We start from the raw sequence: 53923 nt of genomic DNA, 5'->3' as shown, positions 1-53923 counted from the left end.
GCGTGTTCCGCCGCAAGGTGATGGTCCCGACCGAGACGTACATCAAGGAGCGCGGCGGAGAACAGCCCGGCCGCCCGACGCCCGCCAACTAACCGCGTGCCACCAACTGCGTGAAGTCACAGGAGAAGCAGTCATGAGCCGACTCGCCCAGACCCCCGGTCTCACCGATGTCCAGCAGGAAATCCTGGCCACCGTCCGGGACTTCGTCGACAAGGAGATCCTGCCGGTCGCGACCGAGCTGGAACACCGCGACGAGTACCCGGCACAGATCGTCGAGGGCCTCAAGGAGCTCGGCCTGTTCGGGCTGATGATTCCCGAGGAGTACGGGGGCCTGGGCGAGTCGCTGCTCACCTACGCGCTGTGCGTCGAGGAGATAGCGCGGGGCTGGATGTCGGTGTCCGGCATCATCAACACCCATTTCATCGTGGCGTACATGCTCAAGCAGCACGGCACCCAGGAGCAGAAGGAAGCCTTCCTGCCGCGGATGGCGCTCGGCGAGGTGCGGGGCGCGTTCTCGATGTCGGAGCCGGCGCTCGGCTCGGACGTCTCCGCGATCACGTCGAAGGGCGTACGGGACGGCGAGGAATACGTACTCAACGGCCAGAAGATGTGGCTGACCAACGGCGGCACCTCCTCGCTCGTCGCGGTGCTGTGCCGGAGTGACGAGGGTCACCCCGAGGGCACCGCCGCGCACAAGTCGATGACCACCTACCTGGTCGAGAAGGAGCCGGGCTTCGGCGAGGTCCGTCCAGGTCTGACCATCCCCGGCAAGATCGACAAGATGGGCTACAAGGGTGTCGACACCACCGAGTTGATCATGGACGGGCTGCGAATTCCGGCCAATCGCGTACTTGGTGGTGTTACGGGCCGAGGGTTTTACCAAATGATGGACGGAGTGGAGGTCGGCCGGGTGAATGTGGCAGCGCGTGGCTGCGGCGTCGCTCAGCGCGCGTTCGAACTGGGTATCGGTTACGCACAGCAACGTCACACCTTCGGCAAGCAGATCGCCCAGCACCAGGCGATTCAGTTCAAGCTGTCCGAAATGGCTACCAAGGTGGAAGCCGCCCATGCGATGATGGTCAATGCGGCACGCAAAAAGGACTCCGGGGAACGAAACGACCTTGAAGCAGGGATGGCCAAGTACCTGGCCTCCGAGTACTGCAAGGAGGTCGTGGAGGACGCCTTCCGTATCCATGGTGGATATGGATTTTCCAAGGAGTACGAGATCGAGCGGCTCTACCGCGAGGCGCCGATGCTGCTGATCGGCGAAGGTACCGCCGAGATCCAGAAAATGATCATTGGCCGACGACTCCTCGAAGAGTACCGATTCCAGGGCTGATTGTCCGATTCGGGGCGATATATCAGCGAAGAAGGTCACACCCAGTCATCGTCTTCAGTCTGCCGACTCGGCTTCCTGGCTTGCCCAGTTGTGGTCCACAACCGATAGCATCGCCCGAAAGCCGCCGTCCCCCGTCACAGCGCGGCATCATCCGCTACGAAGGTCATTCATGCCCCACAGCCAAACCTCTGCACCACGCGGCCGGGTCCGTCTTGCGCGCGGAGCATCGCCGTGGCTCCTGCCGACTGTCGCGACCGCCGCACTCAGCCTGACCCGGGCCCGCAGGTCCGGGCGCTGGGCCGCTGTCGCCGTGCCCACCACCGTGCTGGCGGCGGGCATGCTGTGGTTCTTCCGCGATCCCGAGCGGGAGATCACGCAGGGCCGGGTCATTTCGCCGGCCGACGGCGTAGTGCAGAGCATCATGCCGTGGAAGGACGGACGCACCCGCGTCGCGATCTTCATGAGCCCGCTGAACGTTCATGTGAACCGCGCCCCGCTGGCCGGCACGGTGACGTCGGTCGAGCACATCCCCGGCGGTTTCGTTCCGGCGTTCAACAAGGAGAGCGAGAACAACGAGCGCGTTGTCTGGCACTTCGACACCGAGCTCGGGGACATCGAGATGGTGCAGATCGCCGGCGCCGTGGCACGGCGCATCGTGCCGTATCTCCCGCAGGGTACGAAGGTGGACCAGGGAGAACGGATCGGCCTGATCCGCTTCGGCTCGCGTGTCGACATCTACCTTCCGGAAGGTATCGATGTCGCGGTCGAGGTCGGCCAGACCACCACCGCGGGGGTGACTCGAATTGACCGTGATTGATCCGGAGACGCAGACCGGCTGGGTGCCGGAGGCGGACACCGAGGACGACACCGAGGACATGCCGCTCTCCTTGCGGCTGTCGATAGCGGACACGCTGACTCTCGGTAACGCGACGTGCGGTTTCATGGCGGTGTACTTCACCACCACCGGGATCCTCATCCCGCATTTGCAGGGCAGCCAGGAGACCGGCATGGCGCGGCACTCCGCCGCGACCGCCGTGATCCTGATGCTGATGGCGGCGATCTTCGACCTCTGCGACGGTCTGGTGGCGCGCAAGCTTCGCAGCTCGCCGATGGGCGCGGAGCTGGACAATCTCTCCGACCTGATCAGCTTCGGGCTCGCTCCGGCCTATTTCGTGCTGGTGTACGGCATGGTCGCGGACGACGCGCATCAGCGGGTCGCCGCGGTGGCGGCGATCGTGGTGTTGCTGGCGGTGGTGCTGAGGCTTGCCCGGTTCTCGTGCGTGACCTTGAAGGACGGCATGTTCCAGGGCATGCCGAGCCCCTTCGGAGCGCTGACGGTCGTCTCGATCGTGCTGCTCGAGCTGCCCTTCGTGCCGACGCTGCTCGCGGTTCTGGGCGTCGCCTGGCTGATGGTGAGCCGGGTCGAATACCCGAAGCCGCGGGGCATCCTCGCGGTCGGGATGCTCAGCTGGATCGTGGGCGCGATGGGGCTGCTCGCCGCATGGGCGTTCGACGCACCGGGCGGCCAGCTGCTGCTGCAGACCGGCTGCGCGCTGCAGGTGGTCATGGGCGCGGTCATCCCGCTCTTCGCCACCGCGCGCCGGGTGAACACCTTCCGGGGCAACCGCCGCGAGGCGCGTACGGCGCAGCTGCCGTAACTCCCGTACAAGACGCCGAGGGCCCGGGTGCACACCGCACTCGGGCCCTCGGCGTTGCGCCTGCGCCTACGGCTGTGTGCTGCCGGCAGCGGTGGGCGCCGTCACGAAAACGCGCTCGAGGAGCCCGGCCAGCGCGGCCCGGTCGTCCGCGCCGAGTGCCTCCAGGCGGCCGAGAGTGGCGTGCATGGTGGCGCGGATGGTGTCGACGGCGCGCTCGCCCTCCTCGGTGAGGACCACGTTCTTGACCCGCCGGTCGGTCGGGCTGGGCTCGCGGCGCACCGCACCGCGCTTCTCCAGGCGATCGATGATCCCCGTCATGTTCGAGGCGTCGCAGGCCAGCGTGATCGCGAGGGCGCGCATCGCGGACGGTCCGCGCCGCAGCACGGCCAGCGTCCTGCCCTGGCTGGCGGTGAGACCCTCGGTGGCGGCCGCGGCGGTGAAATCGCCGTAATAGGAACCGAGGGACACCGACAGCAGCTCCATCAGCCGGGCCGTGTCGGGCCCTGGGGTTCTTGGGGCGGGGATTCCTGGCATGCTGCGTACGTTATGCCGGAAACATTGACGATCTCAAACATTGCGGTCGCTGCTGAAGGTGCTATGTACGCCGTGCGGCCGGTCCTCGCCCGACCCGGCCCCACGGCGTACGTGCGCGTCAGCTCAGGAAATCGCGCGCGATGTTCTCCGCGACCTGCTCGAGCAGCGGCCCCGCGTAAGCGATGCAGCGTGCGGTGTCGGGTTCCAGGTCGGTGAGGGCGTAAGCACGGCGGATTCCGGCCCGGCCGAGCGCCTCGGCCGGCAGCATCAGCCGGCCGCAGACCGCGACGACCTCCTTGCCCGCGGCGCGGGCCGCCGCGGCGACGCCGGCGGGCGCCTTGCCGTGCAGGGTCTGCTCGTCGAGCGACCCCTCACCGGTGATCACCAGAGTGGCCCGGGCCACCGCAGGGGCGAACCCCAGCACATCGAGCATCACCTCGATACCGGCCCGGAAGCTCGCACAGAGGCCGACCAGCGCCCCGTAGCCGATCCCGCCGGCAGCGCCCGCTCCCGGGGCTCGGGCGGCATCGGCGGCCTTCGAGCCGATGGCCTTCTCCAGGACGACGGCGAAATGTCCGAGCGCCGCGTCCAGCGTCTCCACCTCCCCGGGTGCGGCACCCTTCTGCGGCCCGTAGACCGCCGCGGCTCCCTTCGGCCCGGTGAGTGGGTTGTCGACATCGCTGGCCAGCACGATCTCCGTGTCGGCGAGGCGTGCGTCCAGGCCGGACAGGTCCGCGGACACCAGATCCCGCAGCCCGCCGCCGCCCGGCCCTACCGGCTGTCCTGCCGCGTCCAGGAAGCGGGCACCGAGCGCGGCGAGCATGCCGGCGCCCCCGTCGGTGGTGGCGCTGCCTCCGACCCCGAAGACGATGGACCGGGCGCCCGCGTCGAGCGCCGCCCGCAGCAGCTCGCCCGAGCCGTACGTGGTCGCGGTGAGCGGCGCGAACACTCCGGCGGGCAGGTGCTGGAGGCCCGATGCCTCGGCCATCTCCACGACCGCTACCCCGTCGCGCAGCGCGAACGCCGCGTCCCGCTGCTCACCGAGCGGCCCGGTGACCCGCACCTCACGCCGCTCGAAGCCGGCCACCACCGCGGCGGCGACCGTACCGTCGCCGCCGTCCGCAACCGGCAGTGTCTCGACCTGCACGGTGGGAGCGATCTTCCGCAGCCCCGCCGTCACCCGCTCGGCGACCTGTACCGCCGTGAGGGACCCCTTGAACTTGTCAGCCGCCACGAGCACCCGCGGGACCTCAGATACTGCTCCGTCCGTCACCTTGCTATTCCCTTGCTTTCGAACAGGCAGTCGCGCCGACCCGACCTTATCCGCTACGGCGTTTTTCCAGAAGGAGCAGCCGGATGCGGCTGCTCCTCCCCCGCGGCGCCGCGCATCGATCCGCGGGCCCGGACCGGGGCGAGGTGCGTACCCTCGGCCGCATGACCCTCATCGCCATCCTCAGCGGCGCCGGGATCTCCACGGACTCCGGTATCCCCGACTACCGGGGCCCCAACGGCCTGTGGCGCCGCGACCCCGAGGCCGAGAAGCTGGTGACCTACGACTACTACGTCGCCGATCCGGACATCCGGCGCCGCTCCTGGCTGATGCGCCGGGACAGCGAGACCTGGCACGCCGAGCCGAATGCCGCGCACCACGCCATCGCGGCCCTCGAGCAGGCCGGAGTGCCGGTGCGGGTGATCACTCAGAACGTCGACGGGCTGCACCAGCTGGCCGGTGTCCCCGCGCGCAAGGTGCTCGAGCTGCACGGGTCGGCGCGGGCCGTGGTGTGCACCGGCTGCGCGGCCCGATCCTCGATGGCGGAAGCCCTGGAACGGGTGGCGGCCGGTGAGGCCGACCCGCCGTGTCTGCTGTGCGGCGGCATCCTCAAGTCGACGACCGTCATGTTCGGCCAGCGGCTCGATCAGCGGGTGCTGAGCGAGTCGATCGCCATCGCCAAGGCCTGCGAGGTCTTCATCGCGGTCGGCACCAGCCTCCAGGTGCAGCCCGCCGCTTCCCTCGCCGGGATCGCCGCCGAGGCCGGGGCCCGGCTGATCATCGTCAACGCCGAGGCCACACCGTACGACGAGCTCGCCGCTGAGGTCGTCCGCGAACCGATCGGAACGGCGCTGCCCGAACTGCTGAAGCGGTACCCGGCCTGACCTGCGGGCCCGGCGATGCGAGCAGGGGGTGGGGCCGCGCTCAGAACAGCACGTCGGCACCGGCTGGACCGGCATCGGCCCCGCTTTCGAAGGCCAGCAGCCGCTGCTTACGGTCCAGGCCGCCGCCGTAGCCCGTGAGGCTACCGGTCGAGCCGATGACACGGTGGCAGGGGACGATGATCCCGACCGGGTTCTTGCCGTTGGCCAGGCCCACGGCGCGTGAGGCGCCGGGCTTGCCGAGGCGGTCGGCGAGGTCGCCGTAGGAGCGGGTCTCGCCGTACGGGATCCGCTGGAGCTGCTGCCAGACGCTGCGCTGGAACGGGGTGCCGTGCAGGGCGAGCGGCACGGTGAACTCCGTGAGCTCGCCGCCGAAGTAGGCGGTCAGCTGGCTGACGACCGCGTCGAAGGGGCGCGGGTCGGGTGCGCCGAAGGTCTCCTCGGGTGGGCGGTGGCGCTGGTCGGTCATGTAGAGGCCGCTCAGTACTCCGTCGGTCGCGACGAGGGTGAGCGGACCGTACGGGCTGTCGATGACGGTGTGCTGCCTGACGGACATGAGTCACGTTCCTCAGTGTGGAAGGTTGTTGATGGGGTGGGTGTCGGTGGCCCACAGATACTGCACGGCGTAGGCACGCCACGGGCGCCAGGCGGCCGCGGCGGCGGTGAGAGCGGCGGGGGTCGACGGGAGGCCGAGGCCGGCGGCCGCGCGGCGTACTCCCAGATCGGTGGGGAGGAAGGCGTCCGGGTCGCCGAGCGCACGCATCGCGATGGCCTCGACCGTCCAGGGGCCGAAACCGGGCAGCGCCGCGAGCCCGTCGCGGGCCGCGTCCCAGTCGCTGTCGAATCCGAGCTCGAGGGACGCGTCGGCGAGGGCACCGACCAGAGTGGTGAGTGTGGTGCGCCTGCTGCGGGGCAGCGCCAGCTTGTCCGGGTCCAGGGTGGCCAGTGCCTGCGGCGCGGGGAACAGGTGGGTGAGGCCGCCCCTCGGGTCGTCGACGGACACCCCGTGTGCGGTGACGAGCCGGGCCGCGTGGGTGCGCGCGGCGGCGGTGGAGACCTGCTGGCCGAGCACCGCGCGTACCGCGAACTCCGCGGCGTCGACGGTACGCGGTACCCGCCGCCCGGGAGCCTTGTCGACCAGCGGCGCCAACAGGGGGTCGGTGCGCAGCTGTTCGTCCACCGCGACCGGGTCGGCGTCGAGGTCGAGCAGCCAGCGGCAGCGGCTGATGGCGTGCGTGAGGTCGCGCAGGTCGGTGAGCGAGAGCAACGCACCGATGTGGTCGGGGTGCGGGGTGAGTTCGGCGATGCCGTGTCCGTGCGGGAGCGAAAGCGTCCTGCGGTAGGCGCCGGCGCGCCACTCCTCCACGCCGGGGACCGCGGTTGCCACCAGGTGTCCGAAGAGGTTGTCGGGGTTGAGCGGCGCCCGGAAGGGCAGCCGGAGCGAGATCGTGCCCGGGGTGTGCGGCTGCTTGCTGCGTGCGGTGCGGGTGCGCAGGTCGCTCGGCGAGAGGGCGAAGACTTCGCGGACCGTGTCGTTGAAGGTGCGGATGGAGGAGAATCCTGCGGCGAAGGCCGCGTCGGCCATCGGCAGGTCCGTGGTCTCGATGAGGATGCGGGCGGTCTGGGCCCGCTGCGCACGGGCCAGCGCGAGTGGTCCGGCGCCGAGCTCGGCGAGCAGCTGCCGCTCGATCTGACGGGTCGAGTAGCCGAGCCGCCCCGCCAGGCCGGGGACCCCTTCGCGGTCGACGACACCGTCCCTGATCAGCCGCATGGCCCGGGCCACCGCGTCGGCGCGCGCGTTCCATTCCGGTGAGCCGGGGCTGGTGTCGGGGCGGCAGCGCTTGCAGGCCCGGAATCCGGCCTGCTGACAGGCGGCGGCGCTCGGGTAGAAGGTCATGTTCTCGACCTTGGGGGGCACCACCGGGCAGCTCGGCCGGCAATAGATCCCGGTCGTCAGGACCGCCGTGAAGAACCAGCCGTCGAAGCGGGCGTCCTTCGACTGGACGGCGCGTACGCAACGCTCGGTGTCGGTGTGCATGACTCAAGCATCGGGCACCCGGGCCGCTCGGGCTGGCGAGAATCCGACATCAACCCGGCGGTGCCTCGGGCCCCTCGGCGGCCAGCGCCTCGGCGAACTCCCCGTAGGCGTAGTGGTCGAACAGCACGAAGCGCACCTCTTCCACCGGGTCTGCCACGGCTTCCCTGACCGTACGGACCGCGATGCGCGCCCCGTCGTCCATCGGCCAGCCGTAGATCCCGGTGGAAATGGCGGGGAAGGCCACCGTCTTCGCGCCCAGGTCCGCTGCCACCCGCAGCGCCTCGCGGTAGCAGGAGACGAGCAGCGCCGAGCGGTCCTCGGTGCCGGACCAGACCGGCCCGACGGTGTGAATGACCCACCGGGCGTCCAGTTCGCCCGCGGTGGTGGCAGCCGCCCGGCCGGTGGGCAGGCCCTCTGCGTAGTGCGAGGCACGGAGCTCGCGGCAGGCCTCCAGAATGCCGGGGCCGCCCCGGCGGTGGATCGCGCCGTCCACTCCCCCGCCGCCGAGCAGGCTGGAATTGGCCGCATTGACGATGGCGTCCACCTGCTGCCGGGTGATGTCTCCCTGGACGAGGGTGATGGCGGTCATGCGACCATCATGCCTGGCGCAGTCGACGCCACACGGCCTTCGCCGCATTGTGCCCCGACATGCCATGGACCCCCGGGCCGGGCGGGGTCGCGGACGAGCAGAGGTACACCGCCGGGCGCGAGGTGGTGTACGGAGACAGGGACACCTTGGGCCGCAACATCAGTTGCAGCCCGGAGGCCGCACCGCAGGCGATGTCACCGCCCACGTAGTTCGCGTTACGGGCGAAGAGCTCGGGGGGACCGGCGGTGGCCCGGGCGAGCACCCGGTCACGGAAGCCCGGCGCGAAGCGCTCGATCTGCCGTTCGATGGCCCCGGTGAGATCGCCGTCCCAGTTGTGCGGGACATGGCCGTACGTCCAGAAGACGTGCTTGCCCTCCGGGGCGCGCGAGGGATCGACCAGGCTCGGCTGAGCGCTGATCAGGAAGGGCGTCCCGGGTGCCCGGCCGCCCGAGGCCTGGCGCAGTGCCGTGCCGATGTCCCGGCTGCCCGGACCGATCTGGACGGTGCCGGCCCGCCGCGGCTCCTCCGCCGTCCACGGCACCGGACCGTCCAGCGCGTAATCGATCTTGAAGACGCCGGCGCCGTACCGGTATCCGTCGTAGGCACGGCCCAGGCCGGCGATCCGCGCGGCCGCCGTCGGTGACGTGTCGAAGACGTACGCACGGGCCGGCGGCAGATCGTCGAGCCGCTTGACCTCGAAGCCGGTGTGCACCGACCCGCCCAGGTCGGTGAGATACCCGGTCAGCGCGTCGGAGATGGACTGGGAACCGCCGCGTGGCATCGGCCAGCCACCCTCGTGCGCGGCGAGGGCGAACATCAGCCCTACGGCACCGGTGGCGAGGCCACCGAGCGGGGCGATGACATGGGCCACCAAACCGGCGAACAGCGCCTTCGCCCGGTCGTCGCGGAACCGCTTCATCAGCAAGGTCGACGGCGGCAGGCCGGTGAGACCGAAACGGGCCAGCGTCACCGGGTCGCGCGGCAGCGCGGTCGGCGGCAACGACATGAAGTCCCTGGCCAGGGTGTCCCACTTGCCCAGAAAGGGAGCGACCAGCCGCCGGTAGGTCCCCGCGTCGCGCGGCCCGAAGGAGGCCGCGGTCTCGGCGACCGAACGGGCGAGCACGGCGGCGGTTCCGTCGTCGAACGGGTGGGCCATCGGCAGTCGGGGGTGCAGCCATTCGAGGCCGTACCGCTGGAGCGGCATGGTCTTGAAGACCGGCGATCCGACGCCGAGCGGGTGGACCGCGGAACAAGGATCGTGCCGGAACCCGGGCAGCGTCAGCTCCTCGGTCCGCGCGCCGCCTCCGACGGTTTCCCTGGCCTCGAAGACCTCGACGGCGAATCCACGGCGGGCCAGTTCCACCGCAGCGGTCAGCCCGTTGGGTCCCGCCCCCACGACGACGGCATCGAGCATCGACGGCACCTTCGGACTCCTTCGTCAGCCGATGGCAGATGCCCCAGGATATTCCCGCGCGCCGACAGCGCCGCCGGGGGTAGCGTGCGCCCGATGAACACGCCCACGAACCCGCCCATCGAGGCCACGGTCGCGACGATGGCCGAGCGCCTCTGCGCCATCCCCGGCATCCGGGCGGTGGCACTCGGCGGCAGCCGGGCCCGGGGCACGCATCGGGCCGACTCGGACTGGGATCTGGGCCTCTACTACCGGGGTTCGCCGGCTCTTCCCGCGCTCACCGAACTCGCCTGCGAAGTAACGGACCGGCCCGTGGACGTCGCCGGTCCCGGTGGCTGGGGCCCGTGGGTCGACGGCGGCGCCTGGCTCACCGTGGACGGCGTGGCGGTGGACTGGATCCTGCGGGATCTCGACCGGGTCGAGCGGGTCTGGGCGGACTGCCGCGAAGGCCGGTACGAGGTGGGCGTCCAGCCCGGACATCCGCTGGGCTTCTGGTCGCCCGCGTATCCGGGAGAGGTGGCGCTGAGCCGAGTACTGGCGGATCCGACAGGAGAACTGACCACGCTGCGGACCCGGACGCTCAGCTATCCCGAACCGCTCCGCAAGTCTCTGTCGGAGGCTGCCTGGGAGGCGGACTTCTCGGTGGTCGCGGCCAGGAAGTCGGCGGCGAGCGGGGACGTGCTGCACGGATCGCTGTGCCTCTCCCGGGCGTTCGGGATTCTGGCCCAGTCGCTGCATGCGCACCACCGCGTCTGGTGCGTCAACGAGAAGGGCGCCCTGGCGGCCACCGCCGTATTGCCGGACACCCCGGCGGACTTCACGGCCCGGGTGACCGCCGCGCTGACCGGCCTCGGCCCGGCAGCCGTGGAGGCGGCCGCCGGCCTGGTGGCACAGGTGCGGGCGGTGCTGGCCGACGACGCGTAGGGCGGCGGCCCACGGGGGCCGCCGCCACTGCCCGGGCCGCCTTTACCGGGCCGCCGTCAACAGGCCGTGCACCCGGCGGGCGGTGGCCGCGTCCCGCGCGGCGGTGAAGGGCAGCGCGTTGCCGCCCGTGATGCGGAACGGCTCGCCGGTCAGCGTCAGATGGGCGCCGCCCGTCTCCTCCACCAGCAGCAGTCCCGCCGCGTGGTCCCAGGCGAGCTCCCAGTTGAACGCGACCGCATCGAGCGCGCCCCTGGCAATGGCCAGATACTCCAGTCCCGCCGAGCCGCAGGGCCGGACGCGCACGCCTTCGGTCCGCAGATTCAGCAGCGACTGCTTCTGCTCGGACGTGGTGAAGTCCGGGTGCGATGTGGCGACTTCGAGCATGGCGCCGACTACCGGTGTTCCTCCGCGGAGCGGCTCGCCGTTGAGCCGGGCGCCCCGCCCCCGTACCGCGACGGCCATCTCGTCGAGCGTTGCGGCGTACGTCCAGGAGGCGAGCAGTTCGCCCCGGTGGGCGAGCGCCACCAGTGTGCAGAAGCCCGGTTCGCCCCGGACGAACTGGCGGGTTCCGTCAACCGGGTCGACGATCCACACCGGTGCGTCACCGCGGATCGCGTGGTACGAGGACGGGTCGGCGGCGACCGCCTCCTCACCGACCACCACCGAGCCCGGCAGCAGTGCGGTGAGTGCGGCGGTGAGATGTTCCTCGGCGCCGCGGTCCGCCACCGTCACCAGGTCGTGCGGGCCGCTCTTCTCGGCGATCTCGTGTGCGGCGAGTTGCCGGAAGCGCGGCAGGATCTCGGCGGCGGCGGCTTCACGGACCGCCGCCTCGACCTCGGACAGATCCCCGCCAACGAATTGTTCGATCATCGTCCCATCTGAGCACACCGGTGTGACAGCCAAGTGCCCGGTCAGCGGCCTACGGCATAACCCTGCATGCCGCGCGGGTTCGCCGCTGCGCTCAGCACGCCCGTCTCCGGGTCGCGGGCGACCGCACAGAGCCGTCCCTCCGACCAGGCGTCGCCGACCGTCACCAGATGGCCGCGCCGGCGTAGCTCGTCGACGGTCTCCTGCGCCATCCGCGATTCGACCGTGACGCTGCCCGGTCGCATCGCACGCGGGTAGAAGGAGCCGGGAAACGAGTCGTTGTGCCAGTTCGGGGCGTCGATGGCGCCCTGCAGGTCCAGACCGCCGCGGACCGGGGCGCCGAGCGCCACCGCCAGGAAGAAGTGCAGCTGCCACTGGTCCTGCTGGTCGCCGCCCGGAGTGCCGAAGGCGAGCACCGGTACGCCGCCTTGCAGCGCCACCGACGGGGTGAGGGTGGTGCGCGGCCGGCGGCCCGGGGTCAGGGAGTTGGGCAGTCCCTCGTCCAGCCAGGTCATCTGCAGCCGGGTGCCGAGTGGGAAGCCCAGCTCGGGCACGACCGGGTTGGACTGGAGCCACCCGCCGCTCGGGGTGGCGGAGATCATGTTGCCCCAGCGGTCCACGATGTCGAGGTGGCAGGTGTCCCCCCGGGTGGCACCGTCCTTGGCCACCGTCGGCTCCCCGGCGCCGTCGGCCGGGGTGCCCATGGCGTCGAAGCCCGGCTCGCCGGCCGCGACCGCGGTGGCCTGCCTGCTCAGCCTCGGCTCGCGTCCGTCGGGGCGGCCGGGGCGCAACTCGTGCGAGGCCCGGTCGGTGATGAGGGCGCGGCGTTCGTCGTTGTAGGCGTCCGAGAGCAGCGCGTCGAGCGGGACGTCCGCGGCGTCGCCGTACCAGGCCTCGCGGTCGGCCATGGCCAGTTTGCAGCCCTCGACGAGGAGGTGGACGTACTCAGCGGAGCCGTACGCGGGAAGCTCCGGGGGCAGCACCGCCAACTGCTGGAGGAAGGCCGGGCCCTGGCTCCAGGCGCCCGCCTTGCAGAGGGTCCAGCCGTTCCAGTCGTAGGTCGCGGGCGCTTCGTAGCCCGCGGACCAGCCGGCCAGGTCCGCGGCGGTGAGGGTGCCGGTGTGCCGGGCGCCCGAGGTGTCCATGGTCGGCCGGGCCGCCTGGCGTACCAGTGCCTCGGCGATGAAGCCGGTACTCCAGATCTTGCGGGCGGCGTCGATCTCGGCCGCCCGGTCACCGCACGCCGCATCGGCTATGAGGCGGCGCCAGGTCGCGGCCAGCGCCGGGTTGCGGAACAGCTCGCCGGGCACGGGGGACTTGCCGCCGGGCAGATACACAGCGGCGGAGGACTGCCACTCCGTCTCGAAGAGCTCCCGTACGACCTCGACGGTCTGGCCGACGCGCTCGACGGGGGCGTGGCCGTCCTCCGCGTATCCGATCGCGTACTTCAGCACATCGGCGAGGGATTTGGTGCCGTGATCACGCAGCAGCAGCATCCAGGCGTCGAAGGCGCCGGGCACCGCCGAGGCCAGCGGTCCGGTGCCGGGGACCAGGTCGAGGCCGAGGGAGCGGTAGTGGGCGACGGTCGCGCCCGCGGGGGCGACGCCCTGGCCGCAGAGCACCCGCACCTCGCCGCCGGCCGGGGCGAGGATGATCGGCACCTCACCGGCCGGGCCGTTGAGGTGCGGCTCCACGACGTGCAGCACGAAGCCGGCGGCGACGGCGGCGTCGTACGCGTTGCCGCCGTCCTCGAGCACGGCCATCGCGGACTGCGAGGCCAGCCAGTGGGTGGACGACACCATGCCGAAGGTGCCCTGCAGTGTCGGCCGGGTGGTGAACATGTGGTGCGGCTCCATCAGTGTGCGGTTGCCGTTGCGGTTGCACCGGCGTTTTCTGTTGTGGTTGCGGAGGAGGCGTCCGGCGCGGTGCCGTCGTCGGCGACGAGATGGCAGGAAGCCTGCCATCCACCCCCGAAGGTACGCAGCTCGGGGACCTCCGTACGACAGCGGTCCACGGCGAGGGGACACCGGGTGTGGAAACGGCAGCCGGCCGGCGGGTCGAGCGGGCTCGGCAGCTCACCATGGAGCACGATGCGCTCTCGGGTGCGCTGGGTGACCGGGTCCGGGACCGGCGCAGCGGAGAGCAGAGCCTGAGTGTACGGATGCTTGGGGCCGGCGAACAGTTCTGCCGTCGGTGCTTGTTCCACGATCTGGCCCAGATACATCACGGCGATCCGGTCGGCGAGGAACTCGACGGCGGCGAGATCGTGCGTGATGAACAGACAGCCGAAGCCCCGGTCCCGCTGCAGATCGGCGAGCAGATTGAGCACCGAGGCCTGTACGGAGACGTCGAGCGCCGACGTCGGTTCGTCGGCCACCAGCAGATCGGGGCCGACGGAGAGCGCGCGGGCGATGGAGATGCGCTGGCGCTGGCCGCCGGAAAGCTCGTGCGGATGACGGTCGGCGTGTTCTGGACGCAGTCCGACCTGGCCGAGCAGTTCCTCGACCCGGGCCCGGACCGCGTCCCCCTTGGCAAGCCGGTGCAGGGTGATCGGCTCGGCGATGATCTGCCCGATCGTCATCCGGGGGTCGAGCGAGGAAGACGGGTCCTGGAAGACCAGATGGAAACTCTTGCGCAGCGGTCGCAGGGCGCGACTCGACATGTGCGAGACATCGGTGCCGTTGATGACGACGCTGCCGCCGGTGGGCTCGTCCAGGCGCACCGCACACCGGCCGACGGTGGACTTGCCGCTGCCCGACTCCCCCACCAGGCCGACGACCTCGCCGCGGCCGACGGTGATGGAGACTCCGTCGACGGCGCGGACAGGGCCGAAGTGGCGTTGCAGGTCGCTCAGTTCGAGTACCGCATCAGTCATAGCGTGTTCTCCTCAACCCGGTCTGCGGCCGTCATTGCCGCCGTCGCGCCGATCAGCGCCTCCTGGTGCCAGCAGGCCGCCCGGTGCGCGGCGTCGACACCGGACGCGGGGCCCACCGCCGCCAGGCGGGGGCGCCGGGCCCCGCACGAGTCATCGGCGAGCGCGCACCGGGGGGCGAAGGTGCAGGCGTCCGGCTGCACATCGAGGCTGGGCACCAGCCCGGGTATTTCCGGCAGCCGCCGTTTGCCCTCGCCGCCCGGCTTCAGCACGGCTCCGAGCAGGCCCCGGGTGTACGGGTGCCGGGGCGCCGCGAACAACTCGTCGACCGGGGCCGCCTCGACCGCCCGGCCCGCGTACATCACGAGCACCCGGTCGGCGGTGTCGGCCACCACGCCCAAGTCGTGGGTGATGAGCACGATCGCCGTGCCGAGCCGCTCGCGCAGCGACTGCAGCACCTCCAGAATCCCTGCCTGGACGGTCACATCGAGGGCGGTGGTCGGCTCGTCCGCGATCAGTACGGAGGGGTCGCAGGCCACCGCGATGGCGATCATGACACGCTGCCGCATGCCGCCGCTGAGCTGGTGCGGATACTCGTCGATCCGTTGCCGGGGCGCCGGGATGCCGACCAGGTCGAGCAGTTCGACGGCTCGCTCCCTGGCCTCCTTGCGGCTCAGCCCCAGGTGACGGCGGAGCACCTCACCGATCTGCCTGCCGATGGTGAGCACCGGGTTCAGCGAGGTCATCGGCTCCTGAAAGATCACCGCGATGTCGTTGCCGCGTACCTTCCTGAGCTCCTTGTCGGTGGTGCCGATCAGCTCGTGTCCGCTCAGCTTCGCCGACCCGGTGGCGGTGGCGGTGGCGGGCAGCAGGCCCAGCACCGCCATGGCAGTGACGGACTTCCCGCATCCCGACTCACCGACCACGGCGAGGACTTCGCCGCGTTTCAGGTCGTACGAGACGTGGTCGACGGCGTGCACGGTGCGTTCGCCGGAACGGAAGGAGACCGAGAGGTCACGGACGCTCAGGACCGGTTCTGCTGCCGCGCTGACAGGATTCATTCTGACGGGGCTCATCGGGTGGCTCCACGGGGGTCGAGGACGTCGCGCAGTCCGTCACCGAGCAGGTTGAAGGCGAGTGTCGCCGCGACGATCGCAAGGCCGGGGAAGACCGCCATCCAGGGCGCGGGTGCCAGGAAGGACTGCGCGCTGGAGAGCATCACGCCCAGCGACGCGTCCGGTGGCTGGACTCCGAGGCCGAGGAAACTGAGCAGTGCCTCCCCGATGATCGCGGCCGGCACCCCGACGGTCGCCTGGACGATCAGCGAGGACGTCGCATTGGGCAGGATGTGCCGGAAGAGCACGGTGCCGTCGCCACCGCCGTTGGCCACGGCTGCGGCCACGTAGTCGACGTGCTTCAGCCGGAGGGTCTCGGCCCGGGTGATCCGGATGACCGCCGGGATCTGCGAGATGCCGATCGCGATGGTGGCGTTCGTCAGCGAGGGGCCGAGGATTGCCGCGAGGCCGACCGCGAGCACCAGGAACGGGAAGGCCATCATGGTGTCGGTGAGCCGGGAGACCGCACCATCGGTGAGCCTGCCGTAGTAGCCGGCGGCCAGCCCCAGCGGCACGCCGACCACGAACGCGAGCAGCACGGCCAGAACCCCGACCTGCATGGACGCCCTGGCCCCGTACACGATCCTGGACAGCTGGTCGCGGCCGAGGTCGTCGGTGCCGAACCAGTGCGACCAGCTGGGCTCGGCGAGCACGTGCCCGAAGTCCGGCTGCGCCGGGTCGTACGGAGCGATGAGCGGGGCACAGATCGCGGCCAGTACGAAGACGGCGGCGATCACTCCACCGGTCAGGGCGAGGCGGTTCCGGCGCAGGGCGCGCAACTTCGCACCGCCCACCCCTTGCCGTACCACTGCAACCGATATTGCCGTCACCGGGCACCTCCGAGCCGGATGCGCGGGTCGATCACCGAATAGAGCACGTCGACCAGCAGGTTGATGAAGATGTACGCGGCCGAGGTGCAGAGCACCACACCCTGCAGCGTCGCGTAGTCGCGGGTGAAGACCGCATCGATGGTGAGCTTGCCGAAACCGGGGAGCACGAAGATCTGCTCGGTGACGACGGCCCCGGAGATGAGGTGGCCGAGTTGCAGGCCGAGTACGGTCACCACGGTGACCAGCGAGTTCCGCAGGGCGTGGCCGCCGACGACCTCCCGTCGGGTGAGGCCCTTGGCCCTGGCGGTGCGGACGTAGTCCGCGGAGAGCGAGTCGAGCATCGCGGCCCGTGTCTGGCGCATCACCACGGCCGCGAGACCGGAGCCGAGCACGATCGCCGGCAGCACCATACGGCGCAGATTGTCCAACGGATCGGTGCCGAACGGTACGAAGCCGGAGGCGGCGAAGACCGGCAGCGCGATGGCGAAACCGAGCACCAGGATCATGCCCAGCCAGAAGGTCGGTACCGAAAGCCCCAGCAGCGCGACGGCGTTGGCGAACCACTCGGCCGGCCTGCCGCGCCGTACCGCCGCGACCACTCCGGCGCCGATGCCCAGCACAACGGCCAGCAGCAGTGCAAGCGCGGAGAGTTCGAGGGTGATGGGCAGCGCCGCACCGATGGCATCGGCCACCGGAAGGCCGGTGCGAGAGGAATTGCCCAGGTCGCCGGTGAGCGCGTGTCCGATGTAACGCCCGTACTGCACCATGATGTTGTCGTTGAGCCCGTAGCTCTGCCGGATCGCGGCAAGCGCGGCCGGGCTGCGCTCCTCGCCCGCCATGGCGAGCGCCGGGTCGCCGGGCAGTGCCCGGATGCCTGCGAAGACCACCACGCTCACCAGGAAGAGCGTGATCAGGGACTGACGCACCCGGGTCAGCAGATATTTCGTCACCGTGTGTACCCCGCGGATTTCACTCGGACCAGGCCGTCGCCGTAGACGTGAATGCCGGAGACGGATCTACCGGCGACGACATAGTTCTTCTGCCGGTAGAGGTAGATGAGGGCGTGCGCCGCGGCCACTCGCTTCGACAGTTCCTGGTAGATCCGGGTGCGCGCGGCCGGGTCGGCTTCGGTCCTGCCGCGCTCGATGAGCTGGTCGGTCTTGGGATCGCCGTAGCCGTAGGCGTTCATCGCGCCCTGTGTCTGCAGGAAGTTCGAGATGTTGCCGTCCGGGTCGAGCCGTCCGGACCAGCCGCTGGTGAAGGCGTCGTAGTGCCCGTCGTCGGTCTCCGAGAGAAGGGTCGCGTACTCCATGGGCTGCAGGACCACATCGAATCCCGCCTCCTTGGCCATGGCCTGGACGACCTGGCCGATGCGGCTGGACTCGGGCGTCGTGGACACCTTGAAGCCGATCCGGACCGGGGTCTTGACGCCCGCCTCCTTCAGCAGCTTCTTCGCCCGGGCGATGTCGCGCTTGGGGCAGGCGGACGGCTGCACACCGGGCGCGATGGCGGACTCGGGGGAGATCGGACCGCAGGCCGGCTCGTACATCCCCTGGAAGACGACCTTGTTGAGCAGGTCCCGGTCGATGGAGAGCTCGAATGCCTCCCGGACCCGGACGTCGCGGGCGATCGGGGTGTCGAGCTTCCCCGGCTTCTCCCCGAGCCCCTTGACGTTGCCGACGTTCAGCCCGATGCCCTGGTAACCGAGCGACGGCGAGTTGAACAGCTGCAGCTTGGGCTCGGTGAGCGCGCTGCGCACATCGACCGGTGCCATCTGGTCGCCGACCTGGACGTCTCCCGAACGGAGATGGGCCAGCCTGACGCTGCCGTCGGGGATCGGCTTGTAGATCACCCTGTCCAGATGGACATGCGCGGCATCGTAGTAGTTGGGATCCTTCTCGAGCACGATCCGGTCGCCGCCGACCCGCTCGACGAAACGGAAGGGGCCGACACAGCTGGGGTGATTGGTGAAGTTCTTGCCGTACTTCTTGAGCGCGGCCGGTGACATCACCATCCCCGACCGGTCGGCGAGCACACCGGTGAGCGGGGTGTAGGGCTCCTTGAGCTTCAGCTGCACGGTGTAGCGCCCGGTCGCCCGGACCGACTCCACCGGCGCGAGCTCGGTGGCCCGTGCGGAGCCCGGCAGATCACGGTGACGCAGCAGCGAGGTGACCACGGAATCGGCATCGAGCCCGGTGCCGTCGCTGAACTTCAGGTCCTGGCGGACCCGCAAGGTGACGGTTCTGCCGTCCGCCGAGGTCTTCGGCAGCGCCGCGGCCAGTTGCGGCACGATTGTGCCCCGCTGATCGATGTCGTACAGCTTCTCGCACATCCCGGCGAACACGGTCCGACCGACGAGGGTCTGCGCGAGGCTGGGGTCGAGTTTGTCGGGGTCCGCGTTCAGCGCGACGGTCAGCGTGCCGCCGTCGCGTACCGGCCGGGCGTCCGTCATCCGTACCCCGCCGACCTGCGTGGCTGAGGACTGGAGCGACGTACAGCCCGACATGAGGAACACCGAGGCAACTGCCACCGGGGCAACCGCTTTCAGGCGCACGAGGGGATTACCTTCCGCCAAGGACGATCAAGGAATACCGCAGACCGTATTTCGCATACAGTCCACAGGACAACCCCTGCCGACCTGCTGACGGACGCCTCTTGATGAAGATCGGGTAACGCCGCACGGCAAATCGGTGCACACGGCACGTAACCCTACCCGGCGGCCGTGGGGCGCTGCGTCAAAAGATGCGGGGACCACCGGTCCGCGCTCTGCTGGAGCCCTCGGGACGGACGTGCGAGCAGTACCGGGTCGAGCTGGTCGTCACCGGCCCGGCTACCGCAAAGACCTGCACGGGGCGATCGCGCGTCGGACAGCCTCCACCCCGTTAGGAGAACGCCGCTATGAGCGATTACCCGGCAGAGGACCCTCGGTCGGCAAACAGAAGGCCGGCCAACAGAGGTGGGGCGCAGGGTTCACACCTCGGACCCGCCACGACCACACCGGACGAAGCAGAGAGCTACGAGGCGTGGCGGGCGCGCAGTCGCCTGGTCCTCACCCCGATCGCCGCGCCGTCGATCCTGGGCCTCTTCGGGTTCGCCGCGTCGACCTTCATGGTCGCGTCCAACCTTGCCGAGTGGTGGGGGGACGCGTTGATCTCGCCGATCATTCTGGCGCCGTTCGTGATCTTCTTCGGCGGACTGGCACAGTTGGCGGCCGGCATGTGGGCCTACCGGGCCCGGGACGGGGTGGCCACCGCCATGCACGGCACCTGGGGGGCCTTCTGGCTCGGCTGGGGTCTGCTCACGCTGCTGATGGCTGCCGGGATCCTGCCGGTGGGCGCGAAGCTCACCCAGGCGTTCGGTTTCTGGTGGATCGTGCTCGCCGTGGTGACCCTCTTCGGCGCCATCGCCGCGCTGGGCGACAATCTCGGCCTGTTCCTGGTGCTCATCCTGCTGACCGCCGGGTCGTCGCTGCTGGCCGCCGGGATCCTGGGCGGCTATCACAACGTCGTGCTGGCCGCCGGCTGGGTGCTCGTCGCCTCCTCCGCCGCCGCCTTCTACACCGCCGGTGCGCTGATGCTGCAACAGGCTTTCGGCGGCCGGGTCATCCTGCCGCTGGGCACCTGGAGCCTGCGGGGCAACCTTCCCGGCCACCGGGCATCGCGGCCCATCGACTACCCCGGCGGCATGCCGGGAGCCAAGATCGGGCAGTGACGGGTGCGCACGGTGCGTCCGGTCATGCGGACGCACCGTGCGGCGGCGCCTTCGGCGGCGGACCGCGTCGCGACGAAACCCGCGTCCGGCGGCATCGTGCTTGCGGGTAGGGGTACTCGCGACCGGTCCGAGCCGACTGGGAGGCATGACATGAGGATCACCCCCCTGCTGACGGAGGACGTCGTGGACGTCCTCGAGCGCCAGCACTCACAGATCAGAGGAGCCTTCGCGAAAGCCGCGCTGCCAGGGCCCGGGCGACGCAAGGCATTCGAGAACCTGGTGCGCCTGCTGGCCGTGCATGAGGCGGCCGAGGAGGCCCACGTGCACCCGAAGGCGCATCGCGCGCTGGCCATGGGCAGCGCGGTGACCGCCCGTCGCCGGCGGGAGGAGAAGGAAGCCAAGGAACTGCTGACCGCGCTGTGGCGCACGGGACCGGACTGCAAGGGCTATCTGCGGAAACTGACCCGGCTGGCAGCAGCCGTCCAGCGGCATGCCGCCCGGGAGGAACGGGAGGAGTTCGCAGCGCTGCGCCAGGCGGTCAGCGCGCGCCGCCTGCGTCTGCTGGCGGCCGAGGTACGTCTCACGCAGCTGTACGCGCCGACCCGCCCGCACCGGTGGGTGAACAACGAGCTCACCAACAAGCTGGCCGGACCCCTCTTCGGCCCCCTGGACCGGGGGCTCGACGTGGCCCGCCATCTGCGGGCGCAGCTTTCCGGCACTGGCTGACCTGCCGCCAGGCGGCGGTCTCGCAGGGACGGCCGCAGACGAGGACCCCGCTCGAGACAGGAGTGGCCGCGATGACATGGACAGCGCACGACGAGTTCCGGCTGCGACAGATCGAGGACCACCTGGTGGGCTCCGACCCCCGGTGGGCCAGACAGTTCGTGGAATGGCGGGCCCCCGGGCGGTACCGGCGGATCGATCCCTGGCGCATGGCGCTCCTGGTGATCGCCACCGCCCTCGGCGTGGGCCTGGGCATCGGCAACGTCGCAGTCGTCCTGATGGCTTTCGTGGCTCTGATCGGGGTGACGGCAGCCGCGCTGCTCGCGGGTCTGCGGCGGGCCCGGCGCGACACCGGGTGCGGTCGCTGAGTCCCACGCCACCGGTCTCCGTCCACCCTGCCGCGCGCCACCTGTCCCACCCTTCATCGTCTACAGTGCAGTAGACCGTCTATTGCACTGTTGGCATCCGGGTGTCCGCCCTTGCCACTCCCTCCAGGAAGAAAGGGCCCGCGCCCATGGTCGCCCCCCTGCTCGCAGCCTCTCCGCTCGCGGTGAACGTGCTGGACGCGCAGTCTCTGCTGTCGGCATTCGGGGTGGCCGGCATCGCCGTGGTGCTGTTCGCCGAGACGGGACTGCTGGTCGGGTTCTTCCTGCCGGGCGACTCGCTGCTCTTCACCGCCGGACTGCTCTGCACCGGCACGTCCAGCAGCGGCCTGCACCTCTCGCTACCCCTGGTGCTGCTCGCCTCCGCCGTCGGCGCACTGGCCGGTGCACAGTGCGGCTACCTCATCGGACGGCAGGCGGGCGGGCCGATGCTGGCCCGCAGCCGGTCCGGACGACTGCGGCAGGGGGCCGACCGGGCCGAGGAGCTACTGGCGCGGTACGGCCATGCGAAGGCCATCGTGCTGGCACGGTTCATCCCGGTGGTGCGCACCGTGCTCAATCCGATGGCGGGCGCGCTGCACGTCCCGGCGCGAACGTTCACCCTCTGGCAGGTGATCGGCGGCCTGCTCTGGAGTCAGGGGCTGGCGCTGGCGGGGTACGCACTCGGCTCTTCCATCCCGAACGTGGACCATTATCTGCTGCCGGTCATCGCGGTGATCGTCGTCCTGTCGCTGATCCCGCTCGCCGCCGAACTGCGGCGCTCGCGCAAGCGGGCCGCCGGCCACGTGGAATCCGGCCGGTGATGCCTGCCGTCCCACCGGTCACGCATCGCAAGGGCCTGGCCGACCTGACCCTGTCGACCGCGGTGGGAGGCCTGGCGGCGTTCGCGGTGCTGGCGATGGTCGCGGCCGGTCGGCACGGCGCGCCGTTCCTCGCCGACAGCGCTCTGCATTCCTGGTCGGTGCACCACCGGCCGGAGGTGGCGGTGGCCACGGCGCGCGGCCTCACCTACACCGGTACCGGTGTGATCCCGTATCTGCTGGTCGCGCTCGCCGGTCTGGTCGTCGGCCGCGGCGCCCGGCAGCGGCTGCTCACCGGCGCGGCGTTCATCGGCTGCCTCGCGCTGTGCCAGGCACTGCGGTACGGCGTGATGGTGCTGGTGGCGCGCCCGCGCCCACCGATGAGCGGCTGGGCCACCCACGCATCGGGGTGGTCGTTCCCGTCCGGACACACCACCACATCGGCCGTCACCGCCGGGTTGCTCGTCATCGCAGTGCTGCTGCGGGCACCGCGCGGCAGGGCGGCCATCGCCCTCGGCATCGGCTGCTGGGGGGTGCTGGTCGGCCTGACCCGGATCTACCTCGGCGTGCACTGGTTCACCGATGTCATCGGCGGCTGGCTGTTCTGCGTCTGCTGGCTGAGCCTCAGCGTCCGGCTCGGCCTCAGGTTCGCCCCGTGCGATGCACCCCGGCCGCCGTCGGCCCCGGACGTCTACAGTACTGTAGACGAAAACTCCCGCGGCGCCCTGCGCCGGCCGAAGCGGGAGGCGTGAGAGGCGGGAGAGGCCATGCAGGAGCCGGAAGCCGGCACCACGGCAGAACCGGAGCTCGGATTCCGGGACCGCGGACCGGCCGAGGGCACGGCCGGTCCGCCGGGTGCGAACAAGGTGCCGGAGGTGACCGTCTGGTTCTGGGTGGTGAAGGTCCTCACCACCGGCGCGGGCGAGACCGCCTCCGACTATCTGGCCCGGACGCTCGGTCCGGTACCGGCCGGGTGCATCGGGCTGGCCGGTCTGGCGGCTCTGCTGACGCTGCAGTTCCGCGCGCCCCGCTACAGCGTGTGGACGTACTGGTCCGCCATCGTCATGGTGAGCGTGTTCGGCACCATGGCCGCCGACGTGGTGCACGTCGTGGCCGGAGTGCCGTACGCGGTGTCGACGGTGGGTCTCTCGGTGGCTCTGGCCGCCATCCTGATGGTCTGGTACGCCAGCGAGGGCACGCTGTCCATCCACAGCATCCGCACCCGGCGCCGGGAGTCGTTCTACTGGGCGACCGTGCTCACCACCTTCGCGCTCGGCACGGCGGTCGGCGATCTCACGGCCGGCACGCTGCACCTGGGGTACTTCTCGTCCGGTGTCGCCTTCGCCGCTTTCATCGCGGTCCCGGCCATCGCCGGTCGTTTCCTCGGGCTGAACGCGGTGGCCGCTTTCTGGTGGGCCTACATCCTGACCCGCCCGCTCGGTGCCTCGTTCGCCGACTGGATGGGCGTGCCGACCACCCGGCACGGGCTCGGCTGGGGCACCGGGCCCGTCACCCTGGCACTGCTGGTGCCGATCGTCGTCCTGATCAACCATCTGGCGGTCAGCCAACGCGACACACCGTCGAAGGGCCGGCGGGCACACGCCGCCGATTGAACGGCAGGCCGGCTCATCGGACGAGAACGGTGGGTTCGCCCAGGGAAGACCGCCGGGCCGCCCCGGTGCTCATCATCAGCACGGTGTAGAGCACCAGCGAGGAAGCCAGCCCGACGGCCCACCCGTAGTCGGCCAGCGGCTTGAGGAAGGGGACGAGCCCGTCCACCGGGAACGGCCCCTGTTTGGCGCCGTGTTCGTCCACCGTGGAGTACGACCCGCCGACGGCCAGCAGCCCGCCGACCGCGAACGCGACGACCGCGCGCCAGTTCCACCCGCCGGTGTACCAGTAACGGCCCTGGGGCCGGTAGAGGTCGGCGACGTCGAGGACCGTGCGGCGGATGATCCAGTAGTCGGCGATCAGGACGCCGGCCACCGTGCCGAGTACCCCGCCGACCACCCCGAGCCAGGTGTAGATGTACAGCTCGGGGGTGGAGGTGAGCTTCCACGGGAGGAAGAGCACCCCGACCACGCCGGCTATCAGCGCGCCGGTACGGAAGTTGATGAACCTCGGCAGCAGGTTGGCGAGGTCGTAGGCCGGTGACACGACATTGGCCGCGAGGTTGGCGGAGACCGTCGCGATCAGCACCGTCACCAGGCCGAAGAGCAGGCCGAAGACGTTGTCGGTCTTCGCGGTCAGCGCCACCGGGTCCCAGATGGCGACCCCGTACACCGCCTCCGAACCCGATGTGACGAAGACCGAGAGCAGGGCGAAGGCAGTCATGGTGGTGGGCAGGCCCAGGGTCTGGCCCCAGACCTGGGCCCGCTGCCCCTTCCCGAAACGGGTGAAGTCCGGGATGTTGAGGCTGAGCGTCGACCAGAAACCGATCATGCCCATCAGCGACGGGAAGAAGACCGGCCAGAAGTCCGCGCCCCAGCCGTGCTTGGACGGCTGGTCGAGCAGCGGGCCGAAGCCGCCCGCCTTGTTCGCGATCCAGATCAGCAGCACGATCGCGCCGAGCAGCACGAACGGCGCCGCCCAGTTCTCGAAGCGGCGCAGCGTCTGCATCCCCCGGTAGATGATGGCCAGTTCGAACACCCAGAAGATCGCGAAGCAGAGCCAGAGCGTCCAGGGGTAACCGCCCACCTTACTGACGTCCGCCCAGCCGCCCCCGAAGACCTTCCCGAGCAACACGAAGATGCCCTGCCCGCCGATCCAGGTCTGGATGCCGAACCAGCAGCAGGCGACGGCCGCCCGGACCAGTGCGGGGAGGTTGGCGCCGCGCAGCCCGAAGGAGGCCCGCGCGAGAACCGGGAACGGGATGCCGTACTTCGGCCCCGCGTGACCGGTGAGCAGCATCGGCAACAGCACGATGATGTTGGCGAGCGCAATGGTGAGGACGGCCTGCTTCCAGTCCATTCCGAGCGCGACCAGACCCGAAGCCAGCGTCCAGGACGGGATGTTGTGCGCCATGCCGACCCAGAGAGCGGCGAAGTTGTACGTGGTCCAGGTCCGCCGGTCCGCCGGTACCGGCTGCAGGTCGTCGTTGGCGAATCTGCCGTCCGGCGCCGTCCGGTCCCCTGCCGTTCCGTCTCCTGCCGTTCCGTCCGATGCCGGTATCTCGGTGTCCGTCATGGTCTGGCCGCCTCGGTCATCGCGGGGATGATCTGCTCGCCGTAGGCATCGATGACCGACTCCCTGGCGTCGTGCATGGCGTACACCGCGAACTGGTCGACGCCCAGTGCACGCAGCGCGCGCAGCTTCTCGATGTGGGCCTCGACCGGGCCGAGCAGGCAGAAACGGTCGACGATCTCATCGGGGACGAAGGCGGTGTCCGGGTTGTCGGTGCGTCCGTGGTGGCTGTAGTCGTAGCCCTCGCGCTGCTTGATGTAAGCGGTGAGCGCCTCCGGCACCAGACCGGAGTGTTCGCCGTAGCGCGACACCAGGTCGGCGACGTGGTTGCCGACCATCCCGCCGAACCAGCGGCACTGCTCGCGGCCGTGGGCGAGATCATCGCCGACGTACGCGGGCGCTGCCACGCAGATGCTCACCGAGTCCGGGTCCCGTCCCGCGTCGGACGCCGCGGTGCGCACCGCCCTGACCATCCACTCCGTGAGGAAGGGGTCGGCCAGTTGCAGGATGAAGCCGTCCGCCTGTTGCCCGGCCAGTGCCAGCGCCTTCGGGCCGTATGCGGCCATCCAGACCGGCAGCCTGCTGTCCTTCACCCAGGGCAGCCTCAGCGACCGGCCGTCGACCTCGGCCTCGCGCCCCTCGGCGAGATCGCGGATGACGCCGATCGCCTCGCCCAGCCGGGCCAGGGTGTTGGGTTTACGGCCCGCCACCCGCATCGCCGAGTCGCCCCGGCCGATGCCGCAGACCGTCCGGTTGCCGTACATCTCGTTGAGGGTGGCGAAGGTGGAGGCGGTGACCTCCCAGGTCCTGGTGCCCGGGTTGGTCACCATGGGCCCGACGGTGAGCCGGGTGGTGTGCTCGAGGATGCGGCTGTAGATGACGAACGGCTCCTGCCACAACACGGCCGAGTCGAACGTCCAGCCGTACCTGAATCCGTTGCGTTCCGCGCGCCGCATCAGTCCGACGACGGCCGACGCGGGCGGGTCGGTCTGCAGGACGAGTCCGAAATCCATGACGGAGCTCCCAGTTCAGGTGCTTGTTCCAGGTACGTGTTTCAGGTGCCTATGCCAGGTACTGGCAGGTGGCGCGCGGGGTGTACTGGCCGTGCCCGGTGCGGCCGGTGAAGTCGCGTTCGTGGATGACGACTTCACCGCGCGAGAGCACCGTCTCCACCTGGCCGGTGAGCCGCTTCCCCTCGTACGCCGAGTAGTCGACGTTCATGTGGTGGGTGTCGGCGGAGAGGGTCTGCTCGCGGTGGGGGTCGTAGATGACGACGTCGCCGTCCGCGCCGGGCGCGATGGTCCCCTTCTTCGGGTAGAGGCCGAACATCCGGGCCGGCGTCGCGCAGGCGATCTCGATCCAGCGGCGGCGGGAGATGTGCCCGTCGACCACGGCCTGGTGGAGCAGGTCCATGCGGTTCTCCACCCCCGGCATCCCGTTGGGAATTTTGGAGAAGTCGCCGCGGCCCAGTTCCTTCTGACCGGTGAAGCAGAAAGGGCAGTGGTCGGTGGAGACGACCTGGAGGTCGTTGCGCCGCAGTCCGCGCCAGAGAGCTTCCTGGTGTACACGGGGGCGCAGCGGCGTCGAGCACACGTACTTCGCACCCTCGAAGTCCGGCTCGGCGAGGTTGTCCGTGGAGAGGAAGAGGTACTGCGGGCAGGTCTCACCGAAGACGGGCAGGCCCTGGGTACGGGCGGAGGTCAGTTCGGCGAGTGCCTCGTCGGCCGAGACGTGCACGACGTACAGCGGGGCACCGGCGACCTGCGCGAGTTTGATCGCACGGTGGGTGGCCTCGGCCTCGAGCAGCACCTTCCGCACTTCGCCGTGGTAGCGCGGGTCGGTGCGGCCCTCGGCGAGCGCCTGCTCGACCAGGACGTCGATCGCGATGCCGTTCTCGGCGTGCATCATGATCAGCCCGCCGTTGGAGCCGGCCCGCTGCATCGCCCGGAGGATCTGCCCGTCGTCGCTGTAGAAGACCCCCGGGTAGGCCATGAAGAGCTTGAAGGATGTGACGCCCTCCCCCACCAGGAGGTCCACCTCCTTGAGACTTGCCGGATTGACGTCCGACATGATCATGTGAAAGCCGTAGTCGATGGCGCACCGGCCGTCCGCCTTGGCGTACCACGCGTCGAGCCCTTCGCGCAGCGAGCGGCCCACCGACTGGATGGCGAAGTCCACAATCGTGGTGGTACCGCCCCAGGCGGCCGCCCGGGTCCCCGTCTCAAAGGTGTCGGATGCGAAGGTGCCGCCGAACGGCATCTCCATGTGCGTATGGGCGTCGACTCCGCCCGGGACGACGTACTTCCCGGTGGCGTCGATGGTCCGCTCGGCGGTCCAGCCCTCTGCCACCGTGGACCCGTGGGCGGCCAGCGCGGCGATCCGGCCGTCCTCGATCAGGACATCTGCGTGAGTCTCCTCGGCGGCGGTGACGACCAGGCCGCCGCGGATCAGCGTGCGGGTGCTCATGGTGGTGCGCTCCCTCTCTCACTCCGGTCCGCCGGTGCTCCTGCCGGACGGCGTACGTGACTAGGCGGTGTGCAGGGCTTGTTCGAGGATCGCGGCGCCTGCCTCGGCCTCTGCGACGTTGAGCGACAGGGGCGGTGCGATACGCAGCACGCTGGTGTTGTGGCCGCCGCCCTTGCCGACCAGGAGTCCGCCTTCGCGAGCCGCCTCCAGCACGGCGGCGGCCGCCTCCGGATTCGCCAGGTCGGTGCCCGGCTGCACCAGCTCGACACCGATCATCAGTCCGCGGCCGCGCACCTCGCGCACCACCGGGCACTGCGCGCCGACGGCCCGCAGCCGCTCGAGCAGCAGGCCGCCGACCCGGCGGGCGTTGCCCTGCAGGTCGTGTTCCAGCAGATAGTTCAGGTTGGCGAGCCCGGCGGCCATGGTGACCGGGGAACCGCCGAACGTCGAGATCGAGTTGGCGTCCAGGCAGTTCATGACGTCCGCGCGGGCGACGACCCCGCCGATGGACATTCCGTTGCCGATTCCCTTGGCGAACGTGAGGATGTCCGGCGGCCCGTTCTCGGCGTGCGCCTGCCAGCCCCAGAAGTGGTCGCCGGTGCGCCCCCAGCCGGTCTGCACCTCATCGGCGATCCACAGGATGCCGTGCCGGTCGAGTACCTCGCGGAACGCCGCGAACAGCCCGTCCGGCGGGGCGGTGAACCCGCCGACGCCCTGGATCGGTTCGGCGATCAGCGCGGCCACGTCACGGGTCTGCCCGAGCAGGTCCTCGAGGTCGGCCACACATGCCTCGATGAAGCGGGCGTCGCTGAGCTGCGCGTACGGGCCGCGACTGCGCACGCCGCCGTGCACGTACAGCGTCTGGAGCGGGGAGAGCGCGGTCGGGGACCAGCCGCGGTTGCCGGTGATACCGACGGTGGTGAAGGAACGGCCGTGGTAGCTGTTGCGCATGGCCAGGATCTGCTGCGACCTGCGGTATGCGGTCGCCAGCAGCAGGGCCGTGTCATTGGCCTCGGTACCCGAGGTGGTGAAGAAGACCCGGGCGTCGGGGATGCCGGACAGCGCCACGATCCGCTCGGCGAGGTCCACCATCGGGCGGTTGAGATACAGCGTCGACGAGTGGATGATCCGGCCCGCCTGCTCGCTCACCGCCTTGGTCACCTCGGGCAGCGCGTGGGCGGTCATGGTGGTGAGGATGCCGCCGAAGAAGTCCAGGTAACGGTTGCCGGCCGCGTCCCAGACGTGGCGGCCCTCACCGTGGGTGATCTCGATCGGGTGCTCGTAATAGGTCGCCAGCCAGTCGGGCAGTACGGCGCGGTGCCGGTTGTACAGATCGGTCACGGCTGCACCAGTCCTTCGTACGCGTCGGGGCGGCGGTCCCGGTAGAACGCCCACTGCTGTCGCACTGCCTCGATCAGGTCCATGTCGAGGTCGCGGACGAGGAGTTCCTCCTCCTTGTCGCTGGCGACCTCGCCGACGAACTGTCCGCGCGGATCCACGAAGTAGCTCGTGCCGTAGAAGTCGTTGTCGCCGTACTCCTCCCGGCCGACCCGGTTGATGGCCGCGATGAAGTACTCGTTGGCCACGGCCGAGGCCGGCTGCTCCAGCTGCCAGAGATGCGCGGAGAGGCCGCGCGAGGTGGCCGAGGGGTTGTAGACGATCGAGGCGCCGTTCAGGCCGAGTTGACGCCAGCCCTCCGGGAAGTGACGGTCGTAGCAGATATAGACGCCGACCTTGCCGACGGCCGTGTCGAAAACCGGCCAGCCGAGGTTCCCCGGTTTGAAGTAGTACTTCTCCCAGAACCCCTTGACCTGCGGGATGTGGTGCTTGCGGTACTTGCCGAGGTACGAGCCGTCGGCGTCGATCACCGCGGCGGTGTTGTAGTAGAAGCCGGTCTGCTCGAGCTCGAAGACCGGGACGACGATCACCATGCCGGTCTCGCGGGCGAGTTCCTGCATCCGGCGGACGGTCGACCCGTCGGGAACGGCTTCCGCCCAGCGGTAGTGCTCGGGTTCCTGCACCTGGCAGAAGTAGGGGGCGTTGAAGACCTCCTGAAACCCTATGACCTGGGCGCCCCTGCGGGCCGCCTCCCGGGCGTGTTCCTCATGTTTGGCGATCATGGATTCGGTGTCGCCGGTCCAGGTGGCCTGGACCAGCGCGGCGCGTACGACGTGAGACACGAGCAACTCCTTCACCAGGGCGCCACGAACGTTCTACGCACGTAGACAGGATGCGTAGGAGGAGAACGTAAGCCCCGTCACACACGGGGGCAAGACCATCGCCGTTAACCGGCAGAGTCGATCATGTTTCGCCGCTCGGCGATCACTTCAGCCTTCCACAGTGATCACTTTGTGAGACCCGTGACACGCAGTACGCGGAGGAGGTCACGCTCGTGGGGCGGGGATGCGGCCGCAGCAGCGGAAAGCAGCTGCGGAACCAGAGCCCGGGGGTCACTCTCCGCGATCCTGGCCGACTCCTCCGGCGGGTGGGTCCGCACGAACGCGCCCAGCAGCGCCTGCGATTCGCCGGCCCGGCCGATGGCGCCGAGCGCGAGCACGATCGCTGCGACGTCGGCGACGGGGCGGGCCGCGCTCTGGCGTACCAACCGGCCGCAGTCGTGACCGCGGCCCGCGGACAGGAGCACGTCGACGGCCTCGGCCAGCCGGTCGGGTGCCAGCGAGGCGGCCTCCCAGAGCAGGGTGGCCCAGTCCGCCGCAAGTCCCGCCGCCGCCAGCTCGGTCGCGAGCACCGGCAGATGCCCGGCCGGCAGCAGCGCCGCCTGGCAGAGCAGGGCATGGGCCTCACCGCTGCGGCCATCGGCGCGCAGCCGCAGCAGCCGGCCCACCACCTCGGCGACGGCCCGCCGGGTCGCGGGGTCGTCGCCCGGCTGCCGCACGGGTGAGCCCTCCGGTTCCGGTTCGGTCTCGCGCGGCGCGCCGCCGAACCTGGCCCCGCGCGGTACGGCCACCGGTCCGGTCGGAGGCAACGGCAGGGCCGGCGCGGCGCTCGCGCCGTCGGCGTCGTCGAGTCCGGCGAACCGGGCACCGCGTGGACGGCGTCGGGCCGCGGATCCGCGCCGGAGGGGAGGTTCCCCAGCCACGGCCGCTGCTCCGCCGGCGGTCGCACCCTCCACCGGGCCGGCGGGCGAGGTGATGGCGCCCGCCCCGGCCGCGGCGCCGGGCCCGGCCACCGCAGGCACACCGCCCGAGCCGGCGCCGTGGCCGGCGTCCCACCCGGTGTCCGCCGGCGCCGCCAGCCGTGCCTGCAGCTCCGCGCACCGCGCGGTGGCCCGCCGCCCGTCGTCGCGGGCCCAGGCCAGCTCGTCGCCGAGCCGACGGGCCTCGGCGCCGTCAGCCACACGGAGCCGGTGCGCCAGCTCCCGCTCGCGCCCGGCGGCGTACGTCTGCTCACGCAACATCAGTTCCAGCCGGTCACGGACCGCCTCGCGTCCGCCGGGACGGCGGTCGTGCGCCGCAACGGAGGCCGCGTACAACTCGCCCGCCCGCACCGCGGCGGTCCGGCCGGCCTCCGGCCCACGGAGCCCGGCGTAGTCCTGGAGCAGCGCGTCGACCACGTCCCAGGGCGGCACCTCGCTCCCGTCGAGACAGGCCCGCATCCCGTCGGGGTCCCGCCGCCAGAACACGCCGCACCACCCGCCACCCGGGTCGAGTGCGGCTGTCAGATCTCGCAGGAACCGCGCGAAAGCCGCGGCCTCCGTCGGTTGGCTCACCGTCATGGCAGGCCATTCGATCGCAGCAGTGTTACGGAGACGCTACGGGCGCTTTTCGGCGACCGTCAGGGCTGCCCGACCGGATGGACCACCATCGCCGACCCGCCACCGCGGCGCACCGGTTCCGCCGCCGCCAGCCACCGGCCGTCCGGCAGGCGTTCGACGCCCGTCGCCGCGCCGATCTCCGGATTCAGCTTGAACGAGTGCCCGAGCGCCTCCAACCGGCCACGGAGCGGGCTGTTGTAGAGGGCTGGCTCCAGCTCGGTGGTCGCGGCGTTGCGCTGGCTCGCGCGCGGTGCGGCGATCGCGTCCTCCAGCGAGAGTCCGCGGTCGAGGTGGCCGATGAGAGTCTGCAGGACGGTGGTGATGATCGTCGCGCCACCCGGGGAGCCGAGAGCCAGCGCGGGCCTGCCGTCTTTCAGGACGATGGTCGGGGAGATCGAGGAGCGCGGCCGCTTGCCCGGGCCCGGGAGGTTCGGGTCGTGCACGGCCGGGTCGGCCGGGGCGAAGGAGAAGTCGGTCAGTTCGTTGTTGAGCAGGAAGCCGCGCCCGGGCACCGCCATACCGCTGCCGCCGGTCTGCTCGATAGTCAGGGTGTACGCCACGGCGTTGCCCCATTTGTCGGCCACCGTCAGATGGGTGGTGTTCTCCCCCTCGTACGTGGTGGGGGCCGCCCGGCCGGCCGAGGCGCAGTCGGCCGGATGCCGGGGGTCGCCCGGTGCGAGCGGGCTGGCGAGCACCGCGTCCTCCTTGATGAGGCAGGCGCGGGAGTCCGCGAAACGCTGGGAGAGCAGACCCCCGATCGGTACGGACTCGAAGGCCGGGTCGCCGACCCAACGCCCCCGGTCGGCGAACGCGATCCGGCTCGCCTCGATGTAGTGGTGCAGATACTGCACCTCCGACGCCTTCGAAAGGTCGGTGCGCTCCAGAATGTTGAGCGCCTCCCCCACGGTGGTACCACCGGACGAGGACGGGGGCATGCCGTACACATCCAGGCCCCGGTAGGCGACCTTCGTCGGCTCGCGGTACAGCGCCCGGTACGCGCGCAGGTCGCCGGTCGTCAGATCGCCGGGACGTACGGTGCGCGTGGAGCCGGGTGCGAGGTCCGGCTTGCGGACCGTGCGGACGATGTCGCGGCCGAGGCCGCCCCGGTACAGATCGTCGATGCCGCGGCGGCCCAACTCCTCGTAGGTGCGGGCCAGGTCGGGGTTCTTCAGGGTGGAGCCCACGGCAGGCGGCTGTCCGCCGGGCAGGAACAGCTGCGCGGTGGCGGGGAAGTCGGCGAAGCGCGCCTGGTTGTCCTGGGTCTGGCTGCGGAACGTCGAGTCCACCGTGAAACCGTGGCGGGCGATGCGCTCGGCCGGTTTCAGCACGGTCTTCAGTGACTTGCTGCCCCAGGCGTCCAGTGCGGAGTCCCAGGTGGCGGCGGTGCCAGGGGTGCCGACGCTCAGCCCGCTGGTCACCGCGTCCGCGAAGGCCAGCGGCTTGCCGTTCTCCAGGAAGAGGGAGGAGTCGGCGGAGTGCGGCGCGGTCTCCCGGCCGTCGATGGTGTGCACCCGGTGCGACGCGGCGTCGTAGTAGACGAAGAAGCCGCCACCGCCGATGCCCGCGGAGTAGGGCTCGGTGACGCCCAGCGCCGCCGCTGTCGCGACCGCCGCGTCCACCGCGTTGCCGCCCTTGCGGAGTACGTCGATCCCGGCGGCGGAGGCGTCCGCGTCGACGCTCGACACCGCTCCCCCGTACCCCACCGCGACGGGTGCTTTCCCCGGCGGCGCTCCGGCGTGCGACGGTGGCGCGCCGGCACCGAGCGACACGACGGTGGCGGCGACGGCCAGGCAGGTGAACTTCCGGGCGGTGACACGGCGCAGGTGCATCCATGGCCTCCAGAGGAGAGTGGTGGGCGGCAGCCTAGCCCGGCAGACCGGCGCCAGTCATGAACACGTCGATAGCATCCGCACCGGATACGTGCCCGGCCGGTCCACGCGGGGAGCGCGGACCGGCCGGGCCGAGGGGAACGGGCCGGTGGTCAAGGAAGCCGGTAGTCCTCGTTGAGAGCCGCGCCCGCCTCCGGGTGTGCCTGGTCGTAGCCGCGGGCGTCGCACTGGAGCCCGCCCACGATGCAGTGGTCGACCAAGGCCTTGAGTGTGCGGTCCTCCCAGGCGTTGAAGAAGTCGTAGTGGAAGGAGTAGCCGCGGCCGCTGGCGAGGTGCACCTGGCTCATGTCACCGTTGACCGGGAACGCCATCTTGAACTCGATCATCGGCACGGCGACCGGATGGTCGGCGGGGCAGACGTTGTCGTTGGTGCCGGGCTTGACGACCGGGTAGGCCATGTGGCTCTTGTGGTCCGGCGTGTCGAGGTACTTCCCGTCCCAGCAACTGGGGGCTTGGAAGCGGATGTTGAGTTGTACGTCGGCCCGGTTCGGGCAGTTCGCGGGGAAGTCGACGTTGAGGTAACTGTCGCCGCACTCCCAGCCCTCGACGAAGCCGGCATGGTGGCGGAACTCGTCGGCGCTCTGCATCGGGCTGCCCACGACGAACCGCAGTCCCTTGGGGAAGGGCCGCACACTGGTGTAGTCGGTGACGCCGGACTTGTAGTAGATGGTCTGCGGACCGACGGGGAGGATCTTCTGGTCGCCCTTGAACAGCGAGGGCATCCAGTACGCCGAGGCGTCGGCGGGCGCCTTGCAGGTGGTGGCGCCGCCGTCGAGGGAGGCGGTCGTGCTGGCGGCGTTCGTCGAGGTGTTGCCCATGAAGGTGTGGTCGTGCGACTTGCCGGGCTGGCCCGGAAAGACGATCGGATCGTCCGGAGCGGTGTGCGTGACCGAGCAGTTGGCCTGGAACTCGTGGAAGTAGCGGTGGGGCGGGTCGGCCGAGGACGGCGTGACACCGGTGACCTGACGCACGGCCGGTATGTAGCCGTCGCCGTCCGGGTCGTCGGCGGATGCCTGGGGGGACACGGCCATGGCGTGCCCGGCGGCAGCGACAGCGGCCGCGTCGGGCGCCCCGCCGTCCGTGTCGGTGGCAGCGGAGGCGATGGTGCCGATGCCTAGGACACTGGCGAACAGGGCGGTGCCGAGGAGCAGTGCGGGGAGCCGTTTCGGACTCGATCTCATGGGGGGTCTCCTGCCCGTGGAGTGGATGGAGGGCCCGCGCACGCGTGGGTGCGGCACGCGGGAGGTGCGATCGGTGCGGTGGCGGCGAACCCACTGAGGGCCCGCCGCCGTCCTCCGGGGCACAGCCGTCAGCTGTAGATCCCCAGATCGTGCAGGGAGTAGCCCCAGCTCGTGCCGCGCGCCGTCAGTTGCAGGCGCACGTAACGAGCGGTGGCCGAGACGTCGATGGTGTCGACGTCACCGTCGCCGGCGGTCGTCGAGTACACCGAGCGCCAGTTACTGCCGTCGTCGGAGACCCGCACCTCGTAGGACTTGGCGTAGGCCGGGTCCCAGACGAGTTGCAGCTTGCGCAGGGCCTTCGACGCGCCCAGGTCGACCTGGAACCACTGCGGATCGCTCCAGTCACTGGCCCAGCGGGTGTCGGTGCGGCCGTCGACGGCCATCGCCGGGGTGCAGGGGCAGTCGCCGTAGGACTGCTGCGAGGAGGAGGCGGTCGCGGGCCGGTTCAGCGCCAGGTCGGTGCCGCTCACCGGCGGGGCGACGACCTTGACCGACTTCGTCTCGATGCCGGCGTTGCCGTGCCCGTCCTCGGCCTGGACGTAGACCTTCCACACACCCAGCTTCTGCGGCGCGGTGACGGCGAAGTCGCCGTTGCCCAGCGAGCGCCACTGCGCGTCGACAAGCCGCTTGTCGCCGTTGGCGTAGTTGCCGCTGAGGTAGATCTTGTAGGTGACAGGGTCGCCGTCGGGGTCGCGGACGTTGGCGTGCACGGTGAACTCGCCGCCGGCCGGGGCCGAGGAGGCCGGTGCAACGGTCATGTCGCTGATGACCGGCGGAGTGTTGTCACCGGACGTCGAACCGGTGTAGGCCTTCTTGACGGCGTAGTACGACAGTCGCCTCAGCCCGTCGGGCACCAGGTTGAACCAGACACCGCCGAAGTCGTGTTCGGTGCCGTAGTGGAAGAGGGTGGCGCCCAGGGCCACGCCCTGGTGGCCGGTGACGCAGTTCCAGGCCTTGGTGTACCCGTCCGCCTTCTGCACGTCGGTCGGCTCGTCGGGGATGCCGTTGGCGTCGTTGGGCACCTCCCACTCACCGGCCGGACCGGTCTCGGTGATGATGTACGGCTTGGTGTAGCCCCCGTCGATCCAGTCCTGGCGGACCTTGCACACGTTGCTGTAGGAGTTCATCGCGTACAGGTCGAGGTCGGGCGCGTTGCGCTTGTAGTACGGCCAGGCCCCGGTCCAGGCGTCGGTGGAAGTGACCGGGTGGTCGGGGTCGATGCTGTGAATCTTCTTGGCGACGTCGTTGACGAAGCTGGTGTACGCGTTGCGCTCAGCCTCCAGCTGACTGCCGCTGTAGCAGTTCTGCAGACCGAGGACCGACTCGTTGCCGACGTTCCACATCAGCGTCGCCGGATGGCTCTTGTAGGCGTCCACCCACTTGGCGAACTCGGTGAGCATGTCGTTCTTGTACGTCGTGTCGGTCACGTAGTCGACACAGCCCCCGGCACCGGGTCCGCCGCCCGGTTGCAGCCAGAAACCGTTGATCACGTGGATGCCGTTGGCCGCCGCCGCGTCCAGAAGCGCCTTGCTGGAGCCGTCGGTGCCCCAGGTGCGGATCGTGTTGGCGCCCATGGCCTTCACGTCCGGCAGATACTGGGGAGCGTCCGAGATGGCCGGGCCCCAGGTGACTCCCTTGACGGTGTACGGCTGGCCGCCCACGGTCAGGCGCCAATTGCCCTGGGTGCCCTCGACCTTGACTGCGCCTGAGACGGGTGGCGGTGTGGTGCCGCCGGCAGAGCCGTAGACCTGGAACTCCCACAGCGAGTAGCCGTACCCGCCGGACCGGGCGAGGCCGTCCATCCGGACGTAGCGGCCGGTCCCGGACACAGCGAGGTCGTCGGTACCGCCGTCGCCGCCGGTCACCTTCTTCAGGGTGTGCCAGTCGGTGCCGTCGTCGGACGCCTGGATCTCGTAGTCCTTGCCGTAGGCCGCCTCCCAGGTCAGGACGACACGGCTGAGGGCCGACTCCTGGCCCAGGTCGACCTGGAGCCACTGCTGGTCACTCCACTGGCTGGCCCAGCGGGTGCCGGTCAGGTCGCCGTCCACCGCGGCGGCGGCCGCGTAGCCGTCCCCCTCCTGCGAGGATGCGGTGGCGGTCTTGCCCTGGGACAGGAGGGTGTCGGCCGCATGCGCGCTCGGTGCGAGCACGACGGTGAGCCACGACGCGAGGAGGGCGCCGAGCACGAGAAGGGTCACGGCGGTGCGGCGGGGGGCGAGTGTCATTGCGGAGGATGGTCGGGGCACGGGTACTCCTGACGGGTCGGTCCGAGGGATGAGGTCGATCCGGATCCCCTGCGGGCCGGAGTCACCACTCGACCAGCGGGTGCTGAGGTCCCCGTCGACGGGGTCGGGGGCCGGCGTTCCGTAGTTCTCGTGGCTGGATGCCGTGACGGGTTCGCCCGGGGACAACAGCTCGGGTCTTCGTGGCGGTCTCGCCATGGGCCTACCAACTGCGGACACAGAAGTCGTCTCCTTGGACAGGGAGTTGAGAACTGAAGCACGAGGGAGAGCGCTCTCCCGAACCATGCCCGGCGGTCATGTATCGGTCAAGGACTCGGACCGGGCTTTTCTTTCGCCTTGACTTAAGCCTGACCTTCAAGGCGGGCACGGTGTGGCGACGTTTCGTCCGATGCCGGCCGGTTGACGACCGCTTCCCTCGGCTGCACGACCGCCTGCCGACATTTCAGGCAGCGCTGATCCACTCCGCCCGACCGCTACGAGCGGTGGCGGCCTCTCGCAGGCCAACGGGAACTGACCATCCGCGACGGCGGCCCCGGCGACGCCGACGAAGACCTTCCTACGTTTTCGACCGCTTCTCCCGCGCCCGCACCACTCGCGCCCTGCCCGGCACCGGCATCGGACTGGCCACGGCCGCCGGATCGCCCGCGCGCACGACGCCGACCTCCCGGCCGCGCACACACCCGGCGCAGGCGCGCCTCTCCGCCTCCGGATGAGGACCCGCGACTCCACCCCGAGAAGTCGCAGCAGGGAGGGATAGGTCCGTTCGTTGTGGACGATGAACCCGAGTCCAGCGGGCTCGGCAGCAGGCGGGAGAGTCGGGCCGGCGCACCGGCAACTGTCGCGGTGCGGGCCTCGGGATCGACCGAAAGAACAAGGGGCACGGCCGGTCAGTGGCCGCGTGCGGCCTCGACGGTGAGCGCCACGACGTCCGCCGGCCGTAGGTCTTCGCTCAGCGGGTCCGGTTCTTGCGGGCCGTCCGTCTCTGCGGACGGCAGTCCATCACCGACCAGGCCGCCTCGCGTTGTCCGGCCCGGCACCACGAGAAGCCGGCGCGCAAGCACGGCGGCGCATCCTTCTGCCCGCTGCTGAAGGTCATCAACTCGCAGGTGTACGGGTCGGGCCTGGTGGAACGGGTCGCCGCTGTCACGCGGGCCGCGCAGACCCCGGCTCCGGCGTCCCGTAGCTCTCAGCGTGCGGACCGCTGACGGGTACGCCGGCCGGGGCGCACCGTCCGATCGCGGCCAGCAGACCGGCCGGGTCCAGAACGAAGACCTCCTCCTCCAGGCAGAGGCCCTTCGCGCCTTCTCCGCGTTCCATTGCCGGGCCGAGCCTGCGGTACATCGAGCGCGGGCGGCACAGCCCGGGGAGCGCGTCAGCGCCCGGCGCGAAGTCCACCACGACGTAGGAGCGGGTGCGTCCTCCCGAAGCCACCACCACACCCGACACCCCCGCCAGCGCCGCCCAGGGCACGGTACGGGTGGGCCAGGTGGGCAGTCGCACGGTCAGGCCGGCCTCGCGCGCCTCGATCCGCAGCGGGCGGACCAGGTAACCGACGAAGGTCACCGTGAAGACGGCGAGGAGCACACCCGCGATCACCATCAGGGTGCCACCGATCGCTCCGTACGCCCCGTGCATGACCGGGGGGATGGCCACCACCCAGGCGGCCAGCACGATCACCGCACCCACCGGCACCCACTGCAGCTTCCCTCGGAGCCGCAAGGTCATGTCCGTCCGTCCCGGTATTGCTCCGCTCTCTGAATTCGTCACACCGAGAGCTTGGAACGCACGACGCTTTTTCGCCAGAGGGCCGGCCGAAATCGGTGGTGCGGTCAGCTGTGCAACAGCCTGTGGTGGGAGCGCTCGGGGTCAGAGCCAACGCGGTACGTCGACCTTGTCGATATCGGGTGCGTATCCGCTGCCGCTGTCCAAGGTGACGGTGTTGGAGCCCGCCTTCAGGGCCAGCTGGACACTGACGGTGTCGACCGTGTTCCAGTCGCCCGTGGAGGGGAACTCCGCCGTCGACGGCGAAGCGTTCCGAATCGGCACCTTGCCGGCGCCGTACGCGCCCTTCTCCAGACCGGCGGGCAGATAAATGCCCGCCTTGAGGGGTGTTGGCGGCGCATCGAAGGCGCGATATCAAGGAGAGCGGCGCCCCCATCGCACACTTACGCGACGCGGGCCCGCTCGGCCTCGGCAAGCCGGTCCAACGCGGCCGACCCGCTGTACATCGAGCTCAACCCGACCGGCGCGCAGCTGACCTTCTCCTCGCCCGAGTCCGACCTGTCGTACCCGTCGGTCCCGCTGCGCGAGAAGTGATCACCGGCCGCTGCCGGGCGGGCATGGCCCTAGGAGCTACTGCCCACCCGGCAGCAGCGTTCTGGGGATGAACGGCACATCGTAGTCGAGATCCGACGCGATGAGCTTGCCTGCATGGAGGAACTCCCCTTAGGTGACGACATGACCGGGCGCAGCGTACGGAAGCGCGTCGCGTCGCCGTGCGGCGAGCCCCGGGCGCTTCACAAGTCGAGGCCTGCGCAAACTATCCGCCCCACCAAGGGACTTCACACCCGACACGCCCTAATCGGACATAAGCCGTATTTGCATTGAAATGAAGCAACCAGCCTGCCGGGGGGCGCCAGGGCCCATGGCCCCCGGTCAGGCCTCGGCCGCTTCCGCATAGACCTGCGAGAGCTCGGGGGCCCCGGCCACCGCCCAGTCGAGGCCCGCCTCCACGACGTTGATCTCACGGCCCGACACCAGCCGCACGACGGGCTGCCCTCCGGGCCAGACGTCCCAGACCGCGCCGGGGACGGTCCTGACGATGATGGTGCCGAGGTAGAGTCCGGCGTCATTACCCAGCCAGGGCAGCTCCTCCGGATCATCGCGCCAGCGCGGCGGTAGTTGGTCGAGCGCCCCCAACGACTCGGGCGAATCGTCGAGTTGCAGCCCCTCTCGCCCCGCGCGGGCTCTCAACAGCTCGCACTCGGCGAGCAGTTCGCCGACGCCTTGCGGGTCGTTCTGCATCGCCGCCGTGAGGGTTTCCGCGTACCCCGTGCCGTGCCGCCTGCGCCAGTTGTCCAAGAAGGGGATATTCACACCACTCAGCCTCGCATTCAGCAGCATGGTCGCACCACAGGCGCGCGGAAACCGCACACGTATTCGCTCGGCTATGCGCTCACCACTCCCAGGTCGACCACCACCGGCGCGTGGTCCGAGGCGCCCTTGCCCTTGCGCGCCTCGCGGTCGACGTAACTGTCCTTGACCGCCTCGGTGAAGGGGGCATTGCCGTACACCAGGTCGATACGCATGCCCCTGTTCTTGGGGAACGCCAACTGGCGGTAGTCCCAGAAGGTGTACGCCCGGTCGTACTTGAGGGGGCGCGGCAGCACGTCGGAGAGCCCCACGTCGCCCAGCGCGGAGAGGGCGGCCCGCTCGGCGGGGGTGACATGGGTGGCACCCTCGAACACGGCGGGGTCCCAGACGTCCGCGTCGGTCGGGGCGACATTGAAGTCGCCGAGGACCGCGAACGGCCGCGTGCCGGACGCGTCCTCGGCGACCGCCGCCTTCAGCGCGTCGAACCACTGCAGCTTGTACGCGTAGTGCGCGTGGTCGACCTCCCGGCCGTTCGGCAGATACACCGACCAGACGCGGACCGGGCCACAGGTCGCCGAGATCGCCCTCGGCTCCTGGACGCCCTCGTAGCCCGGCCCGCCGGGCAGGCCCGCGGTCACGTCCTCGAGCCCCACCCGGGAGATCACCGCCACGCCGTTCCACCGTCCGGTGGCGTTGACCGCGGACTCGTAACCGATCTCGCGCAGCGCCTCGGCGGGGAACTGCTCGGCGGTGCACTTGGTCTCCTGGACGCAGAGCACGTCGGTGTCGCTGCTCTCCAGCCAGGCCAGCAGTTTGGGGAGCCGGACGGTGATCGAGTTGATGTTCCAGGTGGCGATGCGCATACGACAAATCTAGCCGGTGGCTCCGACAGTCACAGTTGGGTGGACTCGCCCGGGCTCAGACGGCTGTGATCGGCCCCTCCCAGATTGCCGATGTGTGTGTCGTACATCCCTCGCGCCATGTCCTTCAGCAGCACGTCATGGATGTCGATGGCCCGCTGCGGGCTCACCTCGCGGACGTAGTCGATCACCTCGGAGACCTTGTTCCACGGCGCGTGCACCGGGAGCATCAACGTCTCCACCGGCTGGTCGGGAACGGTGAAGGCATCGCCCGGATGGAAGACCGAACCGTCGACCAGGTAGCCGACGTTCGTGATCCGCGGCAGGTCCGGGTGGATCACCGCGTGCAGTTCGCCGTGGACCTGGACGCCGAACCCGGCGGCGCTGAAGGTGTCACCGTGGCCGACCGTGTGGACCCGGCCCGGGAAGGCTGCGGAGAGCTGGTCGGCGACGCTGCGCAGCGTCCAGATCTCGGCAGCCGGATTGGCCTCCAGGCCGGCCCGCAGCCGGTCCTCGCTGAAGTGATCGAGGTGCTCGTGGGTGACAAGGATGGCGTCGGCGCCGACGGCCGCGTCCTCCTCGCTGAAGGCGCCGGGGTCGATGACGAGCGTCCGCCCGTCCTTCTCCAGGCGGATACAGGCGTGGGTCTTCTTCGTCAGCTTGATCGTCATGCCCCCATCCTGCTACGTCTCGGGCGTGGTCTCCTGCTGGATGACGGATTGGGCCACCTTGAACGCCGAGTTCGCCGCCGGGACACCGCAGTAGATCGAGGTCTGGAGCAGCACTTCTTTGATCTCCGCCGGGGTGAGTCCATTGCGCAGCGCCGCCCGGACGTGGAATGCCAGCTCGTCCAGGTGACCACCGGCGACCAGCGCGGTCAGCGTCACCGCACTGCGGGTGCGCCGGTCAAGACCGTCGCGGGTCCAGATCTCGCCCCACGCGTAACGGGTGATCAGTTGCTGAAAGTCCTCGGTGAACGCGTCGGCCGCTGCCTCCGCCCGGTCCACGTGGGCATCGCCCAGCACCTCACGGCGTACCTTCATCCCCGCGTCGTAGGGATCCGGGCGCCCCGTGGGCGCGGCATCCGGCTGGGACGGCGGCGGGGCGATCGCCGCGACAGGCCCGGCGGACGTGACGGACACAGGCCGGCCGGTCGCCGCGGGGGGGACCGGGATGCCGGTCGACGTCGACGAGGACATGTCCTGCCATGACGAGGAGAAGTGGCGTACCAGGAGGTCGGTGACGGCCGCGGGCTGCTCGACCGGTGCGAGGTGGGAAGCGCCGGGGACCAGGGCGAGCCGGGCGTCGGGTATGCCGGCCACCAGCGTACGGGCGTCAGCGGGCCCGGTGATCCGGTCCTCGGCGCCCACGAGCACGAGAGTGGGGAGTCCGATGCTGCCGAGTTCCGCGCGGATGTCGAAGGAGGCGAGGGCCTCACAGGCAGCGATGTAGCAGCCGGGATCCGTGGTACGGACCATCTGCACGGCCCACTCCACGATGGCCGGCTGGGCGGCCGCGAAGCCATGGGTGAACCAGCGCTCGGGCGCGCTGCGCGCCATCGGATCCAGCCCGTTGGTCCGTACGATCACTCCCCGCTGGCGGAACTCGTCGGCCGTGCCGAAGCGCGGCGAAGCGGCCACCAGGGCCAGTGAGGCGACCCGTTCCGGTCGGCGCAGGGCGAGCTCCATGCCGATCGCGCCGCCGATGGAGCAGCCCGCGTAACCGAAACGCTGCACCCCGAGCTCGTCGAGCGTCTCGAGCAGCAGCTCGGCCATAGCAGCGACCGAGGAGACCGGGCGGGCGGGAGCCCCACCGTGACCCGGCAGGTCGAAACGCAGGACCCGCCAGGTGCGGGTCAGCTCGGGCATCTGCCGGTCCCACATGTGCCAGGTGGTACCCAGTGAGGGACCCAAGACCAGGACCGGTGCGTCTTCTGGCCCGTCAAAGCGGTATTGGAGGGTGTTCTTCGGTGTCTCGCTCACCCGTCCGACCCTCTCATCTGTCACGAGATGTCACATCGCCGGGGTGGGCGTATCGGGTCTCGGCTCTTCGCGACGCCAGGTCCAGCACTGCCCGAAAGCCTCCGGTCGGCACGTGAGCCCGACGGGGACGGTCACCGAGGCCGGTCCCCGAATCGCGGCCTCGATCGGGGGCCGCGCTCTCGGGGACGCGGCCGAGACGGGACGGCGACCGAGCCCGATGGGGACCGGCCCCGCACCGTCCCCCTGCGGCGCAAGCAGTCGCAGAAGGGCTCACGAAACCGTTCGGGCGCCGGGAAGGCCAAGCACCCGCGGAAAGGGCCACGGCCGACCGTCGAGCAAATGGTCGAGCGGTTCGTCCGCACGGGCCCGCGCTGCTGGAGCGGGACGCCGAAGGTCGCCGCCTATCTGGCGAGCCTGCACGAGCGCGGGGAGACCCTGCCGGGCCGACGCAATGCTGCCGGGGAGCTGGAGATCGACTGGCGCCGGTTGGCCGCCGTCTTGGACTCGACCCGCCTGCCGTGATCTGGGTGGCGCACACGACAGGTACGGCGTGGGGCCACCGACCGGTGATCCGGTTCGGCGGCCCCGCTGGCGTGAGGATTCGTCGTCGCAGGGATCAGCAGCAGCTGGCCTGAGCCTCTGCGGACGCGCTGGCGCTGGTGCAACAGGTGCTCTGGGGCTGCTTGGCGAGGGTGTCGGCCTCGGCCTTGACGACATACACCTCCCAGGGCTCCCGGCCGGGGCCGTGGACCCACACCTTGTCCTGGAGGGCGTAGCAGCAGGTGGTGTCGTTATCCACCGCGGTGTCGAGTCCTTGGCCGGCGAGGCGGGTGGTGGCGGCGTGGACGTCTTCGGAGGAGGCGACTTCTACGCCGAGGTGGTCCATGCCCGTGTCCGGCTCACCCTCGCCCTGGATGAGGACGAGCTTGAGCGGGGGGTCGGCGATGGCGAAGTTGGCGTAGCCGTCGCGGAGTTTGGCCGGCTCGGTGTTGAACAGCTTGCTGTAGAAGGCGATCGAGGCGTCGAGGTCGGGCACGCGCAGAGCCAGTTGTACACGGGACATGGCAGTCCTCCTGTGGTGAGGGGTGGCGCGGGCGGGGTGTGGGGTCAGCAGCCGCCGGAGGCGGGGGTCTGGGTGGTGGTGGGTGTGCCGAGCTGGATCAGGGCGGGGGCCGGGGTGCAGCAGCCGCCTGCCGTTTCCTGGTCGGGGTCGGGGGTGTCGAAGAGGCCGGCGCCGCCGCAGACGCCGGTCTCGGGGAGGGTGAGTTCGACGCGGTCGGCGGACTCCTCGTCGCCGGCGAGGGCGGCGACGACCGAGCGGACCTGCTCGTAGCCGGTCATCGCAAGGAAGGTGGGGGCGCGGCCGTAGGACTTCATGCCGACCAGGTAGAAGCCCTGTTCGGGGTGGGACAGTTCGCGGTGGCCGTGTGGGTAGACGGTGCCGCAGGAGTGCTGGTTGGGGTCGATCAGCGGGGCCAGTTCGACGGCGGCCTGCAGGCGCTCGTCGAGGCCGAGGCGCAGTTCGTCGAGGAAGGTCAGGTTGGGGCGGAAGCCGGTGAGCACGATGACCTCGTCGACCGCATCGAGGCCGCGGCCGTCCTCGGCGACCAGGATCAGGCGGCCGTCGGCGTTCCGCTCGATGGCGTCGGTGCGGAAGCCGGTGACCGCATCCGCGTGACCGTCGTCGACGGCGGCCTTCGCGGCCAGGCCGAGGGCGCCGCGTGCGGGCAGCTGGTCGGCGTCGCCGCCGCCGAAGGTGGAGCCGCTGATGCCGCGTCGCAGGATCCACAGTCCCTTGGTGCCCGTACCGTCGTCGGCGTTGGCGAGGTCGGCCAGGGAGGCGAGGGCGGTGAAGGCGGAGGCGCCGGAGCCGATGACGGCGGTGCGCTTGCCCGCGTAACGGGCCCGTACGGCAGGGTCGTTGAGGTCGGGCACGCGGTAGGTGATGCGGTCGGATGCGGCGCGTTCGCCGAGGGCGGGCAGTCCGCTGCCGCCTGCCGGGGAGGGGGTGGTCCAGGTGCCGGAGGCGTCGATGACGGCGCTAGCGAAGATCCGCTCCTCGCGTCCGTCGGCATGAGTGATATGGACGACGAAGGGCTGGGCCTCGCGGTCGGCGTCGACGATGCGGTCGCGGCCGGAGCGGGAGACGCCGGTGACCCGCGCGCCGGTATGGACCTTGTCGCCGAGGAGCTCGGCGAGGGGGTGCAGGTAGGCGTCCGCCCAGTCGCCCCCGGAGGGGTAGGTGTCAGGGGCGGGGTGGGTCCAGCCGGTGGGGGCGAGGAGCTTCTCGGCGGCCGGGTCGACGACCTCGGCCCAGGTGGAGAAGAGGCGGACGTGCGACCAGTCGCGCACCGCGCTGCCCGCGGACGGTCCGGCTTCCAGGACGAGCGGTTCGATGCCGCGCTCGATGAGGTGGGCGGCGGCGGCCAGGCCGATGGGGCCGGCGCCGATGACCACGGTGGGCAGGGCGGCGGGCGTGCTCTTGCTCATCACGTTCTCCAGGGCAGTCAGGAGGCCATCGACCCACTGATTCGATGTCTGTCGATATGAGCGACCTTGCCACGAGGCATCGACGGATGTCAATATCGACGTATGTCGAATTCGAGTGTGGTGGAGCTGCCGGTCCTGAATCAGCCGGACGAGGCGGTCGCGCCGTGCTGCCCGCCGCTGACCGAGCGGCCCCTGAGCGCCGAGGAGGCGGAGCGGACCGCCAAGATGTTCAAGGCGCTCGGGGATCCGGTGCGGCTGCGGCTGTTCTCGCTGGTCGCCTCGCACGAGGGAGGTGAGGCGTGCGTGTGTGACATCTCCGACGTCGGTGTCTCGCAGCCGACCGTCTCCCATCATCTGAAGAAGCTGAAAGAGGCCGGTCTGCTGGCCTCCGAGCGGCGCGGGACGTGGGTGTACTACCGCGTCGAACCGAGCGTTCTGGCCGCGATGGGCCAGCTGCTCACCACGGCGATCCGCTGACTGCGCGACATCCCCTGAGGAGTTGGTGTACAGGAAATCCCGGCGAGAACGATCCTTCTGGGATTCCAGCCAGCACTTCGCGGGGGCTTCGAGCTGGCGGAGGCTCCGCGACTTGCAACCGGTACGTAGGTACAGGTTTACCGTCGGAAGTGTCCCCGCCCTCTTGGAGACGTGATGACGGGAGTGAGTGCGATGAGTGAACTGGCGTGGGTGCCGCAGTCCTGCACGTTGCCCACCGAGGAGCGGCCCCTGCGGGTCGCGGAGTGGGACGCGCTGTTCTCCGAGCGGCTGGCCTCGTCATCGAGGCCGGGGCCGCTTCGACTGCGTCTCGACCTATCCGGCGGCCCCGGCATCGAGGAGCGGGTGCGGGACCTGGTGGAGCGGGAGAGCGGCTGCTGCTCGTTCTTCGACTTCACCACCACCCCGGGCGAGGACCTGATCGGTCTGGACATCGCGGTGGACCAGGCGCACGAGAGGGTCCTGGACGCCCTGGCCGCACGGATCGCCGGGATCCAGCGGTGAGTCGGGGCCTGCGCAGCGGGCAGGTCGCCGAGGCGGCCGGCGTGAACGTCCAGACTCTGCGCTACTACGAGCGGCGTGGCCTGCTGGCCGAGCCGGAACGCAGCAACGGCGGTCACCGCCTGTACGGCGAGGACGCGGTGACCGCACTGCGGGTGATCAAGGCCGCGCAGCGGCTCGGGTTCACCCTGGAGGAGGTCGCCGAACTCCTGGAGGCCGGTCGCCACCACCACGGCAGCCCCGTGGCGGGGCTCCAGGAGCGCGCACAGGCGAAGATCGCCGAGGTCGACGCGAAGATCGCCGACCTGACCACGATCCGCACCGCCCTGGTCGCGGCGGTTGATGCGGGCTGCGACGACCTGACCGTCTGCGCCTCGATGGACTGTTGCCCCATCCCCTTCACCGACCTCGCCAAGGAGCGTCATGCCGGACGCTGTTGCTGAGCCCCCCCAGCGCGCCCCGAAGACGCTCGGGGGACTCGCCGCACTGGCCTGTGTGGCGTGCTGCGCGCTGCCCGTCCTGATCACAGCCGGGGTCGTCGGCGCAGGGGCTGGGGTGGTGGTGGGCTGGCTGCCGGCCCTCGCCGTCGTCCTGGCCGTGCTCGCCGCCGGAACCTGGTGGCTCGGCCAGCGCCGCCGCTCCTGCTCCTGCGGTTCCAAGTCCGCACGTGAGGGTGGGTGCGGCGGCTGCCAGGAGCGGGCTGGCCCGTTGAAGATCAGCGGCACGGGCCGCCGATAGGGTCAGCCGGTATGACCGTCGCTCGTTCCATCGCCCTGTTCATCGTCGCCGCCTTCTTCGAGATCGGCGGTGCCTGGCTCGTCTGGCAGGGCGTCCGCGAGCACAAGGGATGGATCTGGATCGGAGCCGGCGTCATCGCGCTGGGTCTGTACGGGGTGGTGGCCACCTTCCAGTCCGACGACAACTTCGGCCGCATCCTCGCCGCGTACGGCGGGATCTTCGTCGCAGGGTCGATCGCCTGGGGTATGGTCGCCGACGGCTACCGCCCCGACCGCTTCGATGTCATCGGCGCCCTGGTGTGCCTGGCGGGCATGGCCGTCATCATGTACGCCCCGCGCGGCCACTGACCCTGCCGGCCGCGCCCCCCACCCGCGATGACCATCGCGCAACCTCGGATGCGACAGGACACCAGCGGGGGTGGGGTGATCCCGACGAAGCTGGACAGCCGGTTCCACCTCCGGGCCGTGAAGTGCCATCTCCTGGCGGCGCAGTGCACGTCAGGCGGTCTGGAACTTCCGGCGCCAGGCGAGGGAGACGTAGACCAGCGCCACCAGCACCGGCACCTCGATGAGCGGGCCGACCACACCGGACAGGGCCTGACCGGAGGTGACCCCGAAGGTGGCGATGGCGACCGCGATGGCCAACTCGAAGTTGTTGCCAGCCGCGGTGAAGGCGAGCGTCGCGGTGCGGTCGTACGGCAGGCCGATCGCCTTGCCGAGCGCGAAGGTCCCGAACCACATCACGGCGAAGTACACCAGCAGCGGCAGCGCGATCCGGACGACGTCCATCGGCTGCGAGGTGATGGTCTTGCCCTGCAGGGCGAAGAGAATGACGATCGTGAACAGCAGCCCGTACAGCGCCCAAGGGCCGATCTTCGGCAGGAAGTTGGCCTCGTAGCGCTCGCGACCCAGCTTCCGCTCGCCGATCCGGCGGGTCAGGAACCCGGCCAGCAGCGGGACGCCGAGGAAGATGACGACGTTCAGCGCGATCTTCCACATCGAGATGTCGAGGTGCTCGCCGTCGCCCAGACCGAGCCAGCCGGGCAGCAGATCCAGGTAGAACCAGCCGAGCAGGCCGAACGCCAGGACCTGGAAAACGGAGTTGAGGGCCACCAGGACGGCGGCTGCCTCGCGGTCGCCGCAGGCCAGGTCGTTCCAGATGATGACCATGGCGATGCAGCGGGCGAGCCCGACGATGATCAGCCCGGTGCGGTACTCGGGCAGGTCTGCCAGGAAGATCCAGGCCAGCGCGAACATCACGGCAGGGCCGACGATCCAGTTGATGACCAGCGAGGACGCCATCAGCTTGCGGTCGCCGGTGACCGCGTCGAGCTTGTCGTAACGGACCTTGGCCAGCACCGGATACATCATGACCAGCAGGCCGACGGCGATCGGCAAGGAGATCCCGCCGATTTCCACCTTCGCGAGCGCGTCGTTCAGCCCGGGAATCAGGCGGCCGAGACCGAGACCGAGGGCCATGGCGAGCAGGATCCACACGGCCAGGAAGCGGTCCAGGGTGGAGAGCTTCGCGACGACGCCCGCCGCCTCGCCGCTCGCTGTGCCGGTCGCGGCGGAGGGTTCGGTGGAGGTCATCAGCAGGCCCGCTTCCGGCCGGTTTCCACGGTCTGGCGCGCGGTGGTGGCCAGTTCGGCGAAGGAGCCGGCCAGGGCGTCGATGACCTCGGGCTTCAGTCGGTAGTAGATGAACCGGCCGCACGGCTCGGTGTCCACCACTCCCGCCTCCTTCAGCACCTTCATGTGGTTGGAGAGGTTGGTCTGCTTGGCGCCGGTCTCGGCGACCAAGTGCGTGGTGCACAGCGTCTCGTGGGCGAGCAGGTTCACGATCTGGAGCCTGAGCGGATCGGCCAGCACCCGCATCAGTTCAGTGTCGACTGACGTCATCATGGGCTGATACTGTCACATCACCCAAGGCTGATACCAGTCGAGGCTGAATCATTGGGTCCCGCCGGAGGGGTTCTCATGACCGCATCCACCCCACCCGTCCTGCCCGACGAACGGCTCGCATCAGGGGCCGCCCGCCTGGCCACCCGCCATGCCGGCCACTTCTCCGCCGAGACCGTGCAGGAGCTGCTCGCCGACTCGTACGCCCGCCTCGCCGAGACAGCCAAGGTCTGCACCCATCTGGTGATGCCGGCCGAGCGCCTCACCGGCGAACGCCTCGACGCGCTCGCCCACACCCGAGCGCGGGAAGGACTCGGGTTAGCGCGCGTGCTGTTCGTATGCGCGATCGCCGCCGTACGCGAGATCCGCGACGCCATCGACGCCCACATCACAGACCTGCTCACCGCCCTGCCAAGCACCTGAACTCCCCTCTATAAGTGCACTGTTGATGCCCACCTGTAAGGAAGAACTGATGTCCTCCACCCCTGCCGCCTCCGTGCTGTTCGTCTGCGTGCACAACGCCGGACGCTCGCAGATGGCCGCCGGATTCCTCACCCACCTCGCGGGCGACCGCGTCGATGTCCGCTCCGCCGGCTCACTGCCCGCCGACGAGGTCAACCCGGCCGCCGTCGAAGCGATGAAGGAACTCGGCATCGACATCGCCGGCCAGAAGCCCAAGGTCCTCACCACCGAAGCCGTCCAGGCATCCGACTACGTCATCACCATGGGCTGTGGCGACGCCTGCCCGATCTTCCCCGGCAAGCAATACCTCGACTGGCAGCTCGAAGACCCCGCCGGTCAGGGAGTCGAGGCCGTACGCCCGATCCGTGATGAGATCCGCACCCGTATCGAAGTCTTGATCAGCGAGATCGACGCCAAGCACGAAGGCTGATCCGCCTCCGCCGCCCGCCATGGAAGCAACACTGCTGTTGCGCAGACGCGACCCGGACCAGCCGCTTCACCTGGCAAGCTAAGCCGACAGGTCGAGCATCCACCGTTCAAGAACTGGCGGGATAAAGAACGCGCCACGCCGACCGTCACGTCTCCTGCGCTGCGCCCGGCGCCGCCGGCGGATCACTTGCCGGCGGCCTGCTCCCGCAGTGCGGACTCGCTTTCAGCCTCGGACGGGTCGCCCGGGGCGACATGACCGCCGGCCGCCGTGTGCGCCGCGGTCGCGAGGTCGGCGACGGCCCGGGACGGGGCGAGGCCGTTCTCCTTGTGGCGGCGCAGCTTGCGGCCCCACTCCACGCCTGCCTGCATCGCTTCGACCCCCCGGCTCTTGCAGGGGATGAAGTCGGCGCCGTCCGCCGCGTCCTGGAACCAGAGGTAGCCGAGGAGGCCCTTGTCGTCGACGACCTCCACGTAACGCACCGGGTCATCGGCCGTGCTCGCGTAGTCTTCCGGGCCGCCCGGCACGGGGGTGAAGGAGAGCGGCTCCTCGAACCTCGGATTGCGTCGCTGCCCGTCACTCATGGTGCATCCTTGCCGCTCGTCTCTGGTGGTGCTTGTTCAGCGCGCCGTCGTTCTCGCGCGCTCACGCGCCGTCGTTCTCGCGCGCCTTCGTGCCTGCCCGCTCAGTATGCGTCGTACTTCGAGTACTTGCCGGCGTGGTCGCTCTTGTACAGCGAGCCCTTGTTGTGAGAGGAACCCGCCGGGTACTGAGAGCTGCTGTGGTGCGACGAGTGCTTGCCGCCCCCGCCGCCCTTCTTGGCTGCCTCTTCCTTGGCCTTCGCCTCCGCGACGTTCTCCGGGCGGATCAGGATGGTGGCGTCGATGTACCACTGCTCCTGGCCCTTGGAGTTCTGGTAGGGCGTGACCTTGTCGACCCGGTACCTGGAGTCGTTCTTAAGGAGCAGCTCCATCTCTCCGGCGCCGAAGTGCGAGATGAATTCCATCCACATCGCGGGGGTGCCCTCGGGGATCCGGTACCGGAAGATAAACGGCTCCTGGTCGTAGGGGGCGACGGGCCTCGGGCCGAGGGACGTGGAGAGGAAACCGAGTTCCGTGTACTTGCGCCCCTCCATCTTCCAGGGGGACTTCGCCATGCCGTCCGGGAGGAAGTTGCAACCGCGCGTTGCGATGACGTTGTGCGGAATCGGCTGCGTATCAAGGGCCCGACCGAGCCTCCTGACATGCGACTTCACATCGTCGATGCCGTGCTTGCCGGCGTTCTCGACGAACTGCCCGCGGAGATACTTGTTGGTCTCGCGGTAGGTGGGATAGCCGAGATCGAAGTCCTTCTTGGGCTCGTTGGTGTAGTCCCTGAGCGCCTCTTCTTCGCGGCGGCTCATGTGGTTCAGAGCGCCGCCCCAGACTTTCCTGCCGTACTTGATGGCGTCCTTGGGGTCCTTGAACACCCTGGAGTCGTCCCATGCGTCACCCACTCCGGGGGCCCGCTGCACGGCCAACTGCCGGGACGCCGCCGCATTGCCCGCGGAGCGCTGCAGTGCCTGCATGGCGTCGGCCGTCATCGGCTTCGCCGAGAAGAGGGATTTGGCCGAAGTGGTCGCCGAGGCTCGCTGTGCGGTGGGTTTGCGGAAGTGAGCCGTGGTGGAGGTCTGCTCCTTCTGTTCGCGCATTGCGGTCCTCGGGGGGAGTTCGGCGAGTCCCAGGGGGACGCCCGAGACCATACGGCGCTCCCATGAAAACCGCGGGGACGGATCGCCGTCCAGGTACGTTGGGGCAAGCCCCAGGGCAAGCCTCAGGTCCACAACGGCTTGTGGTCCGTGGGGCTGGAGAGCTTCCCGGTCAGGGTGGGCCGGTCAGGCCGGAGCACACTCCTGCGGAAGCGGCACCCCCTCGCCCCCAGGGGCGCCGGGCTGGACGGCCCGACCCCACACCCCTGGTGCAGGCCGTCCGCGAAGGCGTTCGCCGGTTTGCGTTCGCCGCTCTCGTTGGGGTGCGCGACGTCGTACATGTCGCAATGGCCTCCCTGCTGCTCACGCTCATCGGGACGAGGATCGACCGCAGGGAGGAGCTGACCGCGACCTGGTTCGGGCCGAAGGGCTTCGCGTCGGTGGTGTACGGGCTGCTGGTACTGCAGTCCGGCATCCCCCAGGCGGAAAAGGCGTACACGCTCATCGCCGTGTGCATCGCCTTCTCGATCGTGGCGCACAGGCAGCACCGACTTCCCGATTGCCCGTAATTTCCACGTCAATGACCTCGTCGGCATCCCGGACGAGGACGACGACGGGACCGAAACCAAGGACGCAGCGGACATGCGAGAAGGAGCTCACCGTGCGGGCACGTGACACGGGGTCCGCCAAACCCTCCTCCGGCGGGCCCCGGGCGCCGTTGCTCATCGGTGTGGAGCCCCTCGTGTCCACCTTCTGATTGACCGCAGCGGTGGTGGGATACCCAGGTGGTGCGATGAGAAGGAGGCCCCCGTGACGTGTAGGCACCTGTGCGAGGTCCGCCGCGCCCCCGGCGGCAGCCACGAGGCATCCGGCCGAACAAGAAAGAGGAGGATGAGCATGGTCCGCTCACACAGGGGAAGGGCCGGCGGGCGTCGTGGACGCGTGCTGAGCACGTGTGGTGTCGCTGTGGCGGCCTCGCTGCTCAGCGCCGGTGCCGGGTGCAGTGGTCCACCGCCTGATCGGCGGCCGGAGGCCCTGCCGCAAGTCGATGCCCATTACGAGCGGGCTGTGAGCAAGGCGCTCGACGAAGTCCCCGGCAGCCGACTGGTCTCGGTCCAGATCACCGGCCCCACCGCACCGGAGCCCGTCTGGCGCACCCGGGTGACCGACAAGGACGGCACCATCCACGTGGTCCGTGTCGACGCCTTCGACGGAGGACTGCTGGACAAGTCGGTACCGGCCGGGCAGCCGCCGGCGCAGAAGGCCCGCATCGCCGCGCTTGCCGCATCGGCGAAGCTCCTGCCCGAAGAGGCGGTCGACGTGGTGAAGAAGCCCGACTTCGGCAAGGTGACCGACGTCAGCCTGGAAAAGAGCCGGCACGACCGGACCGTGTGGTCCGTCACCGTCGCAACCGTCCAGCACGGTGAGACGCACACCTACCAGGTAGACGCGATGACCGGGAAGGTCGATAGCCAGACGTCGTCATCGCTGCCCCCCACGAGCGAGCCGGCGAGCTCTGTCTCCTCCCCTTCGGACAGCCCCAGCAGATGAGAAGACGGCCGCAATGACGCCCACGCCGCTGCTTCGCTGAGCGACGGCCGTGGCGGTCGGCGACTGGTCACGCCGTGGTGTCGCGCGCGGCAACCACTGCCTCCACCAGGTCGAGCCCTTCGGCGCGGTGTGCCGCGATCGCGTCGAACCAGCCCCGCAGAGCGATTCGGACGTCGTTCACGAACTGCTGCGCGGCCGGGGCGAGCGCCCCGGAGCGGTGCACGACCCCGAAAGGGGATTGGATCAGGGGGTCGGTCTCGACGACGCAGGCGCCGGCGTCCCATGCGGTCGCGCACATGCGCAACGGCAGAAAAGCCTGGAAACCCGAGCCCAGCACAAAGGTCAGCTGGGCCGCGCGGCTGGGGACGTTGGCCCCGATCACCACATCGATCCCGTGCGCGGCCAGAGCCGTGCGCACCGCGTCGTTCTCGTTGGGGGCGGCCTGCCGGCAGGCCAGCGGCAGGTCACCGATTTCCGAGAGGGGCCGCCGACCCGCGGCTGATGCCCCCGCGGCCGTACCAGCAGAAGCCGTTGGACGCCCAGCTCTGGGTGAACCCGCCGGCCCAGGAGGCCACCGCCTCACCCGACATGTCCGGCGTGCACATGACGGTGAGGACGCCTCCGCCGACCTCTCGGGCACTGCGCATGGCGTCCTGAGCGGCGACCACGTCGTCCAGCACCCGGCGAGCCAGCGGGACCAGCTCCAGGCCCGCGGAAGTGGGAACCAGACGGCGGCCGGTGCGGTGGAAAAGGGAGACCTTCAGTCGGCGTTCAATTGCACGGATCGAGCAGTTCCACGGTCCCTCCCCTCTCCCGCAGCCCGCCCGGGTGTCCTGTGCCCGTCCGGTGAATGCCCCTGCGGAACGTTCTCCCCGTCAGCGTGTGCCGGTGTGGGGGGCGGAGCTGCCCGGGCCCGGGCAGCTCAGCAGATCCGCGGCAACTGCTCCCCGATCGGCAGATCGACCACCCGGGTACCTCCGAACCTGGTGCGGGAC

59 protein-coding genes and 3 pseudogenes (1 of these 62 cut by a window edge) are annotated in these 53923 nt (G+C 70.1%); 24 read left to right on the top strand and 38 right to left on the bottom strand.

From position 1 onward, the window contains the following. The 4 genes from AB0436_RS04500 to pssA all read left to right on the top strand — a co-directional run. Nucleotides 1-92, top strand: partial view of a MaoC family dehydratase gene (locus tag AB0436_RS04500; protein ID WP_366466204.1) — the 3' end only. Its footprint begins 412 nt before the window's first position; 92 of the gene's 504 nt are visible here — the last part of the coding sequence; the start codon falls outside the window, past its left edge; it ends in the stop codon at nucleotides 90-92. A gap of 41 nt (nucleotides 93-133) precedes the next feature. Next, entirely contained in the window at nucleotides 134-1339 is a 1206-nt protein-coding gene (locus AB0436_RS04495) for an acyl-CoA dehydrogenase family protein (protein WP_366466203.1), read from the top strand. A 169-nt stretch (nucleotides 1340-1508) separates the two neighbouring features. Beyond that, nucleotides 1509-2156, top strand: a complete 648-nt coding sequence (locus AB0436_RS04490; protein ID WP_366466202.1) for a phosphatidylserine decarboxylase — start codon at nucleotides 1509-1511, stop codon at nucleotides 2154-2156. Further along, a complete protein-coding gene (gene pssA / locus AB0436_RS04485) occupies nucleotides 2143-2997 on the top strand; it encodes a CDP-diacylglycerol--serine O-phosphatidyltransferase (RefSeq protein ID WP_366466201.1) in 855 nt (284 codons plus the stop codon). Before AB0436_RS04490 ends, pssA begins: the two co-directional genes overlap by 14 nt. Nucleotides 2998-3063: 66 nt before the next feature. Here pssA and AB0436_RS04480 read toward each other — a convergent pair whose 3' ends face one another. Next, nucleotides 3064-3480 (bottom strand): MarR family transcriptional regulator, encoded by a 417-nt coding sequence (locus tag AB0436_RS04480; RefSeq protein ID WP_366466869.1) that lies wholly within the window; start codon nucleotides 3478-3480, stop codon nucleotides 3064-3066. 169 nt (nucleotides 3481-3649) lie between these two features. After that, nucleotides 3650-4804, bottom strand: a complete 1155-nt coding sequence (locus tag AB0436_RS04475; protein ID WP_366466200.1) for a glycerate kinase — start codon at nucleotides 4802-4804, stop codon at nucleotides 3650-3652. A gap of 161 nt (nucleotides 4805-4965) precedes the next feature. Here AB0436_RS04475 and AB0436_RS04470 point away from each other — a divergent pair, with 161 nt between their 5' ends. Continuing rightward, complete coding sequence (locus tag AB0436_RS04470; RefSeq protein ID WP_366466868.1) at nucleotides 4966-5685, top strand: Sir2 family NAD-dependent protein deacetylase; 720 nt, start codon at nucleotides 4966-4968, stop codon at nucleotides 5683-5685. 40 nt (nucleotides 5686-5725) lie between these two features. Here the strand turns inward: AB0436_RS04470 and AB0436_RS04465 are convergent, their stop codons facing one another. The 4 genes from AB0436_RS04465 to AB0436_RS04450 are packed head-to-tail and all read right to left on the bottom strand — an operon-like array spanning nucleotide 5726 to nucleotide 9732. Further along, the gene (locus AB0436_RS04465; protein WP_366466199.1) at nucleotides 5726-6238 is read right to left on the bottom strand and encodes a methylated-DNA--[protein]-cysteine S-methyltransferase; all 513 of its coding nucleotides are present in this window, start codon (nucleotides 6236-6238) and stop codon (nucleotides 5726-5728) included. Between the two features lie 12 nt (nucleotides 6239-6250). Next, on the bottom strand, nucleotides 6251-7720 hold the full coding sequence (locus AB0436_RS04460) for an AlkA N-terminal domain-containing protein (protein ID WP_366466198.1): 1470 nt from the start codon (nucleotides 7718-7720) through the stop codon (nucleotides 6251-6253). A gap of 49 nt (nucleotides 7721-7769) precedes the next feature. Next, nucleotides 7770-8309, bottom strand: coding sequence for an O-acetyl-ADP-ribose deacetylase (locus AB0436_RS04455; protein WP_366466197.1), 540 nt, complete (start codon nucleotides 8307-8309; stop codon nucleotides 7770-7772). 7 nt (nucleotides 8310-8316) lie between these two features. Then, complete coding sequence (locus tag AB0436_RS04450; protein ID WP_366466196.1) at nucleotides 8317-9732, bottom strand: NAD(P)/FAD-dependent oxidoreductase; 1416 nt, start codon at nucleotides 9730-9732, stop codon at nucleotides 8317-8319. An 84-nt stretch (nucleotides 9733-9816) separates the two neighbouring features. Between AB0436_RS04450 and AB0436_RS04445 the strand changes: the two genes are divergently transcribed. Beyond that, nucleotides 9817-10644, top strand: coding sequence for a nucleotidyltransferase domain-containing protein (locus tag AB0436_RS04445; RefSeq protein ID WP_366466195.1), 828 nt, complete (start codon nucleotides 9817-9819; stop codon nucleotides 10642-10644). A 42-nt stretch (nucleotides 10645-10686) separates the two neighbouring features. On the opposite strand, the gene AB0436_RS04440 is transcribed toward AB0436_RS04445, so the two are convergent. The 7 genes from AB0436_RS04440 to AB0436_RS04410 are packed head-to-tail and all read right to left on the bottom strand — an operon-like array spanning nucleotide 10687 to nucleotide 18834. Continuing rightward, a complete protein-coding gene (locus tag AB0436_RS04440) occupies nucleotides 10687-11514 on the bottom strand; it encodes an inositol monophosphatase family protein (protein WP_366466194.1) in 828 nt (275 codons plus the stop codon). A gap of 41 nt (nucleotides 11515-11555) precedes the next feature. Continuing rightward, nucleotides 11556-13352 carry a gamma-glutamyltransferase gene (locus AB0436_RS04435; RefSeq protein ID WP_366466193.1) on the bottom strand — a complete coding sequence of 599 codons (1797 nt, stop codon included), beginning with the start codon at nucleotides 13350-13352 and terminating at the stop codon, nucleotides 11556-11558. A 14-nt stretch (nucleotides 13353-13366) separates the two neighbouring features. Next, nucleotides 13367-14386, bottom strand: coding sequence for an oligopeptide/dipeptide ABC transporter ATP-binding protein (locus AB0436_RS04430; RefSeq protein WP_366466192.1), 1020 nt, complete (start codon nucleotides 14384-14386; stop codon nucleotides 13367-13369). Next, a complete protein-coding gene (locus AB0436_RS04425; protein WP_366466191.1) occupies nucleotides 14383-15444 on the bottom strand; it encodes an ABC transporter ATP-binding protein in 1062 nt (353 codons plus the stop codon). Before AB0436_RS04425 ends, AB0436_RS04430 begins: the two co-directional genes overlap by 4 nt. Before the next feature lie 11 nt (nucleotides 15445-15455). Next, nucleotides 15456-16319, bottom strand: a complete 864-nt coding sequence (locus AB0436_RS04420; protein WP_366466867.1) for an ABC transporter permease — start codon at nucleotides 16317-16319, stop codon at nucleotides 15456-15458. Nucleotides 16320-16324: 5 nt separating this feature from the next. After that, a complete protein-coding gene (locus tag AB0436_RS04415) occupies nucleotides 16325-17278 on the bottom strand; it encodes an ABC transporter permease (protein ID WP_366466190.1) in 954 nt (317 codons plus the stop codon). Continuing rightward, nucleotides 17275-18834: an ABC transporter substrate-binding protein gene (locus tag AB0436_RS04410; RefSeq protein WP_366466189.1), complete on the bottom strand. Its 1560-nt coding sequence runs from the start codon at nucleotides 18832-18834 to the stop codon at nucleotides 17275-17277. Before AB0436_RS04410 ends, AB0436_RS04415 begins: the two co-directional genes overlap by 4 nt. A gap of 392 nt (nucleotides 18835-19226) precedes the next feature. On the opposite strand from AB0436_RS04410, the gene AB0436_RS04405 reads away from it, so the two are divergent. From AB0436_RS04405 to AB0436_RS04380, 6 genes are all read left to right on the top strand, one after another. Next, complete coding sequence (locus AB0436_RS04405) at nucleotides 19227-20039, top strand: acetate uptake transporter (protein WP_366466188.1); 813 nt, start codon at nucleotides 19227-19229, stop codon at nucleotides 20037-20039. 150 nt (nucleotides 20040-20189) lie between these two features. Further along, nucleotides 20190-20765 (top strand): hemerythrin domain-containing protein, encoded by a 576-nt coding sequence (locus AB0436_RS04400; protein WP_366466187.1) that lies wholly within the window; start codon nucleotides 20190-20192, stop codon nucleotides 20763-20765. A gap of 71 nt (nucleotides 20766-20836) precedes the next feature. Next, nucleotides 20837-21130: a DUF3040 domain-containing protein gene (locus AB0436_RS04395; RefSeq protein ID WP_366466186.1), complete on the top strand. Its 294-nt coding sequence runs from the start codon at nucleotides 20837-20839 to the stop codon at nucleotides 21128-21130. Between the two features lie 146 nt (nucleotides 21131-21276). Continuing rightward, the gene (locus AB0436_RS04390; protein WP_366466185.1) at nucleotides 21277-21948 is read left to right on the top strand and encodes a DedA family protein; all 672 of its coding nucleotides are present in this window, start codon (nucleotides 21277-21279) and stop codon (nucleotides 21946-21948) included. After that, entirely contained in the window at nucleotides 21948-22697 is a 750-nt protein-coding gene (locus tag AB0436_RS04385) for a phosphatase PAP2 family protein (protein ID WP_366466184.1), read from the top strand. Before AB0436_RS04390 ends, AB0436_RS04385 begins: the two co-directional genes overlap by 1 nt. Before the next feature lie 15 nt (nucleotides 22698-22712). Next, nucleotides 22713-23558, top strand: a complete 846-nt coding sequence (locus AB0436_RS04380; RefSeq protein WP_366466183.1) for a hypothetical protein — start codon at nucleotides 22713-22715, stop codon at nucleotides 23556-23558. Between the two features lie 13 nt (nucleotides 23559-23571). On the opposite strand, the gene AB0436_RS04375 is transcribed toward AB0436_RS04380, so the two are convergent. From AB0436_RS04375 to AB0436_RS04330, 10 genes are all read right to left on the bottom strand, one after another. After that, a complete protein-coding gene (locus tag AB0436_RS04375; protein WP_366466182.1) occupies nucleotides 23572-25131 on the bottom strand; it encodes an NCS1 family nucleobase:cation symporter-1 in 1560 nt (519 codons plus the stop codon). After that, complete coding sequence (locus AB0436_RS04370; protein ID WP_366466181.1) at nucleotides 25128-26141, bottom strand: TIGR03842 family LLM class F420-dependent oxidoreductase; 1014 nt, start codon at nucleotides 26139-26141, stop codon at nucleotides 25128-25130. The genes AB0436_RS04375 and AB0436_RS04370 overlap by 4 nt, the downstream gene beginning before the upstream one ends. A 49-nt stretch (nucleotides 26142-26190) precedes the next feature. Next, nucleotides 26191-27594: a dihydropyrimidinase gene (gene hydA / locus AB0436_RS04365; protein WP_366466180.1), complete on the bottom strand. Its 1404-nt coding sequence runs from the start codon at nucleotides 27592-27594 to the stop codon at nucleotides 26191-26193. Between the two features lie 60 nt (nucleotides 27595-27654). Beyond that, on the bottom strand, nucleotides 27655-28935 hold the full coding sequence (locus AB0436_RS04360) for an aspartate aminotransferase family protein (protein ID WP_366466178.1): 1281 nt from the start codon (nucleotides 28933-28935) through the stop codon (nucleotides 27655-27657). Continuing rightward, nucleotides 28932-29774, bottom strand: a complete 843-nt coding sequence (locus tag AB0436_RS04355; protein WP_366466177.1) for a nitrilase-related carbon-nitrogen hydrolase — start codon at nucleotides 29772-29774, stop codon at nucleotides 28932-28934. The genes AB0436_RS04360 and AB0436_RS04355 overlap by 4 nt, the downstream gene beginning before the upstream one ends. A 164-nt stretch (nucleotides 29775-29938) precedes the next feature. Then, nucleotides 29939-31330, bottom strand: coding sequence for a hypothetical protein (locus AB0436_RS04350; RefSeq protein WP_366466176.1), 1392 nt, complete (start codon nucleotides 31328-31330; stop codon nucleotides 29939-29941). Between the two features lie 59 nt (nucleotides 31331-31389). Beyond that, nucleotides 31390-33198, bottom strand: a complete 1809-nt coding sequence (ggt, locus tag AB0436_RS04345) for a gamma-glutamyltransferase (protein WP_366466175.1) — start codon at nucleotides 33196-33198, stop codon at nucleotides 31390-31392. A 152-nt stretch (nucleotides 33199-33350) separates the two neighbouring features. Next, entirely contained in the window at nucleotides 33351-34439 is a 1089-nt protein-coding gene (locus AB0436_RS04340) for a DUF1996 domain-containing protein (protein ID WP_366466174.1), read from the bottom strand. Nucleotides 34440-34567: 128 nt separating this feature from the next. Further along, nucleotides 34568-36724, bottom strand: coding sequence for a discoidin domain-containing protein (locus tag AB0436_RS04335; RefSeq protein ID WP_366466173.1), 2157 nt, complete (start codon nucleotides 36722-36724; stop codon nucleotides 34568-34570). Nucleotides 36725-37629: 905 nt separating this feature from the next. After that, nucleotides 37630-37803 (bottom strand): hypothetical protein, encoded by a 174-nt coding sequence (locus AB0436_RS04330; RefSeq protein WP_366466920.1) that lies wholly within the window; start codon nucleotides 37801-37803, stop codon nucleotides 37630-37632. Between AB0436_RS04330 and AB0436_RS04325 the strand changes: the two are divergent. Continuing rightward, nucleotides 37726-37947: pseudogene (locus AB0436_RS04325) on the top strand (hypothetical protein); the annotation flags it as partial. The gene AB0436_RS04330 and the pseudogene AB0436_RS04325 sit on opposite strands and share 78 nt — an antisense overlap. Here the strand turns inward: AB0436_RS04325 and AB0436_RS04320 are convergent. Then, nucleotides 37886-38467, bottom strand: coding sequence for a hypothetical protein (locus AB0436_RS04320; RefSeq protein ID WP_366466172.1), 582 nt, complete (start codon nucleotides 38465-38467; stop codon nucleotides 37886-37888). The pseudogene AB0436_RS04325 and the gene AB0436_RS04320 sit on opposite strands and share 62 nt — an antisense overlap. Nucleotides 38468-38608: 141 nt before the next feature. Further along, on the bottom strand, nucleotides 38609-38788 hold the full coding sequence (locus AB0436_RS04315) for a hypothetical protein (RefSeq protein WP_366466919.1): 180 nt from the start codon (nucleotides 38786-38788) through the stop codon (nucleotides 38609-38611). Between the two features lie 92 nt (nucleotides 38789-38880). Between AB0436_RS04315 and AB0436_RS04310 the strand changes: the two are divergent. Next, nucleotides 38881-39058 (top strand): annotated as a pseudogene (locus AB0436_RS04310) (acyl esterase); the annotation flags it as partial. Between the two features lie 339 nt (nucleotides 39059-39397). On the opposite strand, the gene AB0436_RS04305 reads toward AB0436_RS04310, so the two are convergent. From AB0436_RS04305 to pcaC, 4 genes are all read right to left on the bottom strand, one after another. Then, on the bottom strand, nucleotides 39398-39838 hold the full coding sequence (locus AB0436_RS04305; RefSeq protein ID WP_366466171.1) for a DUF6278 family protein: 441 nt from the start codon (nucleotides 39836-39838) through the stop codon (nucleotides 39398-39400). A gap of 71 nt (nucleotides 39839-39909) precedes the next feature. Further along, nucleotides 39910-40698, bottom strand: coding sequence for an exodeoxyribonuclease III (locus AB0436_RS04300; protein ID WP_366466170.1), 789 nt, complete (start codon nucleotides 40696-40698; stop codon nucleotides 39910-39912). 29 nt (nucleotides 40699-40727) lie between these two features. After that, entirely contained in the window at nucleotides 40728-41366 is a 639-nt protein-coding gene (locus AB0436_RS04295) for an MBL fold metallo-hydrolase (protein ID WP_366466169.1), read from the bottom strand. Between the two features lie 12 nt (nucleotides 41367-41378). Next, complete coding sequence (pcaC, locus tag AB0436_RS04290) at nucleotides 41379-42677, bottom strand: 4-carboxymuconolactone decarboxylase (protein WP_366466168.1); 1299 nt, start codon at nucleotides 42675-42677, stop codon at nucleotides 41379-41381. 339 nt (nucleotides 42678-43016) lie between these two features. On the opposite strand from pcaC, the gene AB0436_RS04285 reads away from it, so the two are divergent. Continuing rightward, nucleotides 43017-43199 (top strand): hypothetical protein, encoded by a 183-nt coding sequence (locus tag AB0436_RS04285; RefSeq protein WP_366466167.1) that lies wholly within the window; start codon nucleotides 43017-43019, stop codon nucleotides 43197-43199. Nucleotides 43200-43293: 94 nt separating this feature from the next. Here AB0436_RS04285 and AB0436_RS04280 read toward each other — a convergent pair whose 3' ends face one another. Together AB0436_RS04280 and AB0436_RS04275 are read right to left on the bottom strand one after the other, a co-directional pair. Then, the gene (locus tag AB0436_RS04280; protein ID WP_366466166.1) at nucleotides 43294-43740 is read right to left on the bottom strand and encodes an ArsI/CadI family heavy metal resistance metalloenzyme; all 447 of its coding nucleotides are present in this window, start codon (nucleotides 43738-43740) and stop codon (nucleotides 43294-43296) included. Nucleotides 43741-43784: 44 nt separating this feature from the next. Continuing rightward, nucleotides 43785-45167, bottom strand: a complete 1383-nt coding sequence (locus AB0436_RS04275; protein ID WP_366466165.1) for an NAD(P)-binding domain-containing protein — start codon at nucleotides 45165-45167, stop codon at nucleotides 43785-43787. 102 nt (nucleotides 45168-45269) lie between these two features. On the opposite strand from AB0436_RS04275, the gene AB0436_RS04270 reads away from it, so the two are divergent. The 5 genes from AB0436_RS04270 to AB0436_RS04250 all read left to right on the top strand — a co-directional run bounded on the left by AB0436_RS04270 (nucleotide 45270) and on the right by AB0436_RS04250 (nucleotide 47248). Next, nucleotides 45270-45644, top strand: coding sequence for a metalloregulator ArsR/SmtB family transcription factor (locus tag AB0436_RS04270; RefSeq protein WP_366466164.1), 375 nt, complete (start codon nucleotides 45270-45272; stop codon nucleotides 45642-45644). A gap of 192 nt (nucleotides 45645-45836) precedes the next feature. Beyond that, nucleotides 45837-46166 (top strand): hypothetical protein, encoded by a 330-nt coding sequence (locus tag AB0436_RS04265; protein ID WP_366466163.1) that lies wholly within the window; start codon nucleotides 45837-45839, stop codon nucleotides 46164-46166. Next, nucleotides 46163-46606, top strand: coding sequence for a MerR family transcriptional regulator (locus AB0436_RS04260; protein ID WP_366466162.1), 444 nt, complete (start codon nucleotides 46163-46165; stop codon nucleotides 46604-46606). The genes AB0436_RS04265 and AB0436_RS04260 overlap by 4 nt, the downstream gene beginning before the upstream one ends. Next, nucleotides 46587-46901 carry a hypothetical protein gene (locus AB0436_RS04255; RefSeq protein ID WP_366466161.1) on the top strand — a complete coding sequence of 105 codons (315 nt, stop codon included), beginning with the start codon at nucleotides 46587-46589 and terminating at the stop codon, nucleotides 46899-46901. Before AB0436_RS04260 ends, AB0436_RS04255 begins: the two co-directional genes overlap by 20 nt. Nucleotides 46902-46912: 11 nt before the next feature. After that, the gene (locus AB0436_RS04250) at nucleotides 46913-47248 is read left to right on the top strand and encodes a YnfA family protein (protein ID WP_366466159.1); all 336 of its coding nucleotides are present in this window, start codon (nucleotides 46913-46915) and stop codon (nucleotides 47246-47248) included. A 150-nt stretch (nucleotides 47249-47398) separates the two neighbouring features. On the opposite strand, the gene arsB is transcribed toward AB0436_RS04250, so the two are convergent. Both arsB and AB0436_RS04240 read right to left on the bottom strand, forming a co-directional pair. Further along, the gene (arsB, locus tag AB0436_RS04245) at nucleotides 47399-48493 is read right to left on the bottom strand and encodes an ACR3 family arsenite efflux transporter (RefSeq protein ID WP_366466158.1); all 1095 of its coding nucleotides are present in this window, start codon (nucleotides 48491-48493) and stop codon (nucleotides 47399-47401) included. After that, nucleotides 48493-48804, bottom strand: a complete 312-nt coding sequence (locus tag AB0436_RS04240) for a metalloregulator ArsR/SmtB family transcription factor (RefSeq protein WP_366466157.1) — start codon at nucleotides 48802-48804, stop codon at nucleotides 48493-48495. The genes arsB and AB0436_RS04240 overlap by 1 nt, the downstream gene beginning before the upstream one ends. A gap of 75 nt (nucleotides 48805-48879) precedes the next feature. On the opposite strand from AB0436_RS04240, the gene AB0436_RS04235 reads away from it, so the two are divergent. Continuing rightward, nucleotides 48880-49224 (top strand): three-helix bundle dimerization domain-containing protein, encoded by a 345-nt coding sequence (locus AB0436_RS04235; RefSeq protein ID WP_366466156.1) that lies wholly within the window; start codon nucleotides 48880-48882, stop codon nucleotides 49222-49224. 49 nt (nucleotides 49225-49273) lie between these two features. Beyond that, nucleotides 49274-49693 carry an arsenate reductase ArsC gene (locus AB0436_RS04230; protein WP_366466155.1) on the top strand — a complete coding sequence of 140 codons (420 nt, stop codon included), beginning with the start codon at nucleotides 49274-49276 and terminating at the stop codon, nucleotides 49691-49693. A 182-nt stretch (nucleotides 49694-49875) separates the two neighbouring features. On the opposite strand, the gene AB0436_RS04225 is transcribed toward AB0436_RS04230, so the two are convergent. From AB0436_RS04225 to AB0436_RS04215, 3 genes are all read right to left on the bottom strand, one after another. After that, nucleotides 49876-50274, bottom strand: a complete 399-nt coding sequence (locus AB0436_RS04225) for a hypothetical protein (RefSeq protein WP_366466154.1) — start codon at nucleotides 50272-50274, stop codon at nucleotides 49876-49878. A gap of 101 nt (nucleotides 50275-50375) precedes the next feature. Beyond that, on the bottom strand, nucleotides 50376-51380 hold the full coding sequence (locus AB0436_RS04220) for an ADP-ribosyltransferase (RefSeq protein ID WP_366466153.1): 1005 nt from the start codon (nucleotides 51378-51380) through the stop codon (nucleotides 50376-50378). 122 nt (nucleotides 51381-51502) lie between these two features. Next, nucleotides 51503-51718: a hypothetical protein gene (locus AB0436_RS04215; RefSeq protein ID WP_366466918.1), complete on the bottom strand. Its 216-nt coding sequence runs from the start codon at nucleotides 51716-51718 to the stop codon at nucleotides 51503-51505. On the opposite strand from AB0436_RS04215, the pseudogene AB0436_RS04210 reads away from it, so the two are divergent. After that, nucleotides 51641-52052, top strand: a pseudogene (locus tag AB0436_RS04210) (hypothetical protein); the annotation flags it as partial. The gene AB0436_RS04215 and the pseudogene AB0436_RS04210 sit on opposite strands and share 78 nt — an antisense overlap. 393 nt (nucleotides 52053-52445) lie before the next feature. Continuing rightward, nucleotides 52446-52928: a PepSY domain-containing protein gene (locus AB0436_RS04205; RefSeq protein ID WP_366466152.1), complete on the top strand. Its 483-nt coding sequence runs from the start codon at nucleotides 52446-52448 to the stop codon at nucleotides 52926-52928. A gap of 67 nt (nucleotides 52929-52995) precedes the next feature. On the opposite strand, the gene AB0436_RS04200 is transcribed toward AB0436_RS04205, so the two are convergent. Both AB0436_RS04200 and AB0436_RS04195 read right to left on the bottom strand, forming a co-directional pair. Beyond that, complete coding sequence (locus tag AB0436_RS04200; protein WP_366466866.1) at nucleotides 52996-53385, bottom strand: LysR substrate-binding domain-containing protein; 390 nt, start codon at nucleotides 53383-53385, stop codon at nucleotides 52996-52998. 7 nt (nucleotides 53386-53392) lie between these two features. Next, on the bottom strand, nucleotides 53393-53608 hold the full coding sequence (locus tag AB0436_RS04195; protein ID WP_366466917.1) for a hypothetical protein: 216 nt from the start codon (nucleotides 53606-53608) through the stop codon (nucleotides 53393-53395). Nucleotides 53609-53923: the final 315 nt, after the last annotated feature.

Source organism: Streptomyces sp. NPDC051322 (assembly GCF_040689485.1).
Lineage (GTDB): Bacteria > Actinomycetota > Actinomycetes > Streptomycetales > Streptomycetaceae > Streptomyces.
The sequence above is the reverse complement of the archived record's forward strand: the minus strand, read 5'-3'. Positions and strand labels throughout refer to the sequence as shown.

Excerpts from the sequence above, each read along its gene's own strand:
- AB0436_RS04425 (WP_366466191.1), bottom strand. The coding sequence starts at position 15,444 with ATGAATCCTGTCAGCGCGGCAGCAGAACCGGTCCTGAGCGTCCGTGAC.
- AB0436_RS04270 (WP_366466164.1), top strand. The coding sequence starts at position 45,270 with ATGTCGAATTCGAGTGTGGTGGAGCTGCCGGTCCTGAATCAGCCGGAC.
- AB0436_RS04470 (WP_366466868.1), top strand. The coding sequence starts at position 4,966 with ATGACCCTCATCGCCATCCTCAGCGGCGCCGGGATCTCCACGGACTCC.
- AB0436_RS04445 (WP_366466195.1), top strand. The coding sequence starts at position 9,817 with ATGAACACGCCCACGAACCCGCCCATCGAGGCCACGGTCGCGACGATG.
- AB0436_RS04235 (WP_366466156.1), top strand. The coding sequence starts at position 48,880 with ATGACCGCATCCACCCCACCCGTCCTGCCCGACGAACGGCTCGCATCA.
- arsB (WP_366466158.1), bottom strand. The coding sequence starts at position 48,493 with ATGACCTCCACCGAACCCTCCGCCGCGACCGGCACAGCGAGCGGCGAG.
- AB0436_RS04480 (WP_366466869.1), bottom strand. The coding sequence starts at position 3,480 with ATGGAGCTGCTGTCGGTGTCCCTCGGTTCCTATTACGGCGATTTCACC.
- AB0436_RS04380 (WP_366466183.1), top strand. The coding sequence starts at position 22,713 with ATGCAGGAGCCGGAAGCCGGCACCACGGCAGAACCGGAGCTCGGATTC.
- AB0436_RS04375 (WP_366466182.1), bottom strand. The coding sequence starts at position 25,131 with ATGACGGACACCGAGATACCGGCATCGGACGGAACGGCAGGAGACGGA.
- AB0436_RS04250 (WP_366466159.1), top strand. The coding sequence starts at position 46,913 with ATGACCGTCGCTCGTTCCATCGCCCTGTTCATCGTCGCCGCCTTCTTC.
- AB0436_RS04385 (WP_366466184.1), top strand. The coding sequence starts at position 21,948 with ATGCCTGCCGTCCCACCGGTCACGCATCGCAAGGGCCTGGCCGACCTG.
- AB0436_RS04440 (WP_366466194.1), bottom strand. The coding sequence starts at position 11,514 with ATGATCGAACAATTCGTTGGCGGGGATCTGTCCGAGGTCGAGGCGGCG.
- AB0436_RS04405 (WP_366466188.1), top strand. The coding sequence starts at position 19,227 with ATGAGCGATTACCCGGCAGAGGACCCTCGGTCGGCAAACAGAAGGCCG.
- AB0436_RS04430 (WP_366466192.1), bottom strand. The coding sequence starts at position 14,386 with ATGACTGATGCGGTACTCGAACTGAGCGACCTGCAACGCCACTTCGGC.
- AB0436_RS04335 (WP_366466173.1), bottom strand. The coding sequence starts at position 36,724 with ATGACACTCGCCCCCCGCCGCACCGCCGTGACCCTTCTCGTGCTCGGC.
- AB0436_RS04400 (WP_366466187.1), top strand. The coding sequence starts at position 20,190 with ATGAGGATCACCCCCCTGCTGACGGAGGACGTCGTGGACGTCCTCGAG.
- ggt (WP_366466175.1), bottom strand. The coding sequence starts at position 33,198 with ATGCACCTGCGCCGTGTCACCGCCCGGAAGTTCACCTGCCTGGCCGTC.
- AB0436_RS04275 (WP_366466165.1), bottom strand. The coding sequence starts at position 45,167 with ATGAGCAAGAGCACGCCCGCCGCCCTGCCCACCGTGGTCATCGGCGCC.
- hydA (WP_366466180.1), bottom strand. The coding sequence starts at position 27,594 with ATGAGCACCCGCACGCTGATCCGCGGCGGCCTGGTCGTCACCGCCGCC.
- AB0436_RS04295 (WP_366466169.1), bottom strand. The coding sequence starts at position 41,366 with ATGACGATCAAGCTGACGAAGAAGACCCACGCCTGTATCCGCCTGGAG.
- AB0436_RS04495 (WP_366466203.1), top strand. The coding sequence starts at position 134 with ATGAGCCGACTCGCCCAGACCCCCGGTCTCACCGATGTCCAGCAGGAA.
- AB0436_RS04320 (WP_366466172.1), bottom strand. The coding sequence starts at position 38,467 with ATGACCTTGCGGCTCCGAGGGAAGCTGCAGTGGGTGCCGGTGGGTGCG.
- AB0436_RS04350 (WP_366466176.1), bottom strand. The coding sequence starts at position 31,330 with ATGACGGTGAGCCAACCGACGGAGGCCGCGGCTTTCGCGCGGTTCCTG.
- AB0436_RS04215 (WP_366466918.1), bottom strand. The coding sequence starts at position 51,718 with ATGTACGACGTCGCGCACCCCAACGAGAGCGGCGAACGCAAACCGGCG.
- AB0436_RS04285 (WP_366466167.1), top strand. The coding sequence starts at position 43,017 with ATGGTCGAGCGGTTCGTCCGCACGGGCCCGCGCTGCTGGAGCGGGACG.
- AB0436_RS04280 (WP_366466166.1), bottom strand. The coding sequence starts at position 43,740 with ATGTCCCGTGTACAACTGGCTCTGCGCGTGCCCGACCTCGACGCCTCG.
- AB0436_RS04460 (WP_366466198.1), bottom strand. The coding sequence starts at position 7,720 with ATGCACACCGACACCGAGCGTTGCGTACGCGCCGTCCAGTCGAAGGAC.
- AB0436_RS04435 (WP_366466193.1), bottom strand. The coding sequence starts at position 13,352 with ATGTTCACCACCCGGCCGACACTGCAGGGCACCTTCGGCATGGTGTCG.
- AB0436_RS04340 (WP_366466174.1), bottom strand. The coding sequence starts at position 34,439 with ATGAGATCGAGTCCGAAACGGCTCCCCGCACTGCTCCTCGGCACCGCC.
- AB0436_RS04220 (WP_366466153.1), bottom strand. The coding sequence starts at position 51,380 with ATGCGCGAACAGAAGGAGCAGACCTCCACCACGGCTCACTTCCGCAAA.
- AB0436_RS04300 (WP_366466170.1), bottom strand. The coding sequence starts at position 40,698 with ATGCGCATCGCCACCTGGAACATCAACTCGATCACCGTCCGGCTCCCC.
- AB0436_RS04465 (WP_366466199.1), bottom strand. The coding sequence starts at position 6,238 with ATGTCCGTCAGGCAGCACACCGTCATCGACAGCCCGTACGGTCCGCTC.
- AB0436_RS04255 (WP_366466161.1), top strand. The coding sequence starts at position 46,587 with ATGCCGGACGCTGTTGCTGAGCCCCCCCAGCGCGCCCCGAAGACGCTC.
- AB0436_RS04230 (WP_366466155.1), top strand. The coding sequence starts at position 49,274 with ATGTCCTCCACCCCTGCCGCCTCCGTGCTGTTCGTCTGCGTGCACAAC.
- AB0436_RS04490 (WP_366466202.1), top strand. The coding sequence starts at position 1,509 with ATGCCCCACAGCCAAACCTCTGCACCACGCGGCCGGGTCCGTCTTGCG.
- AB0436_RS04455 (WP_366466197.1), bottom strand. The coding sequence starts at position 8,309 with ATGACCGCCATCACCCTCGTCCAGGGAGACATCACCCGGCAGCAGGTG.
- AB0436_RS04370 (WP_366466181.1), bottom strand. The coding sequence starts at position 26,141 with ATGGATTTCGGACTCGTCCTGCAGACCGACCCGCCCGCGTCGGCCGTC.
- AB0436_RS04395 (WP_366466186.1), top strand. The coding sequence starts at position 20,837 with ATGACATGGACAGCGCACGACGAGTTCCGGCTGCGACAGATCGAGGAC.
- AB0436_RS04390 (WP_366466185.1), top strand. The coding sequence starts at position 21,277 with ATGGTCGCCCCCCTGCTCGCAGCCTCTCCGCTCGCGGTGAACGTGCTG.
- AB0436_RS04265 (WP_366466163.1), top strand. The coding sequence starts at position 45,837 with ATGAGTGAACTGGCGTGGGTGCCGCAGTCCTGCACGTTGCCCACCGAG.
- AB0436_RS04240 (WP_366466157.1), bottom strand. The coding sequence starts at position 48,804 with ATGATGACGTCAGTCGACACTGAACTGATGCGGGTGCTGGCCGATCCG.
- AB0436_RS04225 (WP_366466154.1), bottom strand. The coding sequence starts at position 50,274 with ATGAGTGACGGGCAGCGACGCAATCCGAGGTTCGAGGAGCCGCTCTCC.
- AB0436_RS04410 (WP_366466189.1), bottom strand. The coding sequence starts at position 18,834 with ATGTCGGGCTGTACGTCGCTCCAGTCCTCAGCCACGCAGGTCGGCGGG.